The following is a 55,431-nucleotide window of genomic DNA, read 5'->3' as shown; positions in this document are numbered from 1 at the left end:
CGATCTCCTCCTGCGTGGTGGTCGCGACCTCCTCCGTGCAGATATAGCGCCCGTCGCGCAGCACGCTGATCCGGTCGCAATGGGCGAAGACCTCGGCCATGCGGTGGCTGATATAGATGATGCTGATGCCGCGCGCCTTGAGTTGCGCGATGATCCCGAACAGTTTTCCGGCTTCGCGCTCGGTCAGTGCCGCGGTCGGCTCGTCCAAAATCAGGATCGAGCAGTCGAGCGCCAGGGCCTTGGCGATCTCGACGATCTGCTGCTCGGAGATCGAGAGCTCGCCAACCAGTGCCTGCGGATCGATCTCGGCAAGCGAGGCGAGGATTGCGCCGGCGCGGTCACGCAATTCGCGATAATCCATCAGCCAGGCGCGCCGGCTATTGGTTGCCGCCATCGAGATGTTCTCGGCGACCGAGATGTCCGGGCAGAGCGCGATCTCCTGATGCACCAGCCCGATGCCGAGCTCATGCGCCTTCTGCGGCGAAGCGATCTCGACGGGCCGGCCACCGACCAGGATCTCGCCGCCGTCGGGCCTGAGGATGCCGTCGATGATGTTCATCAGCGTCGATTTGCCGGCGCCGTTCTCACCCATCAGCGCATGCACCTCGCCCTTGCGCAGGCTGAGGCTGACGCCGTCGAGCGCGCGCACCGGGCCGAAGCTCTTGCTGACATTGCGGACTTCGAGGGCGAGGGGCTGCATGGCACGCCTCGTCGCGAGAAAGGAGAGCGGCGGAGCGTAGCGGCGCTCCGCCGGGAGAGGGCTCGAGCTTATTCCTTGATGCCCTTGGTGCCACGACGCTTCAGATAGGCGTCCCAGTAGAAATCGTCGGCATTGTCCTTGGTGACGACGGCGAAGCCGTTGTCGACGACGGGCACGCTCATCGGGTTGAAGCCGGAGCGCTTGTAGTCGTTCATCGGGTCGATCAGCTCGGGATGGGCCGCCATGAACAGCAGCATGAAGCCCATATAGCCCTGCATGCCCTGGTTCGGGTTGATCGCTCCGAAGACCTGGCCGCTCTTGATCATGTCGAGGATCTTGCCGTTCACGTCGGCATTCATGACCTTGATCTTGCCGCCGAGTTCCTGCGCCGCCTGTGCCGCGCCGAGGGCGGAATTGGCCTCCGGCATGAACAGCGCGCCGAGATTGGGATTGGCCTGCGCCATGCTCAGCGCAGCATTGTAGGCCTTGGTCGGATCCTGGTTCGACGGCGCGCGGGCGACCAGCTTGATCCCCGGATGCTTCTCGCCCATCCGCTTGACGAAAGCGGTGACGCGGCGGTCGTGATTGTCCTGGCCGGGGTTTTCCAGAATGCCGTACTCGCCCTTGCCGCCCATCGCCTTGGCGATCACGTCGGCGGCATAGGCGCCCTCGCGATCATTGTCGGAGGTGACGTAGGAGACGCGCTTGCTGTTCGGCGAGTCGGCGGCGAAGGTCACGACCGGCACGCCCGAGGCGGTCGCCCGGTTGATCGGCTCGATGAACGGGTCCGAATTCATCGGATGGACCAGAATGCCGGCGGGCTTCTTGGCCAGGATCTGGTCGAAGCTCGCGATCTGCTTGGTGACGTCGTATTCCGGCGTGCCGGTATATGCGGTCTTGCAGCCGAGCGACTGCGCCGCCTGCTTGAACATCTCGTAGACGGGGAACCAGTATTCCACGCCCGAGACCATCACGTTCATGTAGTAGGTTTCGCCCTCCTTGCAGCGGAATTGCGCCGGGGTCTGCGCTACCGCGCCATGTCCCAGAGCGAGCGACAGGCCGAGGCCTGCAGCAACCGTCAGCGTCAGAGTCCTTGCCAGTTCCTTGATGCGCATGTTTCCCCTCCAGAGCTTGACGCCGGACCGATCTCCAGCGTCGTTATGACCAGCTTGAAATTTATTTCATATACTGGTATCTATTTCCGATAGGGATATGATGGTGCTTGCGGCGTGTCAAGCAGCGCTCTGGCGTCCCGTCGGCGGAAAGCCGAGCAGCGGCATTGGCCGCGGCGAGCGCGTCCTGATTGGTCAGCTGGAGATATGCGACTGGCGAGTTGCGCCGCCGCTTGCCACCGACAAGCGGCGAATTCGACGACGGCTGCCGCCTGCGTGGCCTACTTCACCACGAAGCCGTGCGCGAACGGGTCGCGGTCGTCGATGAAGATGGTGTTGTAGCCGGTCATCCGGGCCCAGCCGGCGATCGAGGGGATGATCGCCTGACGGTTCGCCACCGTCGTCGCCGCCTCGACCCGGCCCTTGAAGAGCGAGCCGATGATCGACTCGTGCACGAATTCGTCGCCGACGCCGAGCTTGCCCTTGGCGGCGAGCTGCGCCATCCGCGCCGAGGTGCCGGTGCCGCAGGGCGAGCGGTCGATCGCCTTCTCGCCATAGAACACGGCGTTGCGGGCATGGGCGCCTGATTGCGTCGCCTTGCCGGTCCACTGGATGTGCGACAGCCCCCGGATCTCCGGGTGTTCCGGATGGACGAACTCGTATTTGGCGTTCAGCGCCGCCCGCAGCTTCGGCGACCAGCCGACCAGCACGCCGGCGGTATGGTCGGCCATGTCACGGAAATTCTTCTGCGGCTCGACGATCGCATAGAAATTGCCGCCATAGGCGACATCGACGACGATCTCGCCGAGTCCCTCGACCTCGGCGGTCAGCCCTTCCGCATAAAGGAAGCCTGGAACGTTGGTGAGGCGGACCTCCTCGACGAAGCGGCCCTCCTGACGATAGCTGATGTCGACCTTGCCGGCCGGTGCGTCGACCGAGAGCCTGCCTGGCTCGCGCGGGGTGATCAGCCCGTTCTCGATGCCCATGGTGATCGTGCCGATCGTGCCATGGCCGCACATCGGCAGGCAGCCCGAGGTCTCGATGAACAGCACGGCGACGTCGCAATCGGGCCGTGTCGGCGGGTAGAGGATCGAGCCCGACATCATGTCGTGGCCGCGCGGCTCGAACATCAGCCCGGTGCGGATCCAGTCGAACTCCCGAAGGAAATGCGCCCGCTTCTCCAGCATGGTCGCGCCGTCAAGACGCGGGCCGCCACCCGAGACGAGGCGGACCGGATTGCCGCAGGTATGGCCATCGATGCAGGAGAAGGTATGGCTGGCCATCGATCAGAACCTTCCTGAGGCGTTACGCCCGCTTGAAGTCATGTCGGCTTTCTGAATACAGCATGTATACAGATTTGCAACGAGCGGAGCGCGCGATGGCCGAGACGACGATCCTCAGCATGGAGACGCTGACGCGCCGGATCGAGGCGGTCTTCCGCAAGGGCGGATTGTCGCCGCTTCATGCCGCGGCGCTCGCTCGCGTGATCGCAGCCGGCGAGCGCGACGGCTGCAAGTCGCATGGCGTCTTCCGGGTCGAGGGTTGCCTACGCACGATCAAGGCCGGCAAGGTCTCGACTGACGCCGAGCCCGTCCTGCACGATGACGGCTCGGCCGTGCTGCGCGTCTCGGCCGGCGGCGCCTTCTCCTGCGCCGGCTTCGAACTCGGCGCGCCAGCCCTCGCGGAGCGAGCAAAACAACTCGGCCTTGCGGCGCTGGTGATCAACGACTGCACGCATTTCTCGGCGCTCTGGCCTGAGGTCGAGACATTAGCCGAACTGGGCGTCGCCTCGCTGGCGATGTGCCCGAGCTACGCCACCGTCGCGCCAGCGGGCGGAACGGCCGCGCTGCTTGGCACCAATCCGCTCGCCTTCGGCTGGCCGCGCCAAGGCGCGCATCCTTACGTCTTCGATTTCGCCACCAGCGTCGCGGCGCGCGGCGAGATCGAACTGCACCGCCGCGCCGGCAAGCCCTTGCCCGAGGGCTGGGCGCTCGATTCCGTGGGGCAGCCAACCACCGACCCGGCCGCTGCGCTCGCCGGGGCGATGCTGCCCTTCGGCGGCCACAAGGGCTCGGCAATCTCGACCATGATCGAACTATTGGCCGGCGTGATGATCGGCGACCTGACCAGCCAGGGCGCGCTCGATTTCCTGGGAACCACGACGCTGGCCCCGCAGCATGGCGAGCTGATCCTGGCGTTCTCGCCGGAGCGCTTCGCCGCCGGCCGCCCCGGCGATGCCTTCGCCCGCGCCGAGATCCTGTTCGAGGCGATCGCCAGCCAGGGCGCGCGCCTGCCCTCGCAGCGCCGCTTCAACGCCCGCCAGGGCTCGCTGACGGACGGGATCGCGCTGACCGCCGCCGAGATCGAGCAGCTCGACCGGCTGGAGGCGCTCGGCCTCGACGCCGTCACCTAACCAACGAGAAGGCCAGAGGCTTGGCGGGACGGTCAGCTCACGACCCGTTTCCGACCTTGTGGCCCCGCTTCTGAGATGTAATGCTTCCCCGAGCGACACCTCAATTATCCGACTTGTCTTCGGGGCAGCGAGCAGTAATCCATCTATCTCAGCGGGCTTTTTATGATCAGAGCCTTATTCACTATCCCAATTTTCATCGCCGTTTGGAGTGCCTGCAGCATCATTGGTTCTTTTTTTGGGAGTTATTTCTTTTATCATACTAATGAGTATTCATTTCTCGGCGGCCTGATATTTGGAGCTTTGATTGGTTTGCCGGCCGCATTCTTAGCAATCGGGTATCTATGGCGGGATTGAGATGCTAATTCGATCTCTGGTGCGAGCCTGAAACGCCCCTCTTTTGGCCACAAAATAATGACCGCAACCGGCCCAACTGAGACATTCGTCACGTCGGGCAACATGACACCCATGGCCCAATAGAGAGGCCCTCCCGTCACCAGGAGGGCCTGTTCCTGAGCCAATCCTCAGGCAGCGTGCTTCAGCGCGCTGGGTTGCTTCGACCATTGCGCATACCAGGCGTCGAACAGCTTGAGCTGCGCCTCGACATAGCCGCGCTGGCTTTCGCCGAGCACATCGGTCGGGTTGAAATGCAGCGTGTATTCGGCGTCGCCCTTCAGCACCATCATGTGCTTGAAATAGAGGACGAGCTCCGGCCCCTCGTCGAAGGAAGACAGCACGGCGAGCGCCGCCTCCAGCTCGAGCGCCAGCCGGCGCGCCTCGACATCACCCTTGGCCGCCGCCTGGCTGAGGCTGACGAGGTGCAGCACCTCCTTCGGCAACACGCAGCCGATTCCGGTGATCGCGCCGGTCGCGCCGCAATTGACGAAGCCGTGGAAGACGCAGGTGTCGACGCCGATCATCAGCGAGACGTCGTCGTCGCGGCTGGTGATGTTTTCCGCGGCGTAGCGCATGTCGGCGGCGCCGCCGAACTCCTTGAAGCCGATCAGGTTCGGATGCTGGGCCCGCAGCGCGAAGAACAGGTCGGCGCGCGTGGCGAAGCCGTAATAGGGGCTGTTGTAGATCACCGCCGGCAGATCGGGGGCGGCAGCGAGGATCGCCTTGAAATGATGGCGCTGCGCCTCGACCACCGAGCCGCGCGAGAGCACGCGCGGGATCACCATCAAGCCCTTGGCGCCGACCTTCTGGGCATGAGCGGCATGGGCGACGGCAGAGGCGGTGTTGACCGCACCGGTGCCGACAATTACCGGCACGCCGGCCTTCACCAGGGCCTCGACGCCCTGCATGCGTTGCGCATCGGTCAGCAGCGGCCAATCGCCCATCGAGCCGCAATAGACCACCGCCGACATGCCGGCGGCGATCAGCTCCTTGCCCTTGCGCACCAGCGCCTCGAAGTCCGGGCTGCGGTCATCCTTGCAAGGGGTCATCAGCGCCGGCATGCAGCCGGAAAAGATCTGGGCCTTCATCACGCGCTCCTCGGGCTGGCGGATCAACGGGCGGCCTGCTTCGCCGCCTCGATCGACAAGAATAATACTCTTTGTATTTTATTTGTCGACAAGAAAATCATGCAGTCGAAACTCCCGCTAGATCGGGCTATCGACGCGGCTTTCTCCCGGTACCGTCATTCCGGCCGAAGCGAAGCGGAGCGCCGGAATCCATCGTAGAGCTCCGGTGCCCTTCGATGGATTCCGGAGCTGCGCGGCTTCGCCGCTTGTCCGGAATGACGGGTGATCTGGAAGAGGAGCGCGCGCCCTACAGCGCCAGCGTCTGGCGCCGGTCGCGCGCAATTAGTTGCTGGATCTGCTGGACGATCTGGTCGGCATGGGCCTTGGCCAACCGGTCGGCGCCCTCGACGTCGCGGGCAGCGATCGCCGCGATCATCTCCTCATGCTCGGCGACATAGCGCAGCGGCAGGCGGTCCTCGAAGGAGGAGTAATAGAGCCGCAGAATGCGCCGGCCTTCGTCAAGCAGGCGGCAGAACAGCCCGGTATAATAGGGATTGCGCCCGGCTTCGGCGATCGCCGCATGGAAATCGCGGTTGGTGGCGATCATCGCGAGCGCATCCTGCGCTTCGACGGCACCCGCGAAGGCGGCCTGCCGGGCGCGGATGATGTCGAGATCCGCCGCGACATGGAACTCGGCCGCCAGCCGCGTCGTGACGCGATACATCAGCGTGATCGCGTCGAAGAAGGTGTGCAGGTTGAGGAAGTCGATATTCGACACCACCGTCGAGCGGTTCGGCAGCGTCGTCACCAGCCCTTCGCTCGCCAGACGCACCAGCGCCTCGCGGATGGGCGTGCGCGACATCGACAGGCGCTCGGCCAACTGGATTTCGTCGATCGGGCTGCCGGGCGGCAGCACCAGGTCGATGATGTCGTCGCGCAGGATGTCGTAGACGAGCTTGACGCCCTCGCCCCGTTTGCGCTCGGTCGGAGCCATGGTCCTGTCAGTCATGTCGCCATCCATTGTCGACATGACAAATACAGATTGCACCTAGTGGCGCAACAGCGCCGGCTGACTAAGCCGGCGCCACCGTGCGCGTTCAGCCGCCGATCTGCCGGATGGCGATCTTGTTGAAGGCCGGCTTGCCCTCGCCCTGCTGCTCGATCGCGACCTCGCCATTGCGAACCTCGAAGCGGATCACCGTCGAACCGGCGCCGCGCCAGTCGGCGGTCTCGCCATCGTCCTCGTAGAGCTCACCGGTAGCACCCTCGACCACGCCGCAGACCAGCACCTCGCGCTCGGTGCTGATGCCCTTGGGATCGCCGAGCGGGATCAGCGCGCCGGCGCGTACGAACAGCGGCAGCCGGCCGAGCGGCGCCGCAACCGTCACGGTGACACCGCCAGGGTAGTGCTTGCCGTCATGCCAGTCGTACCAGCCACCGGCATGGGCAGGCAGGTGGGCGCTGCGCTCGCGCGCGCCCTCCTCCAACACCGGCGCGACCAGCACGTCCGGGCCGAGCATGAAGACATCGTCGACCGCCACAGCCGCCGCATCCTGCGGGAAATCGTAGAGCAGCGGGCGCACGGCCGGGATGCCGTCGCGGCTCGCCCGCCACATCTGCGTATAGAGATAGGGCATCAACCGGTAGCGCAGCGAGATCGCCTCGCGCACCTGCGGCACCATCTCCGGATACATCCAAGGCAGATTGACGACGCCGTCATCGTTCCAGGAGTTCATCACCATGCGCGGCCAGAGCGCGCAGAACTCGTTGAAGCGGACGAAGAGCTCGGGACCGGGCGTCGGGCCGTGGAAGCCGCCGACATCATGGCCGATCGAGAACATGCCCGACAGGCTCATATTGAGCCCCTGGGTCAGGTTGTAGCGCAGCGTCTTCCAGGCGGTCTCGTTGTCGCCCGACCAGGTCTGGGCGTAGCGCGAGATGCCGGCACAGCCGCCGCGCGTGATCGCATATTGCCGCTTGCCCGGCTCGCGCGCGGCTTGCGTCTCGTAGGAGAGCTTGGTCATCAGCAGCGGCTGCGCCGGGCGCGCCAGCGCCTGCCGGAAGGGGCGGCCGTCGCCGTCACAGACCGCGTCCTCGTCCCAGATCTCGTATTCGTTGTTGTCGTTCCAGACCGTGGTGAAGCCGTGGTCGAGCAGCGCGCTCTCGATACCGGCGCGCCACCAGGCCCGGCCCTTCGGGTTGGTGTAGTCGATATGGAAGCCGAGCCCGTCCCAGAACTGCGCCACGGCCGGCTCGCCGGTCTTGGAATCCTTGACCAGGAAGCCCTGGTCGAGCGCCTCCTGCAGGCGCGGATGGTCGTCAAGCAGGCAGGGCTTGAGGTTGGCGACGGTGTGCATGCCGGCCTTGTTCAGCCGCTTCATCGTCACCAGCGGTTCCGGGAATTTTTCGCGATTCCAGTTGAAGGCGTAGCGGCGCTGGCCGATCTGGGTGTAGCCCGAGCCGAAATGGAAGCTGTCGCAGGGTATGGCGTGCTTGCGGCACTTGGCGATGAAGTCGCTGATCCGAGCATCGGCGTCTGGCGCGTCGGCGATCGCCATCGAGGTCACACCGAAGCCGAAGGACCAGCGCGGCGCGAAGGCCTGCCCACCTGTCAGCCAGGAAAAGCGCTTGACCACATCCGGCACGGTCGGGCCGGCCATGACGTAATAGTCGAGATCGCCGTCATCGCCTTTCCAGGAGCGGAACAGGCCATGGTAATTGTCGAGCGTGCAGCCGAGATCGACGCTGCCGGTCGAGAGGTTGTCGTAGAACACGCCATGGGCGCCCGCCTTCCCGTCGACGATGAAGAAGGGCAGCATCTTGTAGAGCGGATCAGACAGCTCGGCATCGAAGCCGCAGGGATCGACCGCATCGATGGCAAAGCGCCGCCCGGTCCGGTCGAGCGGGCCGGCCTTGTCGCCGAGCCCGTAATGCCGCTCGGCATAGTCGCGCGCCATGAAATGGGCGAGCGCGCCGGTGCGCGGCGAGATCAGATAGGCCTGCGTCGTGCGATCCTGCAGGAAGGGATCAGCCTCGCCCTCGCGCCGCCAGGCGATGCCGAAGGGCGAGAGCGTGACCTCGGCGGAGAGGCCGCCAGCCGACAGCGTGACCTTGCCCTCACCTTCGCTGACGCTCGCCTGCGGGCAGGCGAAACCGGAGAGATCGTCGCGCGGACGTCCTTCATAGGCGGGCTCGAGCCCGCCCGGCGCGATCGACCAGCCGCGGTCGAGCCGGTAGCCATCTTGCGGCTTCAGCGTCACCCGACCGATATCGCCTTCAAGGATACGCACAGTGATCGTCGCGCCAAGGCCGACATCGAACAAGGCGGCTTCGCCGTCGCGGCCGAGATAGCGGCCTTGCGTCAGGGCTTTCATGGGATCTCTCTAGTCGTCAGGACCGGACGGCCCGGCCGTTCTCGTCGAACAGGTGCAGATGCTGCTGCGGGAAGGCGAGCGCGACGCTTGAGCCGCGCTGGTGCTCGCTCTGACCGTCGAGCCGGAGCGTGATCTGCGGCAATCCTTGCGAGGCGCCGTAGAGATAGCTCTCGCCGCCGAGGCGCTCGACCAGCTCGATCGCGAGCGGCACGCCGCTATCCTGCGCGGCGAGCGAGAGGTGCTCGGGCCGGATGCCGAGCGTGACCGATGTACCCGTGGCAAGGCCGCCGGTCGGGCAGGCGACCTCGTGACCGGCCTCGCCGATCGCGACCGTACCGGTCCGCACCACCTTGCCCGGCAGCAGGTTCATGCGCGGCGAGCCGATGAAGCCGGCGACGAACAGATTGTCAGGCCGGTTGTAGAGCTCGAGCGGCGTGCCGACCTGCTCGATCCGCCCGCCATGGAGCACGACGATGCGGTGCGCCAGTGTCATCGCCTCGACCTGGTCGTGGGTAACGTAGATCATCGTGCCGCCGATCTCGGCATGCAGCGCAGCGAGTTCCTTGCGGGTCGCGACGCGCAGTTCCGCGTCGAGGTTCGACAGCGGCTCGTCGAACAGGAAGATCTTGGGGTCGCGCACGATGGCGCGGCCGATGGCGACGCGCTGGCGCTGGCCGCCAGAGAGCGCCTTGGGCTTGCGTTCGAGATAATCGGTCAGGCGCAGCATGCCGGCGGCGCGCTTCACCCTCTTGTCGATCTCGTCGCGCTTGAAGCCCATGTTCTCCAGCGCGAAGGCCATGTTCGCGTAGACACTCATATGCGGGTAGAGCGCATAGGACTGGAACACCATGGCGAGGCCGCGCTCGGAAGCCGGCAGCCCGGTGACATCCGTGCCGTCGATCGCGATCGACCCGCCGGTGATGCTTTCCAGCCCGGCGATCGAGCGCAGCAGCGTCGACTTCCCGCAGCCGGAGGGACCGACGAAGACGACGAACTCACCATCGGCGACGTCAAGGTCGATGCCATGCAGCACCGTGGTCGCGCCATAGCTCTTGCGGACGCCCGATAGGCTCAGTCCCGCCATTATTTCATTCCCGTATTGGCGATGCCGGTGGTGATGAAGCGCTGCAGGAAGACGAAGACGAGCGCGACCGGAAGCAGCGTCACCACCGTCATCGCGAGCAGGTAGTGCCATTGCGTCTGCAATTCGCCCTGGAAGGCGTTGAGGCCGATCTGCAGCGTATAGGCTTCCGTCTTGGTCAGCACCGCGAGCGGCCAGAGGAACTCATTCCAGCGCCACATGATCGAGAAGATCGCGAGGACCGCGAGCGCCGGCATGGCGAGCGGCATGACGATCCGCCAGTAGATCTGCCACTCCGAGGCCTTGTCCATGCGCGCCGCCTCGATCAGGTCGCGCGGCAGGGTCAGCATGTATTGCCGCAGCAGGAAGACGCCGGTCGGCGTTGCCGCGCCCGGCAGGATCACCGCCCAGAGCGAGTTGACCAGTCCGAGCTCGGTGATGACGAGGTAGACCGGGACGAGGATGATGGTGATCGGGATCATCAGCGTGCCGATCACCATCAGCATCACCGCCGTCTTGCCGCGGAATTCGTAGATCGAAAGCGCGTAGGCCGCCATCGAGTTGATCACCAGCGTGATCAGCGTCGCCACCGCGGTGACGAAGACCGAGTTCCAAAGGAAGCGCATGAAGGCGAAGCGCTCCAGCGGCTCGGTGTAGTTCTCGGTCGCGAGCTTGAACTCGCGCACGGGGGTGCGCTTGTCGATCGGGACGCGGATGCTTTGGCCGGGATTGGCCGGGTCGACCATCTGCGCCTGGATGCCGATGCGGCGGACCTGCGCCAGCACCCGCTTCGAGCCATCCTCCATCGTCACTTCGAACAGCGGCAGCGGCTGGGCGTGGCCCTCGACCCGGCCCTCTTTCTGCGACATCGGCAGCAGCGAGGGCGGGAATTCGAGCAGGCCGGCCTGCGTCTTGAATGAGGAGATTCCGAGCCAGAGCACCGGCCCGAACATCAGGACGACGCCGAGCGCGAGATAGGCGTAGGCGGCGATGTCAGTCCAATGCCAGCGACCGAGGTTGCGGCGGGCGACCGCCATGCGGGCAAGCCTGTTCATGCTGCCCCCTTGCGACGGCTCGCCGCGAGCTGGGCCAATGTCAACGCGAACAGCACGACGCCGAGCACGACGGAGGCAGCCGCCGCCAGGCCGAAATTCTGGACCTGATTGGCGAAGGCAGTCTCGTAGATGTAGTGCACCACCATCAGCGTCGCGGTGCCGGGGCCACCGCCGGTCAGGACGAAGACCTCGTCGAAGGTCTGCACGCCGCGGATCAGCGCCAGCACGATCACCACGATCATGTTCGGCCAGAGCAGCGGCAGGGTGATGCGCCAGAACACGCGCCAGCGCGGCGTCGCATCCATCTCGGCGGCTTCATAGAGATCGGCCGGGATCGCCTGCAGGCCGGCGAGCAGGATCAGCGTGTAGAAGCCCATATGGGCCCAGATCGAGACGAAGACGATCCAGAACATCGCCCAGCTCGGATCGACCAGGAACAGGATGCGCTCACCGCCGAGCGAGGTGATCGCGGCGTTGAGCAGGCCATCGCGCTGCAGGATCCATTTCCAGGTCAGCGCCACCACCACCGGCGAAAGCAGCACCGGGAAGAAATAGACCGCGCGGAAGAAGCCGCGCGCCTTGATCTTCATGTTCAGCACCACCGCCGTCAGCAGCGAGAACAGCACCATCGCCGTGACCTGGAAGACGGTGAAGCGCGCGGTGTTGGAAACGCCGCGCCAGAAATGGTCCTCGCGGCAGGAGGACGGATCGAGGAACGAGCCGCAATCGAAGAGATAGGCGTATTGCTGCGCCCCGACATAAGGCCGCTCGGAGGGGAAGAGGCCTGCCCCGCCCGTCACCGAGAAGATGAAGTTGATGATGAGCGGCAGGAAGACGAAGAGCGAGAAGAAAACCAGATTGGGCAGCAGGAAGACATAAGCCATCCGCCGCTCGCCAATCAGCCGCTGCAGAACCTGCATCGGCCAGTCGATCAGCCGCATCAGGACCGCGAGCGGCGCGGCGAAGAAACTCGCTGCGCCGACGCGTTCCGATGGCGCCGCCGGGATGGGAGCGTCGGAGGCCATTCGTCTTACTTCTTGCGCTCGGCGATCTGCTGGGCGATGTCGGATTCCATCCGCTTATAGGCCTCGTCGAGGCTGCCCTCGCCCGAGATCGCCTGACCGAGCCGGCTGATCACCGCGTTGAAGATGACGCGGTTGCTCGTATAGCCCTGCAGTTGATAGGCGACCGGCGAGAGCTGCGCGACCTGGTCGGAGAAGACCTTGAGCGCGGCCTTGGCCGGCGCGCTCGCGCCCTGATAGTCGAGGCCCTTGGCGGCGATGCCGAGATGGCCGGGCACGAACAGCGAGCGGGCGTAGAACTCACTCAGCACCGGCTCGCTGGCGAGGTAGTCCATCACCTTGGCGACGGCTTCCGGGCTCTTGGTCGTCTTGATCGCGACGAGACCGGCCCCGCCCGGCATGCCCGAGCAATTGCCGGCGCCACAGGGCGAGGGAACCGCGATCCAGTCGAAGGCGTCGCCGACGGTCTTGTCGAACTGGGCGATCTGCCAGGAGCCCGACTGGTACATCACGACCTGGGCGTTCTTGAACTCGTCATTGGCACCGCGATAGGCCGTGCCGGAGACCGAGCCCCAGAGCTCCTTCTTCATCACGCCGCTCTGGTGCCAGTCATAGACCAGCTTGGCGCCGCGCTTGAAACCGTCGTCGACGACAGCCGGCTCGCCCTTGGCGTCGAAGACCTTGGCGCCTTCCGAAACGGCGACCGAGAAGAAGCGATGGCCCGAGCGGTCCATCGCCAGCGGGAACGGGGCCTGGACCTTGGCCGCAACGTCCTTGACCGCCTTGCCCCAGTCCTCCCAGGTCGCCTTGGCGCCGGGCATCGCGATACCAGCCTGCTCGAACAGCGTCTTGTTGACGAAGGGGCCGGTGACGGTGAGCTGCGTCATGAAACCGGTGATCGCCTTGGTGTCGCCCTCCGGGCGCATCCAGGGCAGGAACGGCCCGAAATTCTTTTCCCAATAGGCCGCGTCCTTGAGATGCGGCCGCAGGTCGAGCGCATAGCGGGCAATGCCGCCGAGATCGACGACGCGGGCGATGTCCGGACCCTGGCCGGAGGCGAGCTGGACGGGCAGGTTCTCGGTGATGGCCTTGTAGGGCACCTGGTCGAGCACGACCTTGATGTCCTTGTTCTGGGCCTCGAAGCGCTTGAGCAGGTCGGTGATGACCTCGCCCTCATTGCCGTCGGAATACCAGGCGATGCGGACCGTGGTCTGAGCCTGCGCGATACCGCCCATGACGAGACCGGCCGTCAAGGCGAGCGCCGAAATCCAATGCTTGCTGTGCATGAGCGTTCCATCCCCGCTTGAACCGACGCCTCCCGGGGCGTCTTGACTTTCATTTAGGCAAACGTTTGCCTAGCTTGTCAATCCCGAAGTGAGCCGGCATCTCTGGCGGGCTGACTCGCCGGGCGCCGCCATGCGAGAAGCGGGGATGGAGCGCGATGAAGACCAGGGCCGCAAAGGCACATCAGGGTTCGGTATCGCTCACCACGGTCGCGCACGACACCGGCGTCTCGATCTCGACCGTCTCGCGCATCGTCAACGGCGCGAGCGGGCGGGCCTCGCCCGAGACGGTCGCCCGCGTCGAGGAGGCGATTGCGCGATTGGGCTACCGGCCGAACCCGGTCGGGCGGGCGCTGCGCCAGCGCGCCAGCCGGGTCGTGGCGATGCTCTCGCCCAATCTCGACAACCCGGCGATGGCGGCGATCGCGGTCTCGACCGAGGCGGCGCTGCGCGCCGCCGGCTACGTCATGATCCTGTGCGACACGCATGACCGCGCCGAGCTGCAGGACGACTACCTTCAGGCCATGCGGGAGCAGTTTGTAGCCGGCTATGTCATGGTCAGCGCCGTGCGCAGCCGCGGGCTCGAGGAGACGCTGCAACGCGGCGACCCGATGGTCTTCGTCGCGCGCCACAACCCGCTCGGCGGCGGCGCCTATGTCGGCATCGACAACCGCGCCGCCGGGGCCGATGCTGCCGATTTCATGCTGGCGCGCGGAATCGAACGCCCGGCCGTACTGATGGCGGCGCAGAATGTCTCGAGCACCCAGGAGCGCGCCTCCGGTTTCATCGACCGCCTCGTGGCACGTGGCGTGCCTGCCGATGCCATCCGCCGCGCCAGCGGTCCCGGCCTCTCGCATATCGAGATCGGCTATGCCGCCGCCCGCGCGCTGGTGCAGGACGGTGGCTGGCCAGAAGGGGCACTCTGCGTCAGCGACCTGATCGCCTATGGCGCCTATCGGCTCGCGGTCGAGAACAATGTGCCGATCCCGCAGCGCTGCACGCTGGTCGGCGTCGACGGCAATGCCCTCAACCACTGGATCGCGCCCTGGTTGACCTCGATCCGCATTCCCTATGAAAGCTTTGGCGGGCATGTCGTCAGCCAGCTGCAGTCGCTCTGGAGTGGCGCGCAGACGTCGGAGGTCCGCATTCCGCATGAGCCGCCGATGGTCGGACTCGCACAGAAGGCGACGGCATGACCCTGCTCGACCACGAGACCCAGCCGCTCGAGCAATGGCGCGAAGGCGTGATGACGCTGATGCGGGTCTCCGCGCTCGTTCAGTCGGCTCAGCTCTGTATCTTCGAGCAGTTCTGCGATCCCGGCCTTGGTGCACCCATCCACCTCCACGCAGTTGAAGAAGTGCTGGAGGTGATGGAAGGCGAGGCTGAGATCACGCTCCGCGGCGAGAATCTGGTCCTGCGTGCCAACCAATCGGTCGTGATCCCGGCCGGCGCGAGGCACAGCTTCAGGAATATCGGGACCGGCATCCTCAAGGTCCGCGCCACGCTCGCCGCACCGATCTTCGAGGCGAGCTATGACGACCGCGCCGAGCAATCGCGGCGCTGGGTGCCCTGAAGCGAGCAGGAGCTGAAGGGCCAGCTACAGCCCCAACCCTGTACCCGTGCTACACAGGCTTCCGTTCTACCGAGACGAGGGATTGTCGATGAGCGAGCCGCATCATGTCGTGGTGATTGGTGGCGGCTTCGCCGGGCTCGAGACCGTGCATCGCCTGGCGGGTGCGGATGTGCGGATCACCATCGTCGACCGCCGCAACCATCATCTCTTCCAGCCGCTGCTCTATCAGGTCGCCACGGCCTCGCTCGCAACCTCGGAGATCGCCTGGCCGATCCGGCATCTGTTCCGGCGGCGCAGTGATGTGACGACGCTACTGGCTGAGGTGACTGGCATCGATACGACCCGGCGCGAGGTCGCACTCTCGACCGGCGAGACCCTGGCCTACGACACGCTCGTCGTCGCCACCGGCGCGACCCACGCCTATTTCGGCCATGACGACTGGGAGCCCTATGCGCCGGGCCTGAAGACCCTCGAAGATGCGACGACGGTCCGCCGCCGCATCCTGCTGGCCTTCGAGCAGGCCGAAGCGGAAACCGACGCCGCGCGCCGCGCCGCGCTGCTGACCTTCGTCGTCATCGGCGCCGGCCCGACCGGCGTCGAACTCGCCGGCACGATCGCCGAGCTGGCGCGCGCCACCCTGCCCGAGGATTTCCGCCGGATCGACACGCGCGAGACCCGCGTCGTGCTGGTTGAGGCTGGCCCGCGCATCCTGCCCGGTTTCGCCGAGGACCTGTCGCACTACGCCCATGAGGCGCTGCGGCGCATCGGCGTCGAGATTCGCACCGGCGCGCCCGTCACCGCCTGCGACAGCGCGGGTGTCTCGATCGGACCGGAGAAACTCCCGGCCGTGACGGTGATCTGGGCGGCCGGCGTGCGCGCCTCGCCGGCGGGCAGCTGGCTCGATGCCCCTATGGACCGCGCCGGCCGCGTCGAGGTCGAGGACGATCTCACCGCGCCCGGCCACGCGGACGTCTTCGTGGTCGGCGACACGGCGAGCGTGATGGACCAGGACGGCAAGCCGGTTCCCGGCATCGCTCCCGCCGCCAAGCAGCAGGGCCGCCATGTCGCGGCGACGATCAAGCGCCGGCTCGCCGGAGACAAGGCGCCCCGCCCCTTCGCCTACAGCCATGCCGGCAGCCTGGCCACGATCGGCAAGCGCGCCGCGATCATCGATTTCGGCCGGGTGAAGCTGAAGGGCTGGCTCGCCTGGTGGCTCTGGGGCCTGGCGCACATCTACTTCCTGATCGGCGTACGCAACCGCGTCAGCGTCGCGCTCAGCTGGCTCTGGATCCATGCGCGCGACCAGCGCAGCGCGCGGCTGATCACCCAGCGTGACGTGAAGCGCGATGAACGCGGCTGACGGCGCTCAAAGTCCGGTCAGATAGCGCGCCAGCCCCGCCGTCGAAGAATCATGGGCCTCGGCCGGCGCTTTGCCCTCGATCACCGGCAACAGCGCCGTCGCCAGCTCCTTGCCGAGCTCGACGCCCCATTGGTCGAAGGCGTTGATGTCGAACACCGCCGCCTCGACGAAGACCCGGTGCTCATAGAGCGCGACGAGCCGCCCGAGCGTGAACGGATCGAGCTTGCGATAGGCGATGGTCACGCTCGGCCGGTTGCCGGGGAATACCTTGTGCGGCGCGAGCTGCTCGATCGCATCCGCCGACAGCCCCTGCTTGGCGAGCTGCGCCTTCGCCTCCTCGAGCGTGCGGCCCTTCATCATCGCCTCGCTCTGGGCGAGGCAATTGGCTAGCAGCAGGCGATGCTGATGGGCGAGCTCCGGCTCGTGGCCTTCGGCCGCGACCAGGAATTCGCAGGGGACGATGTCGGTGCCTTGGTGGAGCAATTGGAAGAAAGCGTGCTGGCCATTGGTACCGGGCTCGCCCCAGACCAGCGGCCCGGTCGGCCGCGTCACCGCCCCGCCGGCCTTGTGGACGCGCTTGCCGTTCGACTCCATGTCGAGCTGCTGCAGATAGGCCGGCAGTCGCGCCAGCCGCTGATCGTAAGGCAGCACCGCGCGGGCCGGATACCCGCAGCTCTCGCGATGCCAGAGTCCGACCAGGGCGAACAGCACCGGCAGGTTCTTAGCCAGCGGCGCGGTGCGGAAATGCTCGTCCATCGCATGCGCGCCGGCGAGGAAGGCGCGGAAGTCCTCGGGACCGATCGCGATCATCACCGGCAGGCCGATCGCCGACCAGACCGAATAGCGTCCGCCGACCCAATCCCAGAAGCCGAAGATGCGGTCGGGCGCGATGCCGAAGACCGCGACCTTGTCGAGCGCGGTCGAGACCGCGGCGAAGTGCTTGGCCACCGCCTCTTCCCCAAGCGCACCGGCGATCCAGCGCCGGGCGGTCGCGGCATTGGTCATGGTCTCGATCGTGGTGAAGGTCTTCGACGCGACGATCACCAGCGTCCGCGCCGGATCGAGCTTCGCCAGGGTATCGGCGATATGGGCGCCGTCGACATTGGAGACGTAATGCAGGCGCGGTCCGTCATGATAGGGCGCGAGCGCCAGCGTCGCCATCACCGGACCGAGATCCGAGCCGCCGATGCCGATATTGACGACGTCGCTGAAGCGCCCGCCATCAGCTGCCGCGATCTTGCCGCTGCGGATGCCTTCGGCGAAGGCAGACATCCGCTCCAGAACCGCGTTCACCTCGGGCATAACGTCGACGCCGTCGACCTTGACCGGCCGGCCGGACTGGTTGCGCAGCGCCGTGTGCAGCACGGCGCGGCCTTCAGTCGTGTTGATCGGCTCGCCCGCGAACATCGCGTCGCGCTTGGCCGCGACATCGGCCGCCTCGGCGAGCGCCAGCAGCAACTCCACGGTCTCGCCCGTCACCGCCGTCTTGGAATAGTCGAGCAGCAGGTCGTCGAGCCGGGCCGAGAAGGCGGAAAAGCGCTGCGGATCAGCGGCGAAGAGCTCGCGCAGGTGGTGAGATACGGTTCGGGTACGATACGCGGCGAGATCCGCCCAGGCCTTCTCCAGCACGATCATTCTCCTCGATGCTTGCGAACGGCCGCGATGCGGCAAGCCGAGGTAGCATAGCGATAGCGCTGAGGTCACGGCGGCGAGCGGACGGGGCTGCCATGCAAAGAGATTACCTCGGTGGTCATGAGCGGGCCCACCGGGAGAAACGGTAGGGACGGCCCCAGCCGCCCCTACCGAACGCTTCAGCGCGGAATGCGCCGGCGCGGCTTGGCCGACCGCGATGACGGATATTCCCGCTCGTAGAAGGCGACGCCGCTATCCTCGAGGAAGAGTGGAGCGCCGACCATCGAGCCATCGGCCCGCAGCATCTTGAACATGGTGTGCGGCGCCCACATCGCAGCGGCATGCCTGCCGGGCGTCTTGAGCTTGAGCTTCACGGTGTTCTGCTGGAAGTTCGTGACCGAGGTCGAGGTCGAGTAGCCGAATTTGTAGGACAAGGTGCCCTTCACCTTCGAACCTGCCCCGCCGAAGCTGACACCGGTCTCGTAGCTGATGCTGATGCCGACTTCGTGGTTGAAGGTCTCCGTCGAGGATTTGGTCACGCCGACGGTGATCTCCCGCTCGAGTTCGTGCGGCTCCGCCTGCTGGTTGTTGTCGTAAAGCTCGAGCTGAAAATTGTCCCAGCGCTCCAGGTAGTAGAACGGCGAGTTGGCGACCTTCCAGGCGAGGTCGTAGTGATCATCGGTCACCCCCGTAAAGGGCACCGCGATCCGCCTCTCCCGCATCCAGTCGCTTTCGGCCGGAGGGCGGTCGTAACTGTCGAGCCGCGGAACCGGCGGGGTGTCGCCGGGCTCGGCCGGCGGCTCCAGGCGCAGCACCTTGACGACCGGTTCCGGCCGATCATGGCTGGCGACGCCGTAGAAGCAATTGGCGCCGATCAGGATGGTCGTATTGTCGTGGTAGTAGACGATTGGATCGATCCGCCAGGCGCTGAAATCCGTATCGGACCCGGTGCCGCCATCATCCCACAGCCAGTCTCCGAGCAGCGCCTCGCCGACCAGATCGGCGTGCACGCACCAGATATCTTCCAAGGACGGCGACTGGTAGTTGCCGGTGAAGACATGGCCCAGCGCGACGTATCCGTCCGGCGGAATCGCCTGCCAGCACGCGCCGTACATATCGGCGCCGGAACCGAGATCGTTCCAGATTCGATGGTAGCCCGTCGGCGAGCGAACGGCATCCGAGCCATCGACCGTCGGCTTGACACAGAGAGCCCATTGTCGCCCGGCAGGGTCGTCATAATTATTGACGCCGATACTGCCGAGAGGACGAAAGCCACTTGGCGCGCTGGGATGCCAGAAGGCTCCGTCGTAATCGCCACCGCTGCCCCCGTCATTCCAGCGGAGGCTGAACCGGTCGGTGAAGGCGAGTGTCAGGCGCCCGAAGGCCACTTCCGTGCTGGTCAACTGCGATTTCTGCAGACGATTGGACATCGAGACCGCTCCCTTATGCGTGCCGAAACGGCACTTACAACTTGTAGTTGTATAAGGTAGCAAACGTCACGCCATAGTATGTGAACCGCCATTCACATACGTTGCCGTCCCAAGGAAGCCATCGTCATCTCCGCAGCAGTTGGCAGATCCGCCCCGCGGCGGCCGACCGTGATGGAAGCTGCCGTCGCGGCATAGGTCAGCACTTCACTCAATGCCGCTTGATCGAGCGCAGCGACGCCTTCGATGCTCAGCCGATCCGTCTGTGAAAGGCGCGCGAGCAGTGCCGCATGGAAGCTGTCACCAGCGCCCACTGTGTCGCATACCTCGACAACCCTGGCCGGCAATTCAACCTGCCCGGCAGAGCAAAAACTGACCGCCCCATCCGCTCCGCGCGTTATCACCACCAGCTTTGCGCCGAGCCCCAGCCAATAGGCGGCCGCCTCCTGCAGCGACAACCTTCCGCCCCAGGCGATGCGGATATCCTCATCGCTCGTCTTGATGATGGTCGCGACACGATAGAACCGCTCGGCGGCATCAGCCCACAGCGCCATGTCCGGCACGACACCCGGTCGCAGATTTGGATCGACGCTGATCACAAGCCGGCCATGCTCGCGCTCCGCCAGCAGGGCCAGCGTCGTGCCGATCGGCTCGACCGCCATGCTGTAGGAGCCGAAGCTGAGCGCCTGCACCTCCGCCGGCAGCTCGGCCAGCAGATCGGCCGGCATCAGGAAGCGGTCGGCAGCGCCTTCACCATGGAAACCGTAGCTCGGCTGCCCGTTCGCTCCGGTGGCAACGGCCGAGATGGTCGAGAGCCGGTCGCTGCGGACGATGAAGCGGCCATCGACGCCTTCCCGTGTCAGACGTTCCGCCAGCATCGAGCCGATACCGTCGCGCGAGATCGCGCCGAGGAAGCCGACCGGTACGCCGAGCCGCGCCAGGCCGATAGCGACATTGAAGGGCGAGCCACCGGAAACGGCCCGTCCGGCCATCTCGGCCCCCTCGGGCGGATCGAGGAAGAGATCGACGAGCGCCTCGCCGCAGACCAGGATCATGACACTGCACTCAAGCTGCGTGAGGGATGGCGCAAGGCTGGGTCGAACGGATTGAGCATTGCGCCCAATGCCGCCGCCTCCGCCTTCAGAATGGCAACGACGCCAGGCAAGCGCTCGGGGCGCAACCGGTCCGCCAGCGTGCCGACGCTCAACGCCGCGACGACCCGGTCCTGCGCATCGAAGATCGGCACGCCCAGACCCGCCATGCCCGGGATCAGCCCGGTGTTGAGATTGACCCAGCCCTGCGCCCGCGCCGCCTCCAGCGCGACGCGCAGGGCCGCCTCGTCGAGGAAACCGCGGTCGAGAAGGCGCGGCACGTTGAAGCGGATCACCGCCTCGCGCTCGGCCTCGGGCAGGTGCGCGAGGATGGCGAGACTCCCCTGCCCGAGCCCGAGCGGCACCTTGCCGCCGATATCGCCGGTGAAGGAGCGGATCGGGAATGGCCCCTCGATCCGGTCGAGGCAAACAGCATCATAGCCGTTGCGGACCAGCAGGAAGATCGTGTCGGTCAGCGTCGCCGAGAGACGCAGGAGCACCGGCTTGGCGAGATCGCGCAGGCCGCCGGCCTGGCCGGCGCGGGCCGCCAGCACGAAGAAGTCGAGCGCCAAGCGGTAGCGCTTGCCGACCTGTTCGACGAAGCCCTCGGCGGCGAGGTCCTGCAAGGCGCGATGCGCCGTCGGCTGGCTGCAGCCGGCCTGCTCGGCCAGATCCTTCAGGCGGATTCCGCCTGCATCCGTCGCGCCGACAAGGCGCAGCAAGCCGAGCGCGCGGCGCAAACTGGACAGAGGCTCGGCAGAATCACTCATCCGCCCAGAATAATCTGAACAGCATCGGGCGCCAGTAAATTTCATATAACGGAATTATAAATAGAAAAATTCTTTCATATGGAATTGTTCGTTGACGAAATTCCACTCCTGCCGCTTCCTCCCAGGACAGGGCAAGAGACCCCGATGAGCGGGCGGGGCGAGCCAAGCGGGAGAGGTCATGAGCTTCCTGACGCTGGAGAAGCTGAGCAAGGTCTATGGCGATTTCGCCGCCGCGCGCGACATCGACCTGTCCGTCGCCAAGGGTGAGTTCGTCTCGCTGCTCGGCCCCTCCGGCTGCGGCAAGACCACGACGCTGCAGATGATCGCCGGGCTGGTCGAGCCGACGACCGGCACGATCATGCTCGATGGCCGCGACATCACCCGCGAGAAGCCGAACAAGCGCGGCCTCGGCATCGTCTTTCAGAGCTACGCGCTCTTTCCGCACATGACGGTGGCTGAGAACGTCGCCTTCGGGCTGGAGATGCGCAAGATCGCCAAAGCCGAGCGCGACGAGCGGGTGAAAGCCATGCTCGGACTTGTCCATTTGAGCCCGCTGGCCGAACGCTATCCGCGCCAGCTCTCCGGCGGCCAGCGCCAGCGCGTCGCCATCGCCCGCGCCCTCGTCATCCAGCCACCGGTGCTGCTGCTCGACGAGCCGCTCTCCAATCTCGACGCCAAACTGCGCGAGGAGATGCAGTTCGAATTGCGCCGCATCCAGCAGCGCGTCGGCACCACCACGATCATGGTCACGCATGACCAGGCCGAGGCGCTCTCGATCAGCGACCGCGTCGTGGTGATGGAACAGGGCCGGATGACGCAGGTCGACGCGCCTTACAGGCTCTACGAGAACCCGGCGACGCCGTTCATTTCCACCTTCGTCGGCAAGATGAACCGGCTGGAAGGCACCTGGCGCAAGGGCGCGGCCGAAATCGCCGGGATCGCCGTGCCGGCCGAAGCCAGCGGACTGGCCGAGGGCGCAGCCATCGCATTGTCGATCCGCCCCGAGAAGCTCGCGCTGAAGGCGCCCGGCCAGGGCCGCATCGACGGCACCATCGCCAACCGCTTCTTCCTCGGCGGCTCCTGGCTGTTCACGGTCGAGACCGCGGCCGGGCCGATCCTGGTCTCGTTGCCGAACGATGGCGAGGAACCGGCCCGTGAGGGCGCCAAGGTCGCGCTCGACTGGGCTCCGGCCAGCTTGCGCATCGAACCGCTGGCGCAGGGAGCGGCGGCATGAGCGTCGGGCGCTCCGCGGCGACACCGTTCTGGCTCGCCGGGCCGGGCGCGCTACTTTTCCTCGGACTCATCATCCTGCCGCTCGCGCTGACGCTGATCCTCTCCTTCCACGCCTATGACCACACGATCGGCATCAAGAACGAGTTCACTCTCGCCCATTACGCCGCCGTGTTCTCAGACGAGTACTATCTCGGCATCTTCTGGCGCACGCTGCGGCTCGCAGGCCTGACCACGCTGATCTGCGTCCTGATCGGCGCGCCCGAGGCCTATATCCTGTCGCGGATGCGCGATCCCTGGCGCTCGGTCTTCCTGCTGGTGATCATCGGGCCGCTCCTGGTCTCGGTCGTCGTCCGCGCCTTCGGCTGGAGCATGCTGCTCGGCTCGACCGGGCTGGTGAACCAGGCGCTGCAGGGCCTCGGCTTCGACAGTGTGCGCCTGCTCTATACCGAGACGGCGATCGTGATCGCGCTCGTCCACGTCATGCTTCCCTTCATGGTGATCCCGGTCTGGACCGCGCTGCAGAAGCTCGATCCGATGGTCGAGGCGGCCGCCTGGAGCCTCGGCGCCTCGCATGCCACCGCGCTGCGTCGTGTGGTGCTGCCGCAGGTCTCGCTCGGCATGCTCTCGGGCAGCCTGATCGTCTTCGGCCTCTCGGCTTCGGCCTTCGCCATTCCCGGCCTGCTTGGCGGGCGCCGGCTCAAGATGGCGGCGACACTGGTCTATGACGAATACATGCACGAGTTGAACTGGCCGCTCGGCGCGACGATCGCAATCATCGTCCTCGTCGCCAACCTCGTGATCATGCTGGCCTATAACCGCGTCATCGAGACGCGCGCCCGCAAGGCCCTGGGGTGAGCGTGATGCAGAAGAACGGTCCCGTCGCGCTCCTCTTCCATACGCTGGTCGTCGCCTTCGTGCTGGCGCCGCTTGTGGTGATCTGTCTCGTCGCCTTCACGCCGGAGAACACGCTCTCGATTCCGACCACCAGCTTCTCGCTGCGCTGGTTCAAGGAGATCTTCCGCCATCCCGACTTCGTCGCCTCCTTCGTCAACAGCCTGTGGCTGGCGACGCTCGCGGCGACGCTTTCGGTCGCGATCTCGGTGCCGGCAGCGCTTGCCATTGACCGCTACGAGTTTCCCGGCCGCGATGCGCTGAACGCGCTCTTCCTGTCGCCGCTGATCATCCCGCATCTCGTGCTCGGCGTCGCCTTCCTCAGGCTCTTCGCGCTGATCGGTGCGACTGGCAGCTTCGCCTGGCTCGTCGCGTGCCACGTCGTGGTGATCACGCCCTATGTGCTGCGGCTGGTGATGGCCGCCTTCACCGGACTCGACCGTTCGGCCGAGCAGGCGGCGATGACGCTCGGTGCCTCGCACTGGACAGTGTTCCGCCGCGTCACCGCGCCGATGATCCTGCCCGGCATCACCGGCGGCTGGCTGCTCGCCTTCATCAACAGCTTCGACGAACTGACCATGTCGATCTTCGTGACGTCACCGCAGACCGTGACTCTGCCGGTGCGCATGTACATGTACGCCACCGAATCCATCGACCCGATGATGGCCGCGGTCTCGGCGCTGATGATCGCGCTGACGGCGGCTGCCATGCTGGTGCTCGACCGCGCCTTCGGCCTCGACAAGATCCTGGTCGGGCAGAAGTGACATGCCGCTCCTGCATCGCCTCGCTCGCGCCGACCATCCGTCCATCCCGTTCACGCTGGACGGCACGCCTTGCGAAGGCCGCGCCGGCGATACCGTCCTGACCGCTATCCTCACCAACGCCGAACGACTGCGCCTCAGCGAGTTCTCAGCCTCGCCGCGCGCCGGCTTCTGCCAGATGGGCGCCTGCCAGGATTGCTGGATCGTGCTCGAGAGCGGCGAGCGCCTGCGCGCCTGCTCCACGGCCCTCACCGCCGGCATGCGCATCCTCACCCGCCGCGCGAGGGCGGCATGACCGGGCATCCGACCAGCGAGCGCCCGCAGCCGCTGATCGTCGGCGCCGGCCCCGCCGGCATTCGGGCCGCTGAGGCGTTGGTCGCGGCCGGCCTGCGCCCGCTCGTCGTCGACGAGGCGCCGGCCTGCGGCGGCCAGATCTATCGCCAGCGCCTCGCCCCGGATGGCCGCAGCAGCCGCGACCTCTACGGCTCGGAGGCCGCTAAGGCCGAAACCCTTCATCGCGATTTTGCCGCGCTCGACGGCAAGCTCGACTACTGGCCGCAGGCACTGCTCTGGAACCTGCGCGACGGCCGCGCCGACATCATGATCGAGGGCACCAGCCGGCAGGTCGCCTATGACGGCCTTCTGCTCGCGACCGGCGCGACCGACCGCACCTTGCCGCTACCCGGTTGGACGCTGCCCGGCGTCTTCACCCTCGGCGGCGCCCAGATCGCGCTGAAGAGCCAGGGCTGCGCCATCGGCAGCAAGGTCGTCTTCCTCGGCTCCGGCCCGCTGCTCTATCTCGTCGCCTGGCAGTACATGAAGGCCGGCGCCAAGGTCGCGGCGGTGCTTGACACGGCGCCCTTCGCCGCAAAGTTCAACCTGCTGCGCGGCCTGCCGCTGTTCCCAGGAATCGTGCTGCGTGGCATGCGGATGACCGCCGAGTTGAAGCTGGCCGGCATCGCGCTGCATTACGGCGTCGGTGATGTCCGCATCGAGGGTGCGAGCAAGGTCGAGGCCATCGCCTGGCGCCAGGACGGGCTGGAGCACCGCCTCACCTGCGACGGCATCGGCTACGGCCTCGCCTTGCGCTCGGAAACCCAGCTCGCCGACCTCGCCGGCTGCCGCTTCGCCTTCAACGCGCGCGACCGCGCCGTCCTGCCCGAGCGCGATGCGGCCGGTCGCACCAGCGTGCCAGGCGTCTATCTCGCCGGCGACGGCGCCGGCATCGCCGGGGCGGATGCCGCCGAGCGCGCTGGCGAACGCGTCGCGCTCGCTCTGCTGCAGGATCGCGGCCTGCCGCATGACGCTGCGCGCGCCGCTGCGCTGGAAGCGGAGCTCGCCCGCATCAGCCGCTTCCGCGAGGTGCTCGAAGCCGCCTTCCCCTTCCCGGCGCATTGGGTGCGTGACATCGCCGATGCGACCACGCTCTGCCGCTGCGAGGAGATCACTGCCGGCGAGGTCCGCGCCGCCATCAACCGCTTCGGCGTGCACGAGCTCAACCGGCTGAAGGCCGTGAGCCGCGTCGGCATGGGCCGCTGCCAGGGCCGCATCTGCGCCGCCGCCGCCGCCGAACTGCTGGCGCACGAGGCGGGGCGCGGCATCGAGGCCGTCGGCCGTTTGCGCAGCCAGGCGCCGGTCAAGCCCGTGCCACTGACGCTCGCGCTCACCGCGCAGCAGGAGGCGGCGGAATGAGCCGGCGGCTCGAAGTCGACGTCGCGATCATCGGCGGCGGCCTCGTCGGCTCCTCGGCCGCGCTGGCGCTGCGCGGCCTGGGCTTTTCGGTCGCGCTGCTCGACAAGGGCTTTTGCGGCGCGCAGGCCTCCGGCGTGAACTATGGCGGCGTGCGCCGCCAGGGCCGGCCGATCGAGCAGTTGCCGCTGTCGCAGCGGGCCCATGCCGTCTGGCCGCGGCTCAGGGCGCTGATCGGCATCGATGGCGAGTTCCTGCGCTCCGGCCATCTCAAGCTCGCCCGCGACGAGGCCGACATGGCCTCGCTCGAGGCTTATGCCGAGGCCGTTGCCGAACAAGGCCTCGATCTCGAGCTGATCGGCCATAACGGCCTGCGCGAGCGCTTCGGCTGGATCGGCGACGGCATTGTCGGCGCCTCCTTCTGTCCCGGCGACGGCCATGCCAATCCGCGCCTGGTCTCGACCGGCTTCGCTGCGGCGGCGCGCCGGGCCGGCGTCGAGGTGCTGGAGAACACGGCGGTCGAAGGCGTGACGCGCGATGGCGGGGGCTTCGCGCTGGAGGCTGCCGGCAACCTCACGCTCCGGTCTCGCTTCGTCGTCAACAGCGCCGGCGCCTGGGCCGCCCCCTTCGCCGAGAGCTTCGGCGAGCCGGTGCCGCTCTCGCGCATCTACCCCTCCATGGTCGTCACCGAGCCGATGGAGCCGGTGATGTCGGTCAATATCGGCATGGAGGGCGGCGGCATCTATGCCCGTCAGGTCGAGCGCGGCAATATCGTCGTCGGCGGCGAGCGCGCCTTGCCGCTGAATGATCCCGACCTCTCGCGGCCGCGCGGCGATGGCGCGATCGCGATCATGAACAATGCCGCCGCGCTATTCCCCGGCTTGCGCCATGCCCAGGCAATTCGCTTCTGGAGCGGCACGGAAGGGGCCATGCCGGACAAGAACCCGGTGATCGGCCCGAGCGAGACGACGCACGGCCTGATCCATGCCTTCGGCTTCACCGGCGCCGGCTTCCAGATCGCGCCCGGTGTCGGCGAGGTGCTCGCCGAGCTCGTCCGCGACGGCGAGACGCAAACCCCGATCGCGGCCTTCTCGATCGGCCGCTTCAGAGAGACTTCCGCCCGCACCGACGCTGGCTCGGGTGCGGGACAAAACCAAGAGCCGCAGCACTAGAGGGGAGATCAGATCATGACCAGCTATCGCAGCATCCTGGCGGCTGGCGTCGCCACCATGGCGCTCGCCGCCGTCGGCAGCGCCTTCGCCCAGTCGAAGACGCTCTATGTCGGCATGAACGGCGGCAATTTCGAAAAGACCTTCACCCAGGCCGTCTTCCCCGATTTCGAGAAGGCCAACGACGTCAAGGTTGTGGTCGTGCCCGGCACCTCCTCCGACATCCTCGCCAAAGCGACCGCGGCCAAGGACAAGCCGCAGATGCACGTCATGTTCCTCGATGACGGCGTCATGGTCCGCGCCATCGGCGCCGGCCTCTGCGAGAAGACGAAGCCCGGCCCCGAGCTTGCCGATCTCGCCCCCGGCACGCGCATGAAGGACGACATGGCTGTTGGCATCGACCTCGGCATGACCGGGCTGGGCTACAACAAGAAGCTGTTCGACGAGAAGGGCTGGCCGGCGCCGACCTCGTGGATGGACCTCGCCGATCCCAAGTACAAGGGCAAGGTCGTGTTCCAGTCGGCCTCGGCCTCCTCCTTCGGCCTGCACGCCTTCCTGATGTTCAACCGCATCCAGGGCGGCACCGAGGCCAATGTCGAGCCGGGCTTCAGCAAGTTCCGCGACACGATCGGCAAGAACGTGCTCGAATTCATCCCGAGTTCGGCCAAGATCGCCGAGATGGCGCAAACCGGCGAGGCCGCGATCTTCCCGCTGACGCCTACCGGCATCTCTACCCTGAAGGACAAGGGCATCGCCGTCGAATACGCCCAGCCCAAGGAAGGCTCGGTCGTGCTGATGGTCGCCCAGTGCGTCATCGCCAAGAATTCCGAGCCGGAGCTGGCGCAGAAGCTCGCCGCCTACCTCCTCTCGCCCGAGGCCCAGTCCAAGGCGCTCGCCGCCGGCAACATCGTGCCCTCGAACACCAAGGCCAAGGCCTCCACGCCCGACGCCGAGAAGAAGCTCGAGGCCTTCCACGCCAACATGAAGACCGCCGTGACCCTCGACTGGGACCAGATCAACGCCAAGCGGCCGGAATGGAACAGCCGCTGGAACAAGATGATCGAGCGCTGAGCCTTATCCGAGCCATCGGCACCGCCGCGCAGCAGCGCGGCGGTGTTCTCGTATGCAACAGGCCTTGCCGGGCGCATCCCGATCAAACACGATCCAATCAACCCGGTTTGACAGCAGACGCGTCCCCGCTACATTCCTGCAATCGATTACATCGCCAATCAGGCGGTCGATTGCGAGTTCCGGCAAGGGGCCGCGCTGTCGGGAGGGTCGCGATGAAGACCATGAAGGGTCCGGGGCTCTTTCTCGCCCAGTTCGCCGGCGACGAGGCGCCGTTCAACTCGCTCGAAGCGATCGGCCGCTGGGCCGGCTCGCTCGGCTACAAGGGCGTGCAGATCCCAAGCTGGGATGCCCGCCTATTCGATCTCGCCAAAGCCGCCGAGTCCGATGCCTATTGCGACGAGGTCAAGGGCACGCTCGCCCAGTACGACCTGTCGATCACCGAGCTCTCGACCCATCTCCAGGGCCAGCTCGTCGCCACTCATCCGGCTTTCGACGAGGCCTTCGATGGCTTCGCCGTCCCCGCCGTGCGCGGCAATCCGAAGGCGCGGCAGGAGTGGGCGGTCGCGCAGATGAAGCTCGGGGCGAAAGCCTCACGCCGGCTCGGGCTGTCGGCCAATGTCAGCTTCACCGGCGCGCTCGCCTGGCCCTTCGTCTATCCCTGGCCGCAGCGCCCGGCCGGGCTGGTCGAGACCGCCTTCGAGGAACTCGGCAAACGCTGGCGCCCGATCCTCGACGCCTATGACGAGGCCGGCGTCGACCTCTGCTACGAGATCCATCCGGGCGAGGACGTCCATGATGGGGCGACCTTCGAGCGCTTCGTCGACGCGGTCGGCGGACACCGCCGGGCCTGCATCAACTACGACCCCAGCCATTTCCTGCTGCAGCAGCTCGATTATCTCGCCTTCATCGACCTCTATCACGAGCGCATCAAGGCCTTCCATGTGAAGGATGCCGAGTTCAATCCGAACGGCCGCGTCGGCGTCTATGGCGGTTACGAGCCATGGGTCGACCGAGCCGGTCGCTTCCGCTCGCTCGGCGACGGCCAGGTCGATTTCGGCGGCATCTTCTCCAAGCTGGCGCAGTACGATTACGACTCCTGGGCCGTGCTCGAATGGGAATGCGCGCTGAAGCATCCCGAGGACGGCGCGCGCGAAGGGGCGGAGTTCATCGCCGCCCACATCATCCGCGTCACCGAAAAAGCCTTCGACGATTTCGCCGCGGGAGGCACCGACGAGGCAGCCAACCGGCGCATGCTCGGGCTCGGCTGAAGGAGACGCTCATGGCGATCGAAGGCTCGACCACATCGAAGCTCAACCGCCGCCTGCGCCTCGGCATGGTCGGCGGCGGGCGCGGCGCCTTCATCGGTGCGGTGCATCGCATCGCGGCAAGGCTCGACGACCGCTGGCAGCTCGCCGCCGGCGCGCTTTCCTCCGACCCGGAGCGCGGTCGTCTCTCGGGCGAAGACCTGCTGCTCGATCCCGCCCGAATCTATGCCGATGCCGCCGAGATGGCGAAGCGCGAGAAGCGCCGCAAGGACGGCATCGACGCGGTCGCGATCGTCACGCCGAACCATGCCCATGCCCCAGCGGCAAAAGCCTTCCTCAAGGCCGGCATCCATGTGATCTGCGACAAACCGCTGACGACGAACCTGCGTGAGGCCGAGGCGCTCGCCAAGCTCGCAGGGGATAGCGGCCTGATCTTCGCGGTCACCCACAACTACACCGGCTATCCGCTGGTCCGGCAGGCCCGCGCCATGATTGCCGAGGGGGTGCTCGGCAAGCTCCGCGTCGTCCAGGTCGAATACGCGCAGGACTGGCTCGCCACAAAGCTCGAGGAGAGCGGGCAGAAGCAGGCGGAGTGGCGGACCGATCCGGCCAAATCCGGTCCGGCCGGTTCGATCGGCGACATCGGCAGCCATGCCTTCAATCTCGCCGAGTTCATCGCCGGCGACGAGGTCGAAGCGCTCGCTGCCGAGGCGCACGTCTTCGTCGAAGGCCGCCGGCTCGACGACAACGCCCATATGCTGCTGCGCTTCAGGGGTGGCGCGCGCGGCATGCTCTGGTGCAGCCAGGTCGCGGCCGGCCAGGAGAATGGTTTGCGCATCCGCCTCTATGGCGAGAAGGGCGGGCTCGAATGGCAGCAGGAGAATCCGAACCTGCTGGTTCATTCGCCACTCGGCGAGCCCTCGCGCCTGATCCGGCGCAATGGCGCCGGCGCCTATCCGGTAGCCAACGCCGCCTCGCGCGTGCCCGCCGGCCACCCGGAAGGCTATCTCGAAGGCTTCGCTCAGCTCTACGTCGATATCGCCGAGCAGATCACGGCCCGGATCGAGGGGCGCGAGCCTGCCCCGTTCTCGACGCTGGTGCCCACAGTCACTGACGGGGTCCGCGGGGTCCGCTTCATCGAAGCGGCAGTGCGCTCCTCGGCCAAGGACGCGCGCTGGCTGGATCTCTGACGATCTCGATCGCGCTTGTCCTTCCGAGCAACGGCGCGGCATAAGCAGCGCCGACGACAGGGAGGACGACGCCATGGAATTCCGCCCCGATATCGGCCAGCTCTCACCGACCGTGCGCGAGCATCTGGCCCCGGCCAATCTGCTGCGCGCCGGCATCAACCTCTCGAACTTCCTGCTGGTCTCCAGCCGCGGCCTGCAGGGCGAACCGCAAGGCGTCTCGCCCGACATGGCGCGCACCCTCGCCGATCTTCTCGGCACCGGGCTGCGCTATGTACCCTACGAGAATCCCGGCCTGCTCGCCGATGCCGCGCCTTGCGACGAATGGGATGTCGGCCTGATCGGCGCCGAGCCGCAGCGGGCCGAGGCGATCAGCTTCACGCCGGCCTATGCCGAGATCGAGGCGACCTATCTGGTCCGCGAGGCCTCGCCGCTGAAGGAGATCGCCGATGTCGATGCGCAGGGTATCCGCATCGCCGTCAGCGGTCGTGCCGCCTATGGGCTCTGGCTCGATCGCAACATCCGCAAGGCCGAGCTCGTCCGCTCCGGCACGCTCGACGATTCCGCGAATGATTTCGCCGCCAAGGAGCTTGATGCGCTGGCCGGCCTGCGCCCGCGCCTACTGAAAGATGTCGAGGCAATCCCCGGCACGCGCATCCTCGACGGGTATTTCATGACCGTGCAGCAGGCGATCGGCGTACCGAAAGCCAAGGCCGAGGCGGCCGACTACCTGGCCAAGTTCGTCGCCGCGGCGAAGGAATCGGGTTTCGTCGCGGCGCTCATCGAAAAGCACGGCGTGCAGGGGCTGAGCGTCGCGCGCTGATATCAGCCGTCATTCTCGGGCGAAGCGAAGCGCAGACCCGAGAATCTCAGGACCAGAAGGCGCCGACCGGAACCTCCCGTCACCAGATGCTCGGGTCAAGCCCGAGCATGACGGCCAGGGTCAGGTCCCGTCCGTCCCGGCCCCGCAGACCAACGCGCAGACCTTGCTGCCCGGCGCCGGCACGAAGCGCTTCGCCTGCAGGGCCGCAACCGCCGCTGCGCCCGAGAGATCCGCGGCGATGCCGAACTCGAACCAGAGCGATTGCGCCGCCTGCTCCATCTCCTCGTCGCTGACCAGCACGATCTCGTCGACATTGCGCGCGACTGCCTCATAGATCGCCTGGTCGGTGCGCCGGCACGACATCGTCGCGACTTTCGTCTCGAGCTTGTCGAGTGTGACCAGTTTGCCGGCTTCGAGGCAGGCATGCAGCGTCGGCGAGCCATAGGGCTCGATGCCGATGATGCGCGTCTGCGGCCTGAGCGCCTTCACCGCGGTGGACAGCCCGGTGATCAGGCCGCCGCCGCCGATCGCGACGAGGATGACGTCGACCTCCGGCATCTCGTCGAGGATATCGAGGCCGAGCGTGCCCTGACCGGCGACCACGACGGGATCGCTGAACGGATGGGCATAGGTCGCGCCGGTCTTCTCGGCGTAAGCGAGCGCGGCGGCATTGGCATCGTCCCAGATCGCGCCGACGATCTCGACATCGGCGCCCCACTTCTTCAGCTTGGCGACCTTGTCGGCGACGACATTGGACGGCAGGAAAATCTTGGCGCTGACGCCGAGGACACGGGCCGAGCGGGCGATGGCGAGCCCGTGATTGCCGCCCGAGGCGGTGACGACGCCGCGCTTGAGCTCATCCTCCGAGAGCGTCAGCAACCGGTTCATCGCGCCACGCGCCTTGAACGAGCCGGCCGCCTGCAGCAATTCGAGCTTCAGCGTCACCGTGCCGCCGAAATCCTCGCGCGAGCTGAGCTGGGCATAGGGCAAGGTCGGCGTCTTGCGGATATGCGGCGCAATCCGCCAGCGCGCCGCCCGGATATCGTCGAGGCCGATCACGACAGCACCCCGCGATAGGGAGCCGCCACGATCAGGCAGCAATTGCCCGGCCTGACCCGGCCCGGCTGGCGCCGGCCATAGAGGATGCCGTCGGCGGCGTAGTGCAACGTCTCCGGCGGGCGCGTCGGATCCCAGGTGCAATGGATGCGTCCGGCCGGCTGGCCCGCGCTGACCTTTTCGCCATTGGCATGGAAGGGCTCGAAGACGCCGTCGGCCGTGGCGTAGACGTAAGCCGCAGTTCCCGGCAGTTCGAGCACCTGCCCGCCGCCACTGCGCGGCTCCGGCTTGTTGCGCCTGACGATGCCGAGATGGTCGAGCACATTGGCGACGCCGCGTCGACAGACCTTGAGCGCGTCGAGCGAGACCGTGCCGGCGCCCGCCATCTCCGTCCCGACCGTGACGAGTCCTTGCCGGCAGGCGGTCGCCGTCGCGGTGCGCGGCTCGCCAAGATTGGAGATCACCACGGTCATCGGCGCGTCGAAGGCCTGAACCGCCGCGACATTGCGCTTGTGCAGCTCGGGATCGTCGGTCGGCTCGACGATGGCGCTCGGAATGATATCGAGCGAGGAGCCGCCGGAATGCAGGTCGAGGAAGGCATCGCCCAGCGGCAGGATATGGTCACTGACGAAGGCCGAGATCTGCTGGGTGATGGTGCCACGCGGATCGCCCGGGAAGGTCCGGTTGAAATTGAGCCCATCGACCGTCGAGGTGCGCTGGCCGGCGATGACGGCGTGGACATTGTTCGCCGGCATCAGAATGAGCCGCCCTTGCACCCGGCCGGGATCGAGATCGCGGATCATGTCGCAGATCGCGATCGGCCCTTCGTACTCGTCGCCATGGTTGCCGCCTTCGAGGATCGCGGTCGGCCCCGAGCCGTTCTTGATGATCGCGACCGGTATCCGCGTCGCGCCCCAGGCGTCGTCATGCGGCGAATGCGGGATCATCAGGAAGCCGACCTGCTTGCCGTCCTTCTCCGGATCGACGGTGAGGAAGGCGCTGGATGGGCGCGGTGTCGGCTTCTGGCGGGAACTGGTCATGGCAGGGCTCGATGGACGTGACCTGGGAAGCCCTCTCCTGGATTGGGGAGGGTCAAGAAGGGCGTCATGCTCGGGCTTGACCCGAGCATCTCAGGCCGAAGGAGGCGCCAGCCGGTGCCTACTCGTCATGAGATTCTCGGGTCTGCGCTTCGCTACGCCCGAGAATGACGACGGATGCTGCCACTCACAGCGTCGGCAGCGGGTCCATCGGCATGTCCAGATACTTCTTGTGCAGCCGGTCGAGCTCGCCGTTCATACTGTTGAAGAAGATGAAGCCGTCGAGCCAGCGCACCAGATTATGCTGGTCCATCTGCACGCCCATATGCGCCGGGCTGCGGCGGATGACGAACTTGCGCTCGAACTCCTTGCTCGGGTTCTGCTTGGCGAGCGCCTGGGCGACGATCGAATTGGTCGCGAGCAGGTCCGCCTGGCCGGTGATGTAGGCGGCGGCGGCCGTCGCGTCGTCCTCGGTGCGCATGATGCTCGCCTTCGGCGCCGTCGCGGTGATGGCGAGTTCCTGCGTCGTGCCCTTGGCGGCGGCGACGCGGTTCGAGCCGATCGTTTCCGGGCTCGTCACATTGGCCGATTTCGCGCCGTAGACGGCAAGAAACGTGTTGGCATAGGGCGCGGTGAACTGGATCTGCCGGGCGCGCTCGGGGGTCAGCCCCATCACCGAGATGACGATGTCGACCTTGTCAGTCAGCAGGAACGGGATGCGGTTGGCGCCGGTGATCTGCTGCATCTCCAGCTTCACACCGAGCCCCTTGGCGACCATCTCGGCGAACTCGATGTCGAAGCCGACCGCGTTGCGGTTGGCGTCCTGCGAGCCGAAGGGCGGGGCGTCGAGCGGCACGCCGATGCGCACCACGCCCTTGGACAGGATGTCCTGGAGCTTGTCGGCCTTAGCCTCGACCGCGCCGAACGCGGCGATCGCCATCGCCGCAAGTCCTGCTAGGAATGAACGGCCTGCAAACAGTTTACGCATCTTTCTCTCCCCTCGTTGACCGGTACTGGAACTGATCTTCCCTGCCTCAGTGCAGAACCGCGCTGAGGAAGGTCTTGAGCTCGGGCGTCTTCGGCTCGGCGAGCACCGCCGCGGCCTGGCCTTCTTCGTGGATGCGGCCCTCGTGCATGAAGACGACGCGGGAGCCGAACCTGCGGGCAAAGCCCATCTCATGGGTGACGAGGATCATGGTCATGCCCTCCTGCGCCACGGATTCCAGCACCTTCAGCACCTCGCCCGTGAGCTCGGGATCGAGCGCCGAGGTGACCTCGTCGAACAGCATCAGCTTCGGCCGCATGGCGAGCGAACGCGCAATCGCGACACGCTGCTGCTGGCCGCCGGAGAGCTGGGCGGGGTAGGCGTCGAGCTTGTCTTCCAGTCCAACGCGGGCCAGCACCTCGCGGGCAACCGCGCGCGCCTCGTCGGGGCGCTGCTTCTTCACGACGCGCGGGGCGAGCGTGATATTGTCGGCGACCGAGAGATGCGGGAACAGGTTGAAGCTCTGGAAGACGATGCCGACCTCCTGCCGGAGCTTGCGCAGGTCGGTGGCGGGGTCGTTGACCTTGATCCCATCGACGCGGATCGTGCCGGCCTGGACCGGTTCCAGCCCGTTGACGCAGCGCAGCAGCGTGCTTTTGCCCGAGCCCGAGCGGCCGATCACGGCGACGACCTCGCCCTTCGCGACATCGAGCGAGACGCCCTTCAGCACCTGGTTGGTGCCGTAGCTCTTGCTGACGTCCTGGATTTCAACGAGCGACATCGAGCTTCCGCTCGAGCGAGCGGCTCCATTGCGTGAGGGGGAAGCACATCGCGAAATAGATGCAGGCGACGGTGATGTAGACGGCGAAGGGCTTGTAGGTGCCGGCCGCGGTGAGCTGGCCCTCGCGGGTGAGCTCGACGAAGCCGATGACAGCAGCAAGCGAGGTGTTCTTGATCAGCTGCACCAGGAAGCCGACCGTCGGCGGAATCGCGATCCGGATCGATTGCGGGATGATGACGTAGCGCAGCTGCTCGGCGAGCGAGAGACCGAGCGAGGAGCCGGCCTCCCATTGTGTTTTTGCGATCGAGGTCAGCGCCCCCCGCCAGATCTCGCCGAGGAAGGCCGAGCCATAGACCGAGAAGGCGACGGCGGCCGCGATCCAGGGGTTGACCGAGATGCCGGCGAGCGGCAGGCCGAAGAAAATCAGGAACAGCCAGACTAGGAGCGGCGTGCCTTGGACCAGCTGGATATAGGTCGCCGAAAACCAGCGCAGTGGTGCGATCGGCAGGATACGCAGGATCGCGAGCCCCAGCCCAAGTACGGCCGAGCCGGCGAAGGCGACTGCTGTCAGCGCGATCGTCCAGCGCGCCGCGGCGATCAGGTACATCACATCGATGAGGCCGAATTCCCGGATCATCGCACGAACACCACACGGTAGATCAGGGCGAAGAGGCCGCGGAAGCCGATGGCAAGCGCGAGATAGAGCACCCCGATCACGGTGTAGACCTCGAAATCGCGGAAGGTGCGCGACTGCACGATCGATGCGGCGTGGAACAGGTCCTGTACCGAGATCTGCGAGGCGACGCTGGTCGCCAGCATCAGCAACACGAACTGGCTGGCGAGCGCCGGGAACATCGCCTTCAGCGCCGGGAAGACGACGATGTAGCGGAAGACCTGCAGGCCGGAGAGCCCGAGCGAATGGCCAGCCTCGATCTGCGCCTTCGGCACGGCTTCCAGCCCGGCGCGGACGATCTCGGTGGTGTAGGCGCCGAGGTTGATGACGAGCGCGATCATCGCGGCGGTGAGCCCGTCGAGCCGGACCCCAAAGCTCGGCAGCCCGAAGAAGATCAGGAAGAGCTGCACCAACAGCGGCGTATTGCGGATGATCTCGACATAGGCACCGACGATGCGGCGCAGCCAGGCCGGGCCATAGGTTCGTCCGGCCGCGCAGAGCACGCCGATGACGAGCCCGCCGAGCATCGCCGCCACCGAAAGCAGAAGCGTGATCCAGACGCCGTCGAGGATAGACTCCCAGGCCGCAAAGACGTCGCGAAACTGGAGCCCGTACTTCATCGCCGTCAGCCCTGCTGGGGCCGCGGGCCATGGGCCCGCCGTCCGGATAGGCTGGACGAATGCTGCGGCGATGCGGTCATTTCTCCCCCTCTTTACCCGGAGGCTAGTTTGGCTTCTTATTTGATGTCAAGTTTCACATATGAAACAGGCGTAGCATGAGCGTTTTCCCTGAAGCCGAGAATGACGAGAAAGCGGCCTATGCCGCGCCGGCCCTGGAGAAGGGCCTCGATATCCTCGAACTGCTGGCCGACACCGGCGAACCGCTCTCGACCCGCGTCATCGCCGAGCGGCTGCAGCGCTCGAAGAGCGAGATCTTCCGCATGGTCTTCGTGCTGCAGCAGCGCGGCTATCTCGAGCGCGAGGCGGGAACCGACCGGCTCGGCCTGTCGCGCCGCCTGTTCGATCTCGGCATCAGGACGCCGGGCGGCAAACAGCTCACCTCTGTCGTGCTGCCATTGATGGAGCGTTTCAGCGAGGAGAGCGGCCAGGCCGCCCATCTCGTCGTGCTGAGCCGGGCGCAGACCGTGGTGCTCGCCACCACCGCCGGCCATCTCGACGCCAGCGTCATCGTCCGCCCCGGCTATGGCCGCCCGGCGCTCGACGCCAATTCCGGCCTGCTGATCCTCGCCTTCCAGTCGGAAGCGCGCCGGCGCGGGCTGATGCGCGAGGCGCCGACGGAGATCCGGCAGCGTCTCGACGAGCCGGAGACGCAGGTCGCGCTGGCAGAGATTCGCACGCTCGGCCACCGCATCGCGGCGAGCCGCGACATCCTCGCCGTCACCGACATTGCCTGCCCGGTGATCGGCCCGGCCGGCCATGCCGAGGCGGCGATCCTGGTGCCTTGCCTGCAGCGCCACGGCGTCGAGACCAACGAGAACGCGATCCTGCTCGCGCTCAAGGCCTGCGCCGCCGAGGCGGGCCTGCGCCTGCCCTACGGCTAGGGCTCATCCGGAAAAACCGCCGTCTAACCCGGAAAACCCGCGCAATTGCCGCAGCGCCACCCGAAGCCGGCCATATACTCTCCAAGATTGCTCGCGATTTTGCGTCTAACCGCCGCAACCGCCACGGAGGAGGACGATATGGCCGAGACCGCGACGAATCCGCAGACCATCGTGATGACCGATCCAGAGTGGATCGCGCTCGAGAGCATCAACGAGGAAACGCGCCGCTTCATCTTCGGCGAGGCGATGCTGCGCCTGCTTGAAGGTCGCGGTCTGGCAGAGCCCGGCGATGAGCTCTGGAAGGTCACGCCCCATGGCCAGCAGGCGCTCGAAGCCCGCAGCAACTGATCCTCAAACCCAGTTTCACTTCATACACGTCGTCCCGGGTCGCCTCATGGTGGCTCGGGACGACTTCGTTCAAGGTCGTGTCCATAGACGGTTGCAAGCGCCCGCGGTGGAGCCCATCTCAACGGCACGCCAGTTCGCTCACGCCTCCGGGACCTGACGCATGAAACGCCCCGTCACTATAACGATCTCGCATTCGCTCGGCCGCGAGGCGGCCCGCCAGCGACTGCAGGGCGGCGTCGGCAAGGTCCGCGACAAGCTCGGCGGCTTCGGCATGCAGCTCGTCGAGGAGAGCTGGCAGGGCGACACGCTGCAGTTCGGCGTCGCGGCGCTCGGCCAGACCGTCAACGGCAAGATCGAGGTCGAGGATGCGCTGGTGCGCGTCGAGGTGATGCTGCCTCTGCTGCTCGCGATCTTCGCCGAGAAGCTCAAGCTCAGCGTCGAGAAACAGGGCCAGATCCTGCTCGAGCACAAGCCGACCAAGGCCTGACCTCGCCCTTGCGCGCCATGTCGCAGCTGCTTCACGACTTTTGTCTGCCATCGAAGGTTGAATTGGTCCGCGGCGATCCGCAAAGTCGCGACATCCCTTCCCGCCTGCCCGCCGGAGACCCATGCATCACGGTCCATTGATCGCCATCATCGTCATGGGCCTCGGCCTCGCCTTCGTCTTTGGGGCGCTGGCGCAGAAATTGAAGGTTTCCCCGCTCGTCGGCTATCTCCTCGCCGGCGTCGCGGTCGGCCCGTTCACCCCCGGTTTCGTCGCCGATCAGGGCCTCGCCAACGACCTCGCCGAAATCGGCGTCATCCTGCTGATGTTCGGCGTCGGCCTGCATTTTTCGCTGAAGGATCTGCTCTCGGTCCGCGCCATCGCCGTGCCGGGTGCATTGGTGCAGATAGCTGCAGCCACGCTGCTCGGGCTGGGCCTCGCGCTGCTGCTCGGCTGGACCGTGATCGCCGGCCTCGTCTTCGGCCTGGCGCTCTCGGTCGCCAGTACCGTCGTGCTGCTGCGCACCTTGCAGGAGCGCCGCATCGTCCAGACCGAAAAGGGCAAGATCGCCGTCGGCTGGCTGATCGTCGAGGACCTCGCCATGGTCCTCGCGCTGGTCATGATCCCGGCGGTCGCCGATGTGCTGAACGGCGGCTCCGGCGCCGCTGCCGGAAGTGGGCCGCTGGCGACGCGCTTCGATCTCGGCCTCTGGGGCGTGCTCGGCCTGACGCTCGCCAAGGTCGCCGCCTTCGTCGCCTTCATGCTGATTATCGGGCGTCGGTTGATCCCCTGGATCCTGCATTGGGTCGCCCATACCGGCTCGCGCGAGCTCTTCCGCCTCGCCGTGCTCGCGATCGCGCTCGGCGTGGCCTATCTCGCCGCAAGCCTGTTCGGCGTCTCCTTCGCGCTCGGCGCCTTCTTCGCCGGCATGATTCTGAGCGAATCGCCGCTCAGCCATCGCGCCGCCGAGGAATCCTTGCCGCTCCGCGATGCCTTCGCCGTCCTGTTCTTCGTCTCGGTCGGCATGCTGTTCGACCCCGGCATCCTGTTGCGCTCGCCATTCCCGCTGATCGCCACCATCGCGATCATCCTGTTCGGCAAGACCCTGGCGGCCTGGCTGATCGTGCGCGCCTTCGGCAAGCCCGATCAGGTCGCACTGACGATTTCTGCGAGCCTGGCGCAGATCGGCGAGTTCTCCTTCATCCTCGCCGGGCTCGGCGTCTCGCTGAAGCTGCTGCCCGAGCAGGGCCGTGACCTGATCCTGGCCGGCGCAATCTTCTCGATCGTGCTCAACCCGCTGCTGTTCAAGCTGGTCGACCGCTTCGCCCCGCCCGAGCCGGCGCCGGCCAAGCCAAAGCCAGCCGAGGCAGTACCGGCGCCGGTACCGGAGGCTCCAGCAGCTGCGCCGGAGCCCGAGCCTGCTCCCGCCCCCGAACGCGACATCGCGCCGACCGCTCTCACCGACCATATCGTCGTCGTCGGCTATGGCCGCGTCGGCTCGCTGCTCGGCGCCGGCCTCGCGGCCATGGGCGAGAAGCTGCTGGTGATCGAGGACCAGGACGATGGCGTCGCCGCCGCAAGGCGCGACGGCGCCGAGGTCCTCGTCGGCAATGCCGCCGATCCGGAAGTGCTCGCTGCCGCCGGGCTGGCGCAGGCAAAACGCCTCTTCGTCGCCATTCCCGGCAGTTTCGAAGCCGGCCAGGTCTGCGAGCAGGCCCGCAAGCAGAATCCCGGCCTGCCGATCATCGCCCGGGCCCATTCCGTCGCCGAGGTCGAGCATCTCAGGGAATGCGGCGCCAGCCGCACCATCATGGGCGAGGCCGAAATCGCCCGCGCCATGCTGGCGCTCTGCGGCAGGAGGGGCGAGGAGCCGGCTCCGAGTACACCGAACGCAGCCTGAGCTAGCTCTCGCCGTCCATCAGCGGGTGCAGGTCGCGCACCATACTCTTCAGCCGCTCGTCGAGGATGTGGGTGTAGATCTGCGTCGTCGCGATGTCGGCATGGCCGAGCAGCTCCTGCACGACGCGCAGGTCCGCGCCGTTCTGCAAGAGATGGCTGGCGAAGGCGTGCCGTAGCACATGCGGCGAAACCTTCGCCGGCGATAGGCCCGCCGCCGCCGCGAGCGATTTGAGGTCGCGCCCGAAAGCCTGGCGGGTGAGGTGCCCGCTCTCGCCATCGGAGGGAAAGAGCCAGCGCCCCTCGGCCGCGCCCTGCTCGCGCAAAAAGGCGAGATGCGCCACGGCCGCAACGCGCGCCGCCTCATTCAGCGGCACCAGCCGGTCCTTGTCGCCCTTGCCGCGCACGACGAGAAAACGTTCGCGCGTGGTCGCGGCCGAGAGCGGCAGTGCGATCAGCTCGGAGACGCGCAGGCCGGTGGCGTAGAGCATCTCGATCAAGCAGCGCATCCTGACGCTGCGCGCCCGCGCCGCCGGCGATTGCTTCTCCTGCTCCGCCATCTGCTGCGCCGTGCCGATTAGCCGGTCGACCTCGACGACGCTGAGCACCTTCGGTAGCGGCCGGCCGAGCCGCGGCCCCTCGATCGCCGCGGTCGGATCGCCTCCCGCCAGCCCTTCCGTGTAGAGGAAACGATGGAACTGCCGGACCGCCGAGAGCCGCCGCGCCGCCGAGGAGGCTTTGAGCCCGCGCTCCGACAAGTCGACGAGATAGGCGCGAACATCACCGGCCGTGATCGCCGCCGGCCCGCCCTGGCTCGCGGCGAAGCCGAGATAGTCGTCGAGATCGCGCTCATAGGCTTCGAGCGTGTTCTTGGCGGCGCCACGCTCGGCAGCCAGCATGTCGAGGAAGCCGTTCAGCCAGGCGCGCGCCTGCTTGCTCATTTCTGCAGCTTCGAGGGCGGCACGACCTCGACCATCTCGCGCGGCTCGGGCTGCACGAAAGTCACCAGCGCGATCATGCCGCCATAGATCAGGCCGGCGATAACCGCGAGAAACGTCAGAAACTTGAACAGCGTCGGCACTGCCGGCGATTCCCCATGCACCCCAACCGTTATTTCTGATTGGGGGCATCGGATGCAAGGGCGGAGCCTGCGATCTCTGCAAGCTGCAGCCCGCGCAGGCTGTTGCCAACGAACCAGCTCCCGGCCTGCCGGAGATCGTCGAGACGCAGGGGCGCCTCGCGGGCGGCGCCGGTTTCGATCAGCTCGCGCCGCAGCACGCCCGGTAACAGCCCGTGCTCCAGCGGCGGCGTCAGCAAGACACCGTCGCGCTCGACGAAGATGTTGCTGCGGCTGGTCTCGGTGACGAAGCCCTGCCGGTTCAGCAGCAAGGCATCGCCGCAACCTTGCGACGTCGCCTCGGCGAAAGCCCGTTCATAGGCCGCCCGGCGCGTGGTCTTGTGGCGCAGGAACGGATCGCCGGCATCGACCCGCTGGCTGGCAATGGCGAGACGGACCGCACCATCGGCCGCAAGCGGCATAGGCACCGCCGTGATCTGAAGCGTGCCGTCGCGGCACAGCTGGCAACGAACGCGGCGATCCTCGCCAATCTGGAATAACGCTTCGGCCTCACGCAGCTGCGCGAGCAGCTGCTCGCGATCGAACCGGAAACAGAGAGCCTCCGCCGACGCGGCCAGGCGGTCGAGATGCAAGGGCAGCCGGACATAGCTGCCCGACCAGCGCAGCGTCTCGATCAGCCCGTAATCCCCGGCGAGATTGGTCAGCACCCGCGCCTTCAGCCGGCACTCGGCGTATTCCTCGGCAGGCTTGGAATCGACCACGATGCCGCCGCCGACGCCATAGACGCCCTCACCGCCCGGCAGCAGCGTCGCGGTCCGGATCGCAACGTTGAAGCTGATATCGCCACCCGGCGCGATCATGCCGATCGACCCGGTATAGATGTCGCGCGGTGCAGTTTCGTGCTCGCGGATGATCTCCATCGCCCGCAGCTTCGGCGCCCCGGTGACTGAGCCGCAGGGGAACAGCGCCTGCATCTGCTTCAGGAGCGATAGGCCCGGCCGCAGCTGGCTCGTCACCGTCGAGGTCAGCGTGTGGAAGCCGGGATAGGTCTCGACGCTGAACAAGGCCGGCACCGCGACGGAACCGGTTTCGCTGACCCGGCTCAGATCGTTGCGCAAGAGGTCGACGATCATCAGGTTCTCGGCCCGCTGCTTCGGATCAGCGCGCAAAGCCACCTTCGCTGCCTCGTCGGCCTGCGCATCGCCGCCACGTGCCGCCGTCCCCTTCATCGGCCGGGTGATGGCGCGCCCGCCCGATGTCTCGATGAACAGCTCGGGCGAGACCGAGAGGATGCTCGCTTCACCCGTCGCGACCATGCCGCCATGCGCGACCGGCTGGCTCGCCCTGAGCGCGCCATAGAGCGCCAGCGGATCACCGCGATAGCGGAAGCGGATCGGGAAGGTCAGGTTGACCTGATAGGCGTCGCCGGCGTGGAGATAGTCGAGCACGCGCTGCACGGCCGCTGCGTGACCGGCCTCATCCAGGCCGAACGCGAGCGCCTCCAGCGGCGGCGGAAACAACATTCCGAACTCTCGGTCGAGCGCTGCTCGCGCGATGCTGCGCGGCGCCTCGAACAGGCCGAACCAGAGCAGCGGCAGGCTCCGTCCGACCGGCAGCAATCCGGCAAGGCGGGGCTCGAATGCGTAGCCAAGCTCGTAGGAGAGAAATCCCGCCGCGTAGAGGCCCCGCGCCAATCCAGTCTCGATTTGAGCGAAAGCATCGGCAATTTCAGAAGGCTCGGTAGTCTCCACGATCTCAACGGGATCGGCGAAGAGCAGCGCCTGTCCCGCCCCGGAGCGATCCTCCAGCAGCACGAAGGGCGGCCGCAATCCGGCGATCCCGCAATCCTCTCCGGCTACCGGCATCATGTCCCCGTCACCCTCGTCGCCGCGCTACAAGCCCGGCTTGAGAGCCCCGGTCAACCGCGCCGCACGAGGCGTGGCGGCGCTGCGATCCTCATGCTAGAGCGGGCGGGAGGAATTCTTTCGATGACGATGGCGGAAACGATCGAACAGGTGGACCGGATCGCCCTGCGTGCAACGCTTGGGGCGCGGGCGGTGGTGCTGGTGGGCATGATGGGCTCAGGCAAGAGCTCGGTCGGCAAGCGCCTTGGCGCGCGCCTGGGCCTGCCCTTCGTCGACGCCGACACCGAGATCGAGACCGCCGCCGGCATGACGATCCCGGAAATCTTCGCCCAGCGCGGCGAGAGCGAGTTCCGCGATGGCGAGCGCCGGGTCATCTCCCGCATTCTGGCGACGCGCGCGCCGCTGGTGCTGGCGACCGGCGGTGGCGCCTTCATGAACGCCGACACCCGCGCTCGCATCGCCGAGCTCGGCGTCTCGATCTGGCTCAAGGCCGAATTCGACGTGCTGATGCGCCGCGTCCGCAAGCGCAGCAACCGCCCCTTGCTCCAGACGACCGATCCGGAGGCGACCATGCACCGGATGCTGGCTGAGCGCGAGCCGGTCTATGCACTTGCCGACATCACGCTGATCTCCCGCGACGACCCGCACGAAGTCGTCGTCGAGGATGCGATGGCTGCGCTCGACCGCCGGCTGCGCGAGGAGGGCATGCGATGAGCGCCCTGAAGGCCTCTGAAGCCGCTGCTGCGGCGCGTATCGTCGTGCCGGTCGCGCTGGCCGAGCGCTCCTATGACATCCTGATCGGCCGCCATCAGCTCTGCGAGGCTGCGGAGACCATCGCCGCGCTGAGCCCTGGAGCCCGCGCCGCCATTGTCACCGACGAGAACCTCGCTGCCCTGCATGCGCCGGCGCTCGAAACCTGCCTGCATCAGGCCGGCGTCACGACGACGCGCCTGGTCATTCCACCGGGCGAGGCTTCCAAATCCTATGCCCGCTTCATCGAGCTCTGCGACGGGCTGCTTGCCGCCAAGATCGAGCGCAACGACCTCGTCATCGCGCTCGGTGGCGGCGTCGTCGGCGATCTCTCCGGCTTCGCTGCTTCCGTACTGCGCCGCGGCGTGCGCCTCATCCAGATTCCGACCAGCCTGCTCGCCCAGGTCGATTCCTCCGTCGGCGGCAAGACCGGGATCAACTCCAGCCATGGCAAGAACCTGATCGGCGCCTTTCATCAGCCCGCGCTGGTGATCTGCGACACCGCTTTGCTCGACACGCTGAGCGAGCGCGAGTTCAAGGCCGGCTATGCCGAGGTCGTGAAATACGGGCTGATCGACGATGCCGGCTTCTTCGACTGGTGCGAGGTCAACTGGCGCCGCGTCATGGCTGGCGGCCCCGAGCGCGACCATGCCGTCGCGACCGCCTGCCGGGCCAAGGCCGCCGTCGTGGCGCGCGACGAGCGCGAGGATGGCGACCGGGCGCTGCTCAATCTCGGCCACACCTTCGCCCATGCGCTGGAGCGCTTGACCCGTTACGATTCCACCCGGCTCGTCCATGGCGAAGCCGTCGCGATCGGGCTTTGCCTCGCCTTCCGCTTCTCGCAGCGCCTCGGCCTCTGCCCCGGGCAGGATGCAGGTCGCGTCGCTGCTCACCTCACCACCGTCGGCCTGCCCACCAGGCTGCAGGACGTGCCCGGCGGTGCCGGCACGGCCGGCGAGATCGTCGAGGCGATGACGCAGGACAAGAAGGTCAAGCGCGGCGCGCTGACCTTCATCCTGGCGCATGGCATCGGCAGGAGTTTCATCGCGCCCGGCGTCACCGCCGAGACGGTGCACGACTTCATCGAGAGCGAACTCGCGGGGACCTGAGCGCTTCCTTCCATGGTCGCCATTCCGCATCTCGATCCCTGGCTCGCCCTCGCCGTCGTCGCGCTCGGCGTCCTGCTGACCGGCTTCCTGGCCGCAGCCGATGCGGCGCTTCACGCGCTCTCTCGTGCCAGGCTCGCTGCCCAGGAAAAGGCGGGCAGCCGCCGTGCCGCCATTACGCTACGCGTCCTCGACGATCGCGAGCGCCTGAGTGGCGTCTTCCTGCTGGCGCGAACCTTGGTGAAGACCGCGACGGCGAGCTTCGCCGCCTATGCCGCGCTGGCCTCCTTCGGCGCCAGCGGCGCAGCCGGCCTCGCGATCGCGGTCGCGCTGATCATCGTCGTGCTCGGGGAACTGGCGCCGCGCATGGCGGCCGTCGCCGACCCCGAACGCATGGCGCTCAAGCTGGTGCGCCCGGTGGCCCGTCTGCTTGCTGTGTTCGGCCCGCCGGTGCGGCTGATGCAATGGTTCGCTCGTCGCGTGCTCGGCCTGTTCGGCCTGCGGATCGATTCGCAGCGCCCGGTGCTGGCGATCGACGAGATTCTGCGTGACCAGGTCGAGCTGATGCGCCAGGGCGGCATGGTCGAGAAGGCCGATGGCGACATGGTCAGCGGGCTGCTCGACCTGAAGCAGCTCGAAGTCGCCGACGTGATGATCCACCGCACCAAGATGCGCACGATCAATCTCGATCTCGGCCCGGAGACGATCGTGCGCGAGGTGCTGGCCTCGCCCTATACACGGATGCCGCTCTGGCGCGACAAGCCGGAGAACATCGTCGGCATCCTGCACGCCAAGGACCTGCTGCGCGCGCTCGACGCCGCCGGCGGCGACGCCGGCAAGCTCGATGTCGCCGGAATCGCCTTCGCGCCCTGGTTCGTGCCGGTCAACACGCCCCTGCCCGAGCAGCTCAAGGGCTTCCTCGCCCGCAAGACGCATTTCGCGCTGGTGGTCGACGAATATGGCGAGGTGATGGGGCTGGTCACGCTCGAGGACATCCTCGAGGAGATCGTCGGGGACATCCACGACGAACATGACGTCGCTGTGCCCGGCCTGCGCCAGCAGCCGGACGGCGCGGTCATCGTCGATGGCGGCGTACCGATCCGCGACCTCAACCGGGCAATGGACTGGCAATTGCCGGATGCGGAGGCGACGACCATCGCCGGCCTCGTCATCCATGAGGCGCGCGCCATCCCCGATGCCGGCCAGGCCTTCACCTTCCACGGTTTCCGCTTCGAGGTGATGCGCAAGAGCCGCAACCGGCTGACCGCGCTCAGGATCGCCCCGGCCGGCAACGGCACGCCGGCCGAACCGGAAGCGGCCCAGTCCGGCCCCGTCAGGGGCTGAAGACCAGCACCAGGAAGACGAAGAACACCGAAAGGTGCACCGCGCCCTCCAGCATGGTGGTGCGCGTACCGGTGAAGGTCAGCGTCGAGAGCAGGAGCGTCATCGCCAGGATGACCATGTTGGTGCCGGACAGGCCGAGCACCACCGGCTGCCCGGTGATCAGCCCGATCACGAGAACCGCCGGCACCGTTAGTCCGAGCGTCGAGGCTGCTGCGCCGAGGCAGAGGTTGATCGCCCGCTGCAGCTGGTTGGTGGTGATGGCCCGCAGCGCGGCGATGCATTCGGGCGTGAACACCACCATCGCGATCAGGATGCCGCCGAGCGCAACCGGGGCGCCGAGGCTCGCAATCCCGAAATCCAGCACGGTCGCAAGACTCTTCGCCAGGATTACGATCGGCAGGATGTTCAGGAGCAGAAGGATGACATGGGATTGGGTGGAGCCTCCCGATGTCACATGGGGCGGCTCCTCCGCCGGACCAGGATCGGGCGTGGGCTGCGATGCCAACCCGGATTCCGATTGCATCTTGCCCCGGATATAGGCGGCCCCATAGGGCATGTTCGATTCGCCCGCCGGCTCCTGGAAGAACACGCTGTGGCGACCCGTCTGCAGGATCAGGAAGGCGCCGTAGAGCAGCAGGGTGAAGAGCGAGAACGCGATCGACTGGAAGGTCGTCAGCGTGCCATCGGCGGTCGACGTGGTGAAGTTCGGCAGCACAAGCGGGATCAGGGTCAGCGGGATGATCACCGCGAGATAGGCCGAAGCGCCCTTGAGATTGTAGCCCTGCGAGAAATGCCTGAGACCGCCGAGCAGCAGGCCGATGCCGACCACGCCGTTGAGCACGATCATCAGCACGGCGAACATCGTGTCGCGCCCGAGCGTCGGCGCGCCCTTGGCGCCGAGCATGACCGCCGAGATCAGCGCCACCTCGATGATGACGATCGAGAGCGTCAGGATCAGCGTGCCATAGGGTTCGCCGAGCCGATGCGCCAGCTCATCGGCCTCGTGCACCACGCCGAAAGCCGACCAGACGATCACGCCGAGCAGCCACGCGAAGATGAGCAGCGAAGGGATTGGAGCGCCGAGCTGCCCCAGCAGCGCACTGCCGAAGAACTGAAAGGCTAAGACCGAAGCCCAGGCGCAAGCGAGGCGGGCAATCATCATGTCGTCGTGGCAATCCGTGGTTGGAAGCGATGCGAAGGCGCATACCTGTCCGATCATTCCACAATGGCGCGTGTGTGACACGTGATTGTTGCCTGGCTGCTGGCGGTTTTCGCAAAGGCGCCACAAAGCAAGGCGAGACCAGTGCGATGATCGCGCCTACCCTTCGCTTTGCTTCTCTCGCCATTCTCGCAGGCACATTTCTGCTGCCGACCGCAGGCACGACGCAGGCGCAGCCTGAGCCGACCTTCCGCACGAACTGCGGTGAGTTGCGCGCGGCGCTGAAATCATTGGCCGGAAAGGAAGGCGAGCTCATCACGATCGAGGTCGAAGGCCCGCTGGGCATGGTCAAGGCAGGCCCCGGGCTGACCTATCTCGGTTTGTGCCAGGCACCCGATCCGCAGGTGCTCTGCGTCACCTATGACAGCAATGGCCGAAAGGCCGGCGAGCGCGTCGTGGTCAGCGGCAGCTGGGAACAGGTCGGCCCCGACCACATCAAGCTCGACCCCTGCCTGCATTTCCTGCCGGGCGAGCCGGCCCCCCCTGACGGTCAGCCCAGCTTCGCCAGGAAATCGGTCGCCCTGTAGCTCTCCGGCACGCCCTCGACGATGATCGCGGCACTGCGCGAATTGCGCGTCCTCAGTGGCAGGATCGCCTGGTAGGCCGGCGAGGCGTACCAGCCATGAGCGGCCGCAAGGTCCGGGAAGGCGATGACGACGAGGTCGCCCTCCCAGGGGCCTTCCATGACTTCCGGCGTCACGCCATGGATCAGGAAGCGACCACCGAAGGGCGTGAGGGTCTCGTCAATCTGGCGGATGTAATCGGCGATCTCAGCGTTGAGGGCGACGTCGCGAAGATGGGCGATGGCGTAGGCGGTCATAGTCTGATCCCCTTTCGGAGCGGGTCGACACCCGCGATGCCGGGGACCATGCGACCTATGAGGCGGCCAGTCGATTACCTCCGAGGTAGCAAGGAGGCGGCACTCAGCCTTCGACGATGCCCTTGACCGCGAGCGAGGATGGCTCTGTAGCTACCACCGGCTTGTCGGTGACCAGATACTGCGCCCGGGCCAGCGCCGCGAAGCGTCCGCCCTTGGCGACGAGTTCCTCGAACGAGCCCATCTCGATCACCTGCCCCCGCTCGAAGACCAGAATGCGATCGGCATTGCGGATGGTGGCGAGCCGGTGGGCGATGACGAAGGTGGTGCGGTCCTTCATCACCTCGTCGAGGGCTTTTTGCAGTTTCACTTCGGTCGCTGCATCGAGGGCCGAGGTCGCCTCGTCGAGAATCAGGATCGGCGGGTTCTTCAGCAACGCCCGCGCGATCGACAGGCGCTGGCGCTCACCGCCGGAGAGCGTGCGGCCACGTTCGCCGACGATGGTGTCGAGCCCGTCGCTCTGGCGCGCCATCACCTCGGTCGCTTGAGCCCGGTCGAGTGCTTCCACCATCTCGGCATCGGTCGCGTCCGGCTTGCCGACGGTCAGGTTCTCGCGGATCGAGCGCGCAAACAGCATCGGCTCCTGGAAGACGACGCCGATGTTCCGGCGCAGCGAGAGCAGCGAGATCTCGCGGATGTCGCGTCCGTCGGCGAGGATGCGACCCGATTGCGGATCGAAAGCGCGGTGCAGCAGGCCGAGCGTGGTCGACTTGCCCGATCCCGTCGAGCCGACGATGGCGATGGTCTCGCCGGGCTTCACCTCGAAGGAGACATCGGCGACTGCGGCGCGCTTGCCGTCATAGGAGAAGGAGACGTTGTCGAAGGCGATGGCGCCTTCGAGCCGCCCGGCATCGGGCGCGCCGGGCTGGTCGCGCACCGCCGGCAGCGTGTCGATCACCTCGAAGAACTCGCGCATCTTCGGGGCCTGCATGAAGATGAAGTTCACGAAGGAGACGATCTGCTCGAGGCGGCCGACCAGCATGGTGGCGAAGCCCATGAAAGTGACGATCTCGCCGACCGTGGTCAGCCCCTGCATCAGGAGCCAGGTGCCGACGACGAAGATCGAGAGCACGGTTAGGGTCGCCGAGGCGCGGGTCGCGACGGTGGCGACCGCCCACCAGGTCAGCACCGGGATCTGCGCGGCGAGCAGGCTGGTGATGGTGTTGCGCAGGCCACGGACCTCGGCCTCGATCCGGGTGAAGCTCTGGATCACCGGCACGTTGCCGAGCGCATCGGAGGCCCGCTCGGCTAGGCTCGAATGATAGGCCTCGACATTGCTCTGCAGCTTGTCGGTCTTGCGCAGCACGAAGGCGGTGAGTGTGCCGAACAGCACGACGAGGAAGATCAGCACCAGGCCGAGCTGCCAGTTCTTCCACAGCGTGAACGGCAGCAGGATGAAGAGCGCGACGAAGCTGGCGCAATGTTCGCGGAAGAAGGAGAGCCAGAGCGCCCACATGCCGCTGGTGCCTTCGAGCATCACCTTGAGCACGCGGCCGGAATGGGTCTGCGTGTGGTAGGCGAGCGGCAGCGTCAGCGCGTGCTCGAAATAATTCGCCATCACCGCGAGCCGGCGGCGGTGTGCCAGACGGTCGGCGAACAGTGCGACAAAGACGCCGGCTGCGATGTTGAACAGGCCGAAGCCGACCCAGGCGGCCAGCAAGACGTTGATATCGGCCCAGCTCGGGCGAGTACCACTGATCTGCAGGCTGGTCAGCTTGTCGATCAAAGCGCCGAACAGCATCGGCTCGGCGAAGGCAGCGGCCGCCAGCGCGATATTGGCGAGTGCGAGGATGAGCCCGAGGCGCCGTTCCGGGCCGAGCTCGCCGAGGACGCGGGCGTAGATCGCAAGCAAAGACATTGTGCAGCAGCTTTAGACGACGCCACCGCGTGAGCAAGTCCTCAACCTTAACGCTTCCTTCAATTGCCGCTCCTTATGGTTTCCGCAACAGCGAAAGCCTGGGCTCGGCGGCATGCCTGGCCCGGCCGGCTTGGGATGGCATTCATGGATATCGCGACCGGCGCAGGCATTATCGGCGGCATCGCGACGATCGTCGCGCTGATCATGATCGATGGTGGCAATTTCGCCGCCTATTATGACAAGCACGCCGTGATCATCATCTTCGGCGGCGCCTCGGCCGCGACCATGCTGCGCTTTCCCTTCTCGGTGATCGCGCACGGGCTGCCGATGGGCCTCCGCTTCGCTTTCACCATGCGCTCGATCCATCCGCGCGAGTTGATCGACGAGATCACCCGCGTCGCCGAGATCAACCGCAAGAGCGGCCCGGTGGCGCTCGAGAATGTCGAGGTCTCCGACCCGTTTCTGGCCCAGGGCCTGCGCTACATCGCCGATGGCTATGACAAGGACTTCATCCGCGACACGATGGAGCGCGACCGCGACAACTTCCTGCAGCGGCTCGACGAGGGTTCCAAGGTCTACCGCGCGATCGGCGACTGCGCCCCGGCCTGGGGCATGATCGGAACGATTCTCGGCATGGTCACCATGTTCGCCAACATGTCCGACCCGTCCAAGCTCGGCCCGGCCATGGCGACCGCGCTGCTGGCGACCCTCTACGGCGCCATGGTCGCCAACATGCTCACCCTGCCGATCGCCGACAAGCTCCACATCAAACTCGAGGAGGAGGAGATCTCGCGGACGCTGATCATCGACGGCATCCTGCAGATGCGTGACGCCAAAAGCCCGACCCTGGTGCGCGAAATGCTCCTTGCCTATCTGCCCGACCATCACAGGGCGGAGATGGCTGAAGCCACCTGAGCGGACCTTAGCAAATGGCCAAGAAGAAGCGAGGCGGGCATGGTGGTCACGGCTGGTTCGTGACCTTTGCCGATCTCATGGCCTTGCTGATGGCATTCTTTGTCATGGTCGCCGCCTATTCCAGCCAGGACAAGCAGAAGCTGCAGATCGTCGCCGGCTCGATGCGCGAGGCCTTCGGCACGCAGCGCGAATTCAAGCTCGCCGGCATCGTCGAGGTCGACGGCGTCCCGACCAAAACGCACATCAAGAACGCCTATGTCCGTCCGATCGAGGACGCATCCGACAACACTGCGCCGAACCAAAATCAGCAGAAGGAGGAGGGGCTGGTCTCGGCCACTCATGACCGCGGTTTCGCGCTCGCCGCCGCCTCGCTGCGCCAGGCGCTGCGCGAGATGCCCGAGATCGGCGAGCTCTCGCGCAACATCCTGATCGACGTGTCCGAGCAGGGCATTGATATCCAGCTCGTCGATCAAGACGGGCGGGCGATGTTCGACGAAGGCTCGACCCAGCCGAACGAACGCATGCGCAGGCTGCTTTCCGCGATCGCGCCGACGCTTCGCCGCATGCCCAACAGGATCGCCATCACCGGCCACACTGCCGCGCAGCGCCCGGGCACGGTCGCCCCCGGCAATCCCTGGGCGCTGTCCGTCGGCCGCGCCTCGGCGGTGCGCGAGATCCTCGGCAATGCCGGCGTCCCGGATGAGCGCTTCAGCTCGGTCACCGGCAAGGCCGACACCGACCCGCTGGTCAAGGACAACCCTTATCTCGCCTTCAACCGCCGCGTCGGCATCGTCCTGAAGGCAGACGCACCGCCATTGCCCGTCGGCGCAAGGCCCTGAGCCACGGCATGCCGTGGCTTTCCATCGACTGGCGCGTGCTCGCCGTCGGCTTGTCCTTGCTAGCCTTGCGCCCGGTCGGCGCCGAGCCGCTGCCGTCCGGCTTCGTGTGGTTACGGGAACTGGCGCCAACGATCGCCCAGGAGATCCGCTACGCGACGCCGTTCAACTTCACCGGCGCGGCCGTGCCCGGCTACGGCCGGGCTGAATGCATCCTGACGCGCGCAGCTGCCGACGCCCTGATCAGCGCCGAGAAGCGGCTCACCCAAGAGGGATACGGGCTGAAGCTGTTCGACTGCTACCGGCCAGCTCGCGCCGTCGCTGCCTTCAACGACTGGGTGAAGCGGCCGGGTGGGCCCGATCTTGGCCGCATCTTTCATCCCGGCATCGCCAGGGGCGATCTCGTTGCCAAAGGCTACATCGCCGGCAATTCGAGCCATTCGCGCGGCTCCACCGTCGATGTCGGCCTCATCCGCTCTGGCGAAGCCGCCTCGCCAACGCCCTTGGATGCCGGCCCCTGCGACGGTCCGCTTTCAACGCGTCCGCGCGAATCCAGTCTCGATCTCGGCACGAGATTTGACTGCTTCTCGGAGAAAAGCGCGCTCGGCCATTCCGGAAACACGGCCGAGGCTCGCAGCAACCGCGCTATCCTCGCCACCGCGATGAGGGCCGAGGGCTTCCGCGGCTACAGCAAGGAATGGTGGCACTTCACGCTCGCGAAGGAACCGTTCCCGAAGACGCCCTTCGATTTCGTGATCGAATAGGCCCGTCAGCCGCGCCTGCTCAGGGCGCCACCACCAGCGCCCAGTAGACCTGATATTTCGACCCCGCCGCATAGGCCGAGGCGATGCCCATCCGCGTCGCGTTCGGCGCCTTCATCACCCGGTCGTGTTGCGGCGAGTCACGCCAGCCCGAGAAGGCCTCGGCCAGGCGCCGATAGCCGGCCGAGAGATTGGCCTCCGCGCCCGGCTGCCCGGCGCGCGCGAGCCTGGCCTTCACCGCCTCGGCTTGGGCCGGCTTGTCGGCGGCGGCCATGGCGGCGGCCTCCTGCTCGGCCGCCTGCATCAGCTCCGGATCAAGCTTCAGCGCGGCGAGGCCGGCATTCAGCCGATAGGCCGAGATGGTCGCCCGCGCCGCCTCCGCATCGACCTTCGCAGAGGGCGAGCCGAGATCGCGATAGAAGGCGGGTTGCGTCCGCGCGGGCTCGGTGCAACCGGCGAGATTGAGCAGCGAGAGCGCGGCGGCGAGAGCGGCGGGGCAGCTCATCGCACGCAGCCGCTGCGGGCGCGTGGAAAACGCGGGGAAAAGGCGCATTGCATCAGTCCTTGGTCTCGTCCTTGCCGCCCGTCGCGGCTGGTTCAGGCTTGGCGGGCGGCGGGGCCGGGGCCTCCTCCGGCTCTTCCTCGGCCTCTGGCGGTGGGCCCGAACGCTTCACGGTGACACGTCCGCCCGCTGGCTTGGCGCGACGGCCGACCTCCCGCGAGACGGCGGCGGCGATCTCGCCGAGCGAATGTTCGACGCCCTCCAGGCCCTTGACCGTGAGCTCGGTCGCGACCGGGGTCTCCAGCTCGGTCAGACGCCGGTGGATGACGTAGTTGAGATCGCTGGTGACGCGCCCGACGATGTCGACCTCGCCGACCACGCAGATCAGGTCGAAATCCATCGTCGTCGTACCGAGCTTCTTGAACAGCACGGCCGGCGGCGGCTTCTTCAGCACGTCGCCATGCGCTTCGCCAGCTTCTAGCAGCATGGCGCGGACGTCCGTCGGGTTGAGCCGGCGCGGCACGCTGATCGAGATCAGCACCCGGCCGGTCCGATCGGACCGGACGCGGTTGCGCACCACGCCCGAGACCAGGTTCGAGTTCGGCACGATCACCGAGGAGCGATCGAAGGTCTCGATCTCGGTCGAGCGGACATTGATGCGCTTGACGATGCCCTCGGCGTCGCCGACCACCACCTGGTCGCCGACCCGGATCGGGCGCTCCCAGAGCAGGATCAACCCCGAGACGAAGTTCGACACCACCGACTGCAGGCCAAAACCGATACCGACCGAGAGCGCCGAGGCGACGAGCGTCAGCCGCTCCAGGCTGAGACCCAGCGAGGAGAAGGCTATCGCGGCCGCGGCGACATAGCCGACATAGCCGGCCGCCGTGGTGATCGAGTTACGTAGGCCGGGGTCGAGCGCAGTCGTCGGCAGGAACTTGCCTTCGAGCCATCCCTGCAGCGAGCGCGTCGCCGCAAGCCCGAGCGCGAACAGCAAGATCGCGACGACGATCGAGGACAGCGAAACCGTGACCCCGCCGACCTGGAAGCCGAAGAAGGCGGCGCGCAGCGAGGTCAGGAAATCCGTCGATTCCAGCCCCCATGGCGCCAGCGCCAGCATGAGCGTGACGACGATCAGCACGATCTTGAGCGCGCCGGACAGCACGACGGCGATCTTCTGCAGCGTCGCCGCACGCAGGCCGATCCCGGCGCGCAGCGTCAGCGCAAAGCGCCCCTCACCGGTGAGCTGGCTGGTGATGCCAAGCTCGATCAGCTGCATCAGCAGCACGAAGGCGGCGGCGAGGATGCCGAGCCAGATCACCTGCTCGGTCAGGAAGGTCGCCAGCACGACATAGCCGAGCAGGACCGACAGGATCACGGCGACGCCGACGATCCAGCCAAGGATCCGCACCGGTCCCAGACTCGCGCCATCGACCGGCACATAGGGACCGAGGCAGGCCTCCTCCTCGATCTCCTGATTGTCGCGCAGGCGATAGAGGCCGGCGATCAGGATCAGCGCGAAGACGACGGCGAAGACACCGCGCACGATGATCGACAAGGTGAGGCCGGCAGCGATCGCCTGCAGCCAGGCTTCGAACACCTTGCCGATCGCCATGACGATCGCGAGCGAGCCCGCGAGCCAGGCCACGGTTCGCGCGGTCGTTTCCATCACGCTGGCGAGGCGCCGCTGCGGCTCGCCGGGGGCGAACAACGCATCGGCCAGCGCCTGGACGAAGGCGAAGAGCGCGAGCCCGAACACCGCGGCGAGAATCACCGGCTGAATCCGTGGCGGTAGCAGGCCGGCGGTGTTCAACCCCGCATAGATCAGCCAGCTCGCCAGTGCCGGTGGCGCCGTCCGCGCGACGATGCGGATGAGCGCCGCATAGAGGATATGGCGATCACTCGAATCCACGCTTGCCGCCAGCCGGGCTGTCAGCCGCGGCATGTAGCGGGCGCGCGCGACATAAAGTGCGATCGCGCCGAGGAAGGCGAAAGCGACGAGGACGCCGCGGGCGCTGAGCAACGCCGAGGTGAAGACCGAGAGCCAGTCGCCGAAG

At 66.7% G+C, this 55,431-nt stretch carries 53 protein-coding genes (2 of these 53 running past the window's edge); 25 read left to right on the top strand and 28 right to left on the bottom strand.

Annotated elements, in window-relative coordinates; genetic code table 11:
* From BLM15_RS24400 to BLM15_RS24390, 3 genes are all read right to left on the bottom strand, one after another.
* Nucleotides 1-700, bottom strand: the 5' end (the start) of a protein-coding gene (locus tag BLM15_RS24400; protein WP_126115181.1) for a sugar ABC transporter ATP-binding protein. The gene continues 815 nt to the left of window position 1, outside the view; the window shows 700 of its 1,515 coding nt (coding positions 1-700); it begins with the start codon at nucleotides 698-700; the stop codon falls past the left edge of the window.
* Between the two features lie 68 nt (nucleotides 701-768).
* The gene (locus tag BLM15_RS24395) at nucleotides 769-1,815 is read right to left on the bottom strand and encodes a substrate-binding domain-containing protein (RefSeq protein WP_126115180.1); all 1,047 of its coding nucleotides are present in this window, start codon (nucleotides 1,813-1,815) and stop codon (nucleotides 769-771) included.
* Between the two features lie 278 nt (nucleotides 1,816-2,093).
* Nucleotides 2,094-3,095, bottom strand: coding sequence for a 4-hydroxyproline epimerase (locus tag BLM15_RS24390; protein ID WP_126115179.1), 1,002 nt, complete (start codon nucleotides 3,093-3,095; stop codon nucleotides 2,094-2,096).
* A gap of 95 nt (nucleotides 3,096-3,190) precedes the next feature.
* Between BLM15_RS24390 and BLM15_RS24385 the strand changes: the two genes are divergently transcribed.
* Nucleotides 3,191-4,225: an Ldh family oxidoreductase gene (locus BLM15_RS24385; RefSeq protein WP_126115178.1), complete on the top strand. Its 1,035-nt coding sequence runs from the start codon at nucleotides 3,191-3,193 to the stop codon at nucleotides 4,223-4,225.
* A gap of 521 nt (nucleotides 4,226-4,746) precedes the next feature.
* Here BLM15_RS24385 and BLM15_RS24380 read toward each other — a convergent pair.
* The 7 genes from BLM15_RS24380 to BLM15_RS24350 all read right to left on the bottom strand — a co-directional run bounded on the left by BLM15_RS24380 (nucleotide 4,747) and on the right by BLM15_RS24350 (nucleotide 13,503).
* Entirely contained in the window at nucleotides 4,747-5,706 is a 960-nt protein-coding gene (locus BLM15_RS24380; protein ID WP_126115177.1) for a dihydrodipicolinate synthase family protein, read from the bottom strand.
* Between the two features lie 286 nt (nucleotides 5,707-5,992).
* Nucleotides 5,993-6,694, bottom strand: coding sequence for a GntR family transcriptional regulator (locus BLM15_RS24375; RefSeq protein WP_164547626.1), 702 nt, complete (start codon nucleotides 6,692-6,694; stop codon nucleotides 5,993-5,995).
* An 88-nt stretch (nucleotides 6,695-6,782) separates the two neighbouring features.
* Nucleotides 6,783-9,059 (bottom strand): TIM-barrel domain-containing protein, encoded by a 2,277-nt coding sequence (locus BLM15_RS24370; protein WP_126115176.1) that lies wholly within the window; start codon nucleotides 9,057-9,059, stop codon nucleotides 6,783-6,785.
* Between the two features lie 16 nt (nucleotides 9,060-9,075).
* Nucleotides 9,076-10,146, bottom strand: coding sequence for an ABC transporter ATP-binding protein (locus tag BLM15_RS24365; RefSeq protein WP_442859470.1), 1,071 nt, complete (start codon nucleotides 10,144-10,146; stop codon nucleotides 9,076-9,078).
* A complete protein-coding gene (locus BLM15_RS24360) occupies nucleotides 10,143-11,195 on the bottom strand; it encodes a carbohydrate ABC transporter permease (RefSeq protein ID WP_126115174.1) in 1,053 nt (350 codons plus the stop codon). Before BLM15_RS24360 ends, BLM15_RS24365 begins: the two co-directional genes overlap by 4 nt.
* Nucleotides 11,192-12,220, bottom strand: a complete 1,029-nt coding sequence (locus BLM15_RS24355; protein ID WP_126115173.1) for a carbohydrate ABC transporter permease — start codon at nucleotides 12,218-12,220, stop codon at nucleotides 11,192-11,194. Before BLM15_RS24355 ends, BLM15_RS24360 begins: the two co-directional genes overlap by 4 nt.
* Nucleotides 12,221-12,225: 5 nt before the next feature.
* Nucleotides 12,226-13,503, bottom strand: coding sequence for an ABC transporter substrate-binding protein (locus tag BLM15_RS24350; RefSeq protein WP_126115172.1), 1,278 nt, complete (start codon nucleotides 13,501-13,503; stop codon nucleotides 12,226-12,228).
* Nucleotides 13,504-13,658: 155 nt separating this feature from the next.
* On the opposite strand from BLM15_RS24350, the gene BLM15_RS24345 reads away from it, so the two are divergent.
* The 3 genes from BLM15_RS24345 to BLM15_RS24335 all read left to right on the top strand — a co-directional run bounded on the left by BLM15_RS24345 (nucleotide 13,659) and on the right by BLM15_RS24335 (nucleotide 16,433).
* Nucleotides 13,659-14,696 (top strand): LacI family DNA-binding transcriptional regulator, encoded by a 1,038-nt coding sequence (locus BLM15_RS24345; protein ID WP_126115171.1) that lies wholly within the window; start codon nucleotides 13,659-13,661, stop codon nucleotides 14,694-14,696.
* Entirely contained in the window at nucleotides 14,693-15,073 is a 381-nt protein-coding gene (locus tag BLM15_RS24340) for a cupin domain-containing protein (protein ID WP_126115170.1), read from the top strand. Before BLM15_RS24345 ends, BLM15_RS24340 begins: the two co-directional genes overlap by 4 nt.
* An 88-nt stretch (nucleotides 15,074-15,161) precedes the next feature.
* Complete coding sequence (locus tag BLM15_RS24335; protein ID WP_126115169.1) at nucleotides 15,162-16,433, top strand: NAD(P)/FAD-dependent oxidoreductase; 1,272 nt, start codon at nucleotides 15,162-15,164, stop codon at nucleotides 16,431-16,433.
* A 6-nt stretch (nucleotides 16,434-16,439) separates the two neighbouring features.
* On the opposite strand, the gene pgi is transcribed toward BLM15_RS24335, so the two are convergent.
* From pgi to BLM15_RS24315, 4 genes are all read right to left on the bottom strand, one after another.
* Nucleotides 16,440-18,068 carry a glucose-6-phosphate isomerase gene (gene pgi / locus BLM15_RS24330; RefSeq protein ID WP_126115168.1) on the bottom strand — a complete coding sequence of 543 codons (1,629 nt, stop codon included), beginning with the start codon at nucleotides 18,066-18,068 and terminating at the stop codon, nucleotides 16,440-16,442.
* A gap of 176 nt (nucleotides 18,069-18,244) precedes the next feature.
* Nucleotides 18,245-19,495, bottom strand: a complete 1,251-nt coding sequence (locus BLM15_RS24325) for a Vps62-related protein (RefSeq protein WP_126115167.1) — start codon at nucleotides 19,493-19,495, stop codon at nucleotides 18,245-18,247.
* A gap of 92 nt (nucleotides 19,496-19,587) precedes the next feature.
* Nucleotides 19,588-20,547: a carbohydrate kinase family protein gene (locus tag BLM15_RS24320; RefSeq protein WP_126115166.1), complete on the bottom strand. Its 960-nt coding sequence runs from the start codon at nucleotides 20,545-20,547 to the stop codon at nucleotides 19,588-19,590.
* Nucleotides 20,544-21,353 carry an IclR family transcriptional regulator gene (locus BLM15_RS24315; protein ID WP_126115165.1) on the bottom strand — a complete coding sequence of 270 codons (810 nt, stop codon included), beginning with the start codon at nucleotides 21,351-21,353 and terminating at the stop codon, nucleotides 20,544-20,546. Before BLM15_RS24315 ends, BLM15_RS24320 begins: the two co-directional genes overlap by 4 nt.
* 178 nt (nucleotides 21,354-21,531) lie before the next feature.
* Between BLM15_RS24315 and BLM15_RS24310 the strand changes: the two genes are divergently transcribed.
* The 10 genes from BLM15_RS24310 to BLM15_RS24265 all read left to right on the top strand — a co-directional run bounded on the left by BLM15_RS24310 (nucleotide 21,532) and on the right by BLM15_RS24265 (nucleotide 31,442).
* Nucleotides 21,532-22,587, top strand: a complete 1,056-nt coding sequence (locus BLM15_RS24310; RefSeq protein WP_126115164.1) for an ABC transporter ATP-binding protein — start codon at nucleotides 21,532-21,534, stop codon at nucleotides 22,585-22,587.
* The gene (locus BLM15_RS24305) at nucleotides 22,584-23,441 is read left to right on the top strand and encodes an ABC transporter permease (RefSeq protein ID WP_126115163.1); all 858 of its coding nucleotides are present in this window, start codon (nucleotides 22,584-22,586) and stop codon (nucleotides 23,439-23,441) included. Before BLM15_RS24310 ends, BLM15_RS24305 begins: the two co-directional genes overlap by 4 nt.
* 5 nt (nucleotides 23,442-23,446) lie before the next feature.
* Entirely contained in the window at nucleotides 23,447-24,241 is a 795-nt protein-coding gene (locus BLM15_RS24300; RefSeq protein WP_126115162.1) for an ABC transporter permease, read from the top strand.
* A 1-nt stretch (nucleotide 24,242) separates the two neighbouring features.
* On the top strand, nucleotides 24,243-24,533 hold the full coding sequence (locus tag BLM15_RS24295) for a (2Fe-2S)-binding protein (protein ID WP_126115161.1): 291 nt from the start codon (nucleotides 24,243-24,245) through the stop codon (nucleotides 24,531-24,533).
* Nucleotides 24,530-25,930, top strand: coding sequence for an FAD/NAD(P)-dependent oxidoreductase (locus BLM15_RS24290; protein WP_126115160.1), 1,401 nt, complete (start codon nucleotides 24,530-24,532; stop codon nucleotides 25,928-25,930). Before BLM15_RS24295 ends, BLM15_RS24290 begins: the two co-directional genes overlap by 4 nt.
* Nucleotides 25,927-27,099, top strand: a complete 1,173-nt coding sequence (locus BLM15_RS24285; protein WP_126115159.1) for an NAD(P)/FAD-dependent oxidoreductase — start codon at nucleotides 25,927-25,929, stop codon at nucleotides 27,097-27,099. The genes BLM15_RS24290 and BLM15_RS24285 overlap by 4 nt, the downstream gene beginning before the upstream one ends.
* Nucleotides 27,100-27,114: 15 nt before the next feature.
* Nucleotides 27,115-28,167 (top strand): polyamine ABC transporter substrate-binding protein, encoded by a 1,053-nt coding sequence (locus BLM15_RS24280; protein ID WP_126115158.1) that lies wholly within the window; start codon nucleotides 27,115-27,117, stop codon nucleotides 28,165-28,167.
* Nucleotides 28,168-28,379: 212 nt separating this feature from the next.
* Nucleotides 28,380-29,435 carry a sugar phosphate isomerase/epimerase family protein gene (locus BLM15_RS24275; RefSeq protein WP_126115157.1) on the top strand — a complete coding sequence of 352 codons (1,056 nt, stop codon included), beginning with the start codon at nucleotides 28,380-28,382 and terminating at the stop codon, nucleotides 29,433-29,435.
* 11 nt (nucleotides 29,436-29,446) lie between these two features.
* Nucleotides 29,447-30,622 (top strand): Gfo/Idh/MocA family protein, encoded by a 1,176-nt coding sequence (locus BLM15_RS24270; protein WP_126115156.1) that lies wholly within the window; start codon nucleotides 29,447-29,449, stop codon nucleotides 30,620-30,622.
* Nucleotides 30,623-30,695: 73 nt separating this feature from the next.
* On the top strand, nucleotides 30,696-31,442 hold the full coding sequence (locus BLM15_RS24265; protein ID WP_126115155.1) for a transporter substrate-binding domain-containing protein: 747 nt from the start codon (nucleotides 30,696-30,698) through the stop codon (nucleotides 31,440-31,442).
* A 120-nt stretch (nucleotides 31,443-31,562) separates the two neighbouring features.
* Here BLM15_RS24265 and BLM15_RS24260 read toward each other — a convergent pair whose 3' ends face one another.
* The 6 genes from BLM15_RS24260 to BLM15_RS24235 form a co-directional block, all read right to left on the bottom strand.
* The gene (locus tag BLM15_RS24260) at nucleotides 31,563-32,501 is read right to left on the bottom strand and encodes a threonine ammonia-lyase (protein WP_126115154.1); all 939 of its coding nucleotides are present in this window, start codon (nucleotides 32,499-32,501) and stop codon (nucleotides 31,563-31,565) included.
* Nucleotides 32,498-33,538 (bottom strand): succinylglutamate desuccinylase/aspartoacylase family protein, encoded by a 1,041-nt coding sequence (locus BLM15_RS24255; RefSeq protein WP_126115153.1) that lies wholly within the window; start codon nucleotides 33,536-33,538, stop codon nucleotides 32,498-32,500. The genes BLM15_RS24260 and BLM15_RS24255 overlap by 4 nt, the downstream gene beginning before the upstream one ends.
* Before the next feature lie 184 nt (nucleotides 33,539-33,722).
* Entirely contained in the window at nucleotides 33,723-34,475 is a 753-nt protein-coding gene (locus BLM15_RS24250; RefSeq protein ID WP_164547625.1) for a transporter substrate-binding domain-containing protein, read from the bottom strand.
* A 94-nt stretch (nucleotides 34,476-34,569) separates the two neighbouring features.
* The gene (locus BLM15_RS24245) at nucleotides 34,570-35,301 is read right to left on the bottom strand and encodes an amino acid ABC transporter ATP-binding protein (RefSeq protein ID WP_126115151.1); all 732 of its coding nucleotides are present in this window, start codon (nucleotides 35,299-35,301) and stop codon (nucleotides 34,570-34,572) included.
* Nucleotides 35,288-35,938, bottom strand: coding sequence for an amino acid ABC transporter permease (locus BLM15_RS24240; protein ID WP_126115150.1), 651 nt, complete (start codon nucleotides 35,936-35,938; stop codon nucleotides 35,288-35,290). Before BLM15_RS24240 ends, BLM15_RS24245 begins: the two co-directional genes overlap by 14 nt.
* Nucleotides 35,935-36,594 (bottom strand): amino acid ABC transporter permease, encoded by a 660-nt coding sequence (locus BLM15_RS24235; protein ID WP_126115149.1) that lies wholly within the window; start codon nucleotides 36,592-36,594, stop codon nucleotides 35,935-35,937. Before BLM15_RS24235 ends, BLM15_RS24240 begins: the two co-directional genes overlap by 4 nt.
* 155 nt (nucleotides 36,595-36,749) lie before the next feature.
* Between BLM15_RS24235 and BLM15_RS24230 the strand changes: the two genes are divergently transcribed.
* The 4 genes from BLM15_RS24230 to BLM15_RS24215 all read left to right on the top strand — a co-directional run bounded on the left by BLM15_RS24230 (nucleotide 36,750) and on the right by BLM15_RS24215 (nucleotide 40,267).
* Nucleotides 36,750-37,535: an IclR family transcriptional regulator gene (locus BLM15_RS24230; RefSeq protein ID WP_126115148.1), complete on the top strand. Its 786-nt coding sequence runs from the start codon at nucleotides 36,750-36,752 to the stop codon at nucleotides 37,533-37,535.
* A 138-nt stretch (nucleotides 37,536-37,673) separates the two neighbouring features.
* Nucleotides 37,674-37,883 (top strand): hypothetical protein, encoded by a 210-nt coding sequence (locus BLM15_RS24225; RefSeq protein ID WP_126115147.1) that lies wholly within the window; start codon nucleotides 37,674-37,676, stop codon nucleotides 37,881-37,883.
* Between the two features lie 160 nt (nucleotides 37,884-38,043).
* Nucleotides 38,044-38,370 (top strand): polyhydroxyalkanoic acid system family protein, encoded by a 327-nt coding sequence (locus BLM15_RS24220; protein ID WP_126115146.1) that lies wholly within the window; start codon nucleotides 38,044-38,046, stop codon nucleotides 38,368-38,370.
* A 121-nt stretch (nucleotides 38,371-38,491) separates the two neighbouring features.
* Complete coding sequence (locus BLM15_RS24215; protein WP_126115145.1) at nucleotides 38,492-40,267, top strand: cation:proton antiporter domain-containing protein; 1,776 nt, start codon at nucleotides 38,492-38,494, stop codon at nucleotides 40,265-40,267.
* Between the two features lies 1 nt (nucleotide 40,268).
* On the opposite strand, the gene BLM15_RS24210 is transcribed toward BLM15_RS24215, so the two are convergent.
* Genes BLM15_RS24210 through BLM15_RS24200 form a run of 3 tightly spaced genes read right to left on the bottom strand, consistent with a single transcriptional unit; the run spans nucleotide 40,269 to nucleotide 43,209 of the window.
* Nucleotides 40,269-41,204 (bottom strand): site-specific tyrosine recombinase XerD, encoded by a 936-nt coding sequence (locus BLM15_RS24210; protein ID WP_126115144.1) that lies wholly within the window; start codon nucleotides 41,202-41,204, stop codon nucleotides 40,269-40,271.
* Entirely contained in the window at nucleotides 41,201-41,344 is a 144-nt protein-coding gene (locus BLM15_RS24205) for a histidine kinase (RefSeq protein WP_126115143.1), read from the bottom strand. The genes BLM15_RS24210 and BLM15_RS24205 overlap by 4 nt, the downstream gene beginning before the upstream one ends.
* 29 nt (nucleotides 41,345-41,373) lie before the next feature.
* A complete protein-coding gene (locus BLM15_RS24200) occupies nucleotides 41,374-43,209 on the bottom strand; it encodes an aminodeoxychorismate synthase component I (RefSeq protein ID WP_206438564.1) in 1,836 nt (611 codons plus the stop codon).
* A gap of 120 nt (nucleotides 43,210-43,329) precedes the next feature.
* Here BLM15_RS24200 and BLM15_RS24195 point away from each other — a divergent pair, with 120 nt between their 5' ends.
* From BLM15_RS24195 to BLM15_RS24185, 3 genes are read left to right on the top strand one after another with little or no spacing between them, the layout of a single operon-like run.
* A complete protein-coding gene (locus BLM15_RS24195) occupies nucleotides 43,330-43,920 on the top strand; it encodes a shikimate kinase (RefSeq protein ID WP_126115142.1) in 591 nt (196 codons plus the stop codon).
* Entirely contained in the window at nucleotides 43,917-45,065 is a 1,149-nt protein-coding gene (gene aroB, locus BLM15_RS24190; protein ID WP_126115141.1) for a 3-dehydroquinate synthase, read from the top strand. Before BLM15_RS24195 ends, aroB begins: the two co-directional genes overlap by 4 nt.
* A gap of 12 nt (nucleotides 45,066-45,077) precedes the next feature.
* On the top strand, nucleotides 45,078-46,406 hold the full coding sequence (locus tag BLM15_RS24185; protein ID WP_126115140.1) for an HlyC/CorC family transporter: 1,329 nt from the start codon (nucleotides 45,078-45,080) through the stop codon (nucleotides 46,404-46,406).
* On the opposite strand, the gene BLM15_RS24180 is transcribed toward BLM15_RS24185, so the two are convergent.
* Nucleotides 46,396-47,568: a calcium:cation antiporter gene (locus tag BLM15_RS24180; protein ID WP_126115139.1), complete on the bottom strand. Its 1,173-nt coding sequence runs from the start codon at nucleotides 47,566-47,568 to the stop codon at nucleotides 46,396-46,398. The two genes, BLM15_RS24185 and BLM15_RS24180, sit on opposite strands and share 11 nt — an antisense overlap.
* A 146-nt stretch (nucleotides 47,569-47,714) precedes the next feature.
* Here BLM15_RS24180 and BLM15_RS24175 point away from each other — a divergent pair, with 146 nt between their 5' ends.
* A complete protein-coding gene (locus BLM15_RS24175; protein ID WP_126115138.1) occupies nucleotides 47,715-48,152 on the top strand; it encodes a hypothetical protein in 438 nt (145 codons plus the stop codon).
* On the opposite strand, the gene BLM15_RS24170 is transcribed toward BLM15_RS24175, so the two are convergent.
* Both BLM15_RS24170 and BLM15_RS24165 read right to left on the bottom strand, forming a co-directional pair.
* Nucleotides 48,116-48,445, bottom strand: a complete 330-nt coding sequence (locus tag BLM15_RS24170) for a DUF1330 domain-containing protein (protein ID WP_126115137.1) — start codon at nucleotides 48,443-48,445, stop codon at nucleotides 48,116-48,118. The genes BLM15_RS24175 and BLM15_RS24170 overlap by 37 nt on opposite strands.
* A gap of 103 nt (nucleotides 48,446-48,548) precedes the next feature.
* Complete coding sequence (locus tag BLM15_RS24165) at nucleotides 48,549-50,360, bottom strand: glucan ABC transporter ATP-binding protein/ permease (RefSeq protein WP_126115136.1); 1,812 nt, start codon at nucleotides 50,358-50,360, stop codon at nucleotides 48,549-48,551.
* Nucleotides 50,361-50,504: 144 nt separating this feature from the next.
* On the opposite strand from BLM15_RS24165, the gene BLM15_RS24160 reads away from it, so the two are divergent.
* From BLM15_RS24160 to BLM15_RS24150, 3 genes are read left to right on the top strand one after another with little or no spacing between them, the layout of a single operon-like run.
* Nucleotides 50,505-51,275, top strand: coding sequence for a motility protein A (locus tag BLM15_RS24160; protein ID WP_126115135.1), 771 nt, complete (start codon nucleotides 50,505-50,507; stop codon nucleotides 51,273-51,275).
* 14 nt (nucleotides 51,276-51,289) lie between these two features.
* Nucleotides 51,290-52,114 carry an OmpA/MotB family protein gene (locus BLM15_RS24155; protein WP_126115134.1) on the top strand — a complete coding sequence of 275 codons (825 nt, stop codon included), beginning with the start codon at nucleotides 51,290-51,292 and terminating at the stop codon, nucleotides 52,112-52,114.
* A gap of 8 nt (nucleotides 52,115-52,122) precedes the next feature.
* A complete protein-coding gene (locus tag BLM15_RS24150) occupies nucleotides 52,123-52,875 on the top strand; it encodes a M15 family metallopeptidase (RefSeq protein ID WP_126115133.1) in 753 nt (250 codons plus the stop codon).
* 19 nt (nucleotides 52,876-52,894) lie between these two features.
* Here BLM15_RS24150 and BLM15_RS24145 read toward each other — a convergent pair whose 3' ends face one another.
* Complete coding sequence (locus tag BLM15_RS24145) at nucleotides 52,895-53,425, bottom strand: CAP domain-containing protein (RefSeq protein ID WP_236846405.1); 531 nt, start codon at nucleotides 53,423-53,425, stop codon at nucleotides 52,895-52,897.
* Nucleotides 53,426-53,429: 4 nt separating this feature from the next.
* Nucleotides 53,430-55,431: the 3' portion of a DUF3772 domain-containing protein gene (locus BLM15_RS24140; protein WP_164547624.1), read on the bottom strand. The gene runs 581 nt beyond the window's last position; 2,002 of the gene's 2,583 nt are visible here — the last part of the coding sequence; its start codon lies off the right edge, out of view; its stop codon occupies nucleotides 53,430-53,432.

This window comes from Bosea sp. Tri-49 (assembly GCF_003952665.1).
Lineage (GTDB): Bacteria > Pseudomonadota > Alphaproteobacteria > Rhizobiales > Beijerinckiaceae > Allobosea.
Note: the sequence above shows the minus strand (reverse complement) of the source record. Positions and strands in the feature narration are given on the sequence as shown.

Bases quoted from the DNA above. Each gene is read 5' to 3' on its own strand.
- BLM15_RS24240 (WP_126115150.1), bottom strand. From the start codon at position 35,938: ATGATCCGGGAATTCGGCCTCATCGATGTGATGTACCTGATCGCCGCG.
- BLM15_RS24310 (WP_126115164.1), top strand. From the start codon at position 21,532: ATGAGCTTCCTGACGCTGGAGAAGCTGAGCAAGGTCTATGGCGATTTC.
- BLM15_RS24290 (WP_126115160.1), top strand. From the start codon at position 24,530: ATGACCGGGCATCCGACCAGCGAGCGCCCGCAGCCGCTGATCGTCGGC.
- BLM15_RS24355 (WP_126115173.1), bottom strand. From the start codon at position 12,220: ATGGCCTCCGACGCTCCCATCCCGGCGGCGCCATCGGAACGCGTCGGC.
- BLM15_RS24170 (WP_126115137.1), bottom strand. From the start codon at position 48,445: ATGACCGCCTACGCCATCGCCCATCTTCGCGACGTCGCCCTCAACGCT.
- BLM15_RS24155 (WP_126115134.1), top strand. From the start codon at position 51,290: ATGGCCAAGAAGAAGCGAGGCGGGCATGGTGGTCACGGCTGGTTCGTG.
- BLM15_RS24185 (WP_126115140.1), top strand. From the start codon at position 45,078: ATGGTCGCCATTCCGCATCTCGATCCCTGGCTCGCCCTCGCCGTCGTC.
- BLM15_RS24375 (WP_164547626.1), bottom strand. From the start codon at position 6,694: ATGACTGACAGGACCATGGCTCCGACCGAGCGCAAACGGGGCGAGGGC.
- BLM15_RS24305 (WP_126115163.1), top strand. From the start codon at position 22,584: ATGAGCGTCGGGCGCTCCGCGGCGACACCGTTCTGGCTCGCCGGGCCG.
- pgi (WP_126115168.1), bottom strand. From the start codon at position 18,068: ATGATCGTGCTGGAGAAGGCCTGGGCGGATCTCGCCGCGTATCGTACC.
- BLM15_RS24180 (WP_126115139.1), bottom strand. From the start codon at position 47,568: ATGATGATTGCCCGCCTCGCTTGCGCCTGGGCTTCGGTCTTAGCCTTT.
- BLM15_RS24230 (WP_126115148.1), top strand. From the start codon at position 36,750: ATGAGCGTTTTCCCTGAAGCCGAGAATGACGAGAAAGCGGCCTATGCC.
- BLM15_RS24325 (WP_126115167.1), bottom strand. From the start codon at position 19,495: ATGTCCAATCGTCTGCAGAAATCGCAGTTGACCAGCACGGAAGTGGCC.
- BLM15_RS24215 (WP_126115145.1), top strand. From the start codon at position 38,492: ATGCATCACGGTCCATTGATCGCCATCATCGTCATGGGCCTCGGCCTC.
- BLM15_RS24280 (WP_126115158.1), top strand. From the start codon at position 27,115: ATGACCAGCTATCGCAGCATCCTGGCGGCTGGCGTCGCCACCATGGCG.
- BLM15_RS24335 (WP_126115169.1), top strand. From the start codon at position 15,162: ATGAGCGAGCCGCATCATGTCGTGGTGATTGGTGGCGGCTTCGCCGGG.
- BLM15_RS24195 (WP_126115142.1), top strand. From the start codon at position 43,330: ATGACGATGGCGGAAACGATCGAACAGGTGGACCGGATCGCCCTGCGT.
- BLM15_RS24270 (WP_126115156.1), top strand. From the start codon at position 29,447: ATGGCGATCGAAGGCTCGACCACATCGAAGCTCAACCGCCGCCTGCGC.
- BLM15_RS24295 (WP_126115161.1), top strand. From the start codon at position 24,243: ATGCCGCTCCTGCATCGCCTCGCTCGCGCCGACCATCCGTCCATCCCG.
- BLM15_RS24320 (WP_126115166.1), bottom strand. From the start codon at position 20,547: ATGATCCTGGTCTGCGGCGAGGCGCTCGTCGATCTCTTCCTCGATCCG.
- BLM15_RS24145 (WP_236846405.1), bottom strand. From the start codon at position 53,425: ATGCGCCTTTTCCCCGCGTTTTCCACGCGCCCGCAGCGGCTGCGTGCG.
- BLM15_RS24165 (WP_126115136.1), bottom strand. From the start codon at position 50,360: ATGTCTTTGCTTGCGATCTACGCCCGCGTCCTCGGCGAGCTCGGCCCG.
- BLM15_RS24380 (WP_126115177.1), bottom strand. From the start codon at position 5,706: ATGAAGGCCCAGATCTTTTCCGGCTGCATGCCGGCGCTGATGACCCCT.
- aroB (WP_126115141.1), top strand. From the start codon at position 43,917: ATGAGCGCCCTGAAGGCCTCTGAAGCCGCTGCTGCGGCGCGTATCGTC.
- BLM15_RS24350 (WP_126115172.1), bottom strand. From the start codon at position 13,503: ATGCACAGCAAGCATTGGATTTCGGCGCTCGCCTTGACGGCCGGTCTC.
- BLM15_RS24340 (WP_126115170.1), top strand. From the start codon at position 14,693: ATGACCCTGCTCGACCACGAGACCCAGCCGCTCGAGCAATGGCGCGAA.
- BLM15_RS24370 (WP_126115176.1), bottom strand. From the start codon at position 9,059: ATGAAAGCCCTGACGCAAGGCCGCTATCTCGGCCGCGACGGCGAAGCC.
- BLM15_RS24245 (WP_126115151.1), bottom strand. From the start codon at position 35,301: ATGTCGCTCGTTGAAATCCAGGACGTCAGCAAGAGCTACGGCACCAAC.
- BLM15_RS24345 (WP_126115171.1), top strand. From the start codon at position 13,659: ATGAAGACCAGGGCCGCAAAGGCACATCAGGGTTCGGTATCGCTCACC.
- BLM15_RS24255 (WP_126115153.1), bottom strand. From the start codon at position 33,538: ATGACCAGTTCCCGCCAGAAGCCGACACCGCGCCCATCCAGCGCCTTC.
- BLM15_RS24390 (WP_126115179.1), bottom strand. From the start codon at position 3,095: ATGGCCAGCCATACCTTCTCCTGCATCGATGGCCATACCTGCGGCAAT.
- BLM15_RS24225 (WP_126115147.1), top strand. From the start codon at position 37,674: ATGGCCGAGACCGCGACGAATCCGCAGACCATCGTGATGACCGATCCA.
- BLM15_RS24315 (WP_126115165.1), bottom strand. From the start codon at position 21,353: ATGAGTGATTCTGCCGAGCCTCTGTCCAGTTTGCGCCGCGCGCTCGGC.
- BLM15_RS24210 (WP_126115144.1), bottom strand. From the start codon at position 41,204: ATGAGCAAGCAGGCGCGCGCCTGGCTGAACGGCTTCCTCGACATGCTG.
- BLM15_RS24150 (WP_126115133.1), top strand. From the start codon at position 52,123: ATGCCGTGGCTTTCCATCGACTGGCGCGTGCTCGCCGTCGGCTTGTCC.
- BLM15_RS24175 (WP_126115138.1), top strand. From the start codon at position 47,715: ATGATCGCGCCTACCCTTCGCTTTGCTTCTCTCGCCATTCTCGCAGGC.
- BLM15_RS24300 (WP_126115162.1), top strand. From the start codon at position 23,447: ATGCAGAAGAACGGTCCCGTCGCGCTCCTCTTCCATACGCTGGTCGTC.
- BLM15_RS24220 (WP_126115146.1), top strand. From the start codon at position 38,044: ATGAAACGCCCCGTCACTATAACGATCTCGCATTCGCTCGGCCGCGAG.
- BLM15_RS24275 (WP_126115157.1), top strand. From the start codon at position 28,380: ATGAAGACCATGAAGGGTCCGGGGCTCTTTCTCGCCCAGTTCGCCGGC.
- BLM15_RS24250 (WP_164547625.1), bottom strand. From the start codon at position 34,475: ATGGCGATCGCCGCGTTCGGCGCGGTCGAGGCTAAGGCCGACAAGCTC.
- BLM15_RS24360 (WP_126115174.1), bottom strand. From the start codon at position 11,195: ATGAACAGGCTTGCCCGCATGGCGGTCGCCCGCCGCAACCTCGGTCGC.
- BLM15_RS24265 (WP_126115155.1), top strand. From the start codon at position 30,696: ATGGAATTCCGCCCCGATATCGGCCAGCTCTCACCGACCGTGCGCGAG.
- BLM15_RS24160 (WP_126115135.1), top strand. From the start codon at position 50,505: ATGGATATCGCGACCGGCGCAGGCATTATCGGCGGCATCGCGACGATC.
- BLM15_RS24235 (WP_126115149.1), bottom strand. From the start codon at position 36,594: ATGAAGTACGGGCTCCAGTTTCGCGACGTCTTTGCGGCCTGGGAGTCT.
- BLM15_RS24395 (WP_126115180.1), bottom strand. From the start codon at position 1,815: ATGCGCATCAAGGAACTGGCAAGGACTCTGACGCTGACGGTTGCTGCA.
- BLM15_RS24285 (WP_126115159.1), top strand. From the start codon at position 25,927: ATGAGCCGGCGGCTCGAAGTCGACGTCGCGATCATCGGCGGCGGCCTC.
- BLM15_RS24200 (WP_206438564.1), bottom strand. From the start codon at position 43,209: ATGATGCCGGTAGCCGGAGAGGATTGCGGGATCGCCGGATTGCGGCCG.
- BLM15_RS24385 (WP_126115178.1), top strand. From the start codon at position 3,191: ATGGCCGAGACGACGATCCTCAGCATGGAGACGCTGACGCGCCGGATC.